The organism is Bacillus tequilensis, assembly GCF_012225885.1.
Classification (GTDB): domain Bacteria; phylum Bacillota; class Bacilli; order Bacillales; family Bacillaceae; genus Bacillus; species Bacillus tequilensis.
In genome coordinates this window covers 1,821,423-1,874,727 of the sequence record NZ_CP048852.1, presented here as the reverse complement: position 1 = coordinate 1,874,727, position 53,305 = coordinate 1,821,423, and the positions used below count along the sequence as shown (strand labels likewise).

The window sequence follows — 53,305 nt, the reverse complement described above, 5'->3', positions numbered from 1 at the left end:
GGACATGATCTCAATATGTATTATATGATTTAAATGAAAAAATATCTTATGTCAAGAGGTAAATGAAATGAACCATAATCACGAAAATACATTACCGGATATTACGAAAAGCATTACTTTGGACGCACCTATTCAGAAAGTCTGGGAGACAGTCTCCGCTTCAGAAGGCATCGCCAAGTGGTTTATGCCCAATGACTTTCAGCTGAAGGAAGGACAAGAATTCCACTTGCAATCACCGTTTGGGCCATCTCCTTGTAAAGTGTTGACTGTTCAAGCTCCCACTGAACTTTCTTTTGCATGGGATACAGATGGATGGGTCGTTACCTTTCAATTAGAAGACTTGGGAGGAAAGACAAGGTTTACCCTTATTCACGGCGGCTGGAAGGAGCCAAATGAAGTGATCGGCAAAGCGAACGAGAAAAGCTCAGTCATTCGCCGTAAAATGGATGGCGGCTGGACTGGAATTGTAAATGATCGGCTGCGTAAGGCAATTGAAGAATAAAAAAGAGAGAGATGGTGTCTCTCTCTTTTGTTTTCAACACATACTTTACGGTTTGAGATTTATCAATCATAGAACGTAACAGTTTTAGATTTACCAGAGTTTTTTTCCTGTGCCGTTAATGGAATAAACTGAAACGAAGCCTAACACAGATAGGAATTTAATGCCCTTCATGTATTTCATCATCCAGATCTATCCCCTATAGCAATCATAGCTAGTCACAGAAAGATAAATATTATTTCTTTCCATCTGGTATTCCACCCTGCCTTGTTCGTAAAAACCAGAGATAGTAGCCAGCTCACATCCCCTCTTTTTTAAAAAGGCATTGGACATTATATTCAGCTACACCTGCTTTATGAATCCGCCTGCGGGTTTTTAAAATGTTCAAAATAAAAGCATTCCCATTTGAAATGCCATCTCTTATAATTTGGTTAGAAGGTTGTACTTCAATCAGGAGGAAAAGAACATGGAATTAAGCTTCACAAAAATACTCGTTATTTTATTTGTAGGCTTTTTAGTATTTGGACCTGATAAATTGCCGGCGCTCGGCCGTGCTGCAGGAAAGGCCTTATCAGAATTTAAACAAGCGACAAGCGGACTGACTCAGGATATAAAAAAAAGTGATTCAGAAAACAAAGAAGACAAACAAATATAAGATAAATGATTTGGGCCGATGAATAATCGGCTTTTTATTATGATTTGTTTCTGTGTCATCTGCCTATTTTCTATAATTTAAACAGCCCTTTTTTCCTTCAATGATTTCAACTGTCCAAACCGCACATTGTATTCGCCGTATAATAAAGCATATTGATAACAAATAAAGGAGGAGAAGATATGGGTTATTATAAAAAATACAAAGAAGAGTTTTACACGGTCAAAAAAACGTATTATAAGAAGTATTACGAATATGATGAAAAATTCGATGATCACCATGATAAAAAAGAGTACGAATGTGATTATGACAAGAAATATGAGGACTATGACAAAAAATATTATGATCATGACAAAAAAGACTATGATTATGTTGTAGAGTATAAAAAGCATAATAAACATTACTAAACTCCATTACATCTCCTCGTTTTCACTTTTTCCCCGGCTACATGCCGGGTTTTTTGTTTGATTTGCTATTTAGAAAAATTGAAGTTTTCCTTAATGACAAAATCTAAAATTATATTGAATATTTAGTACATAGATTAATTAGTGGATGTGCATTTGCTTCCGCTTCAAATATTGCAGGCGCAAAGAAATTTTTGTAAACTCTTTGAGAGTTATACATAAAAGGAGAGGTTCTTTGTCTAAAAACATAGCATTTTATCTCATTTTACTTTGCCTATTTCTATCAATTTCTATGAAAAACTTTGAAGTGATAGAAATGGTTGCCAATGTTAGCTGTTTTTTTATCGTTTTGCTTTATGTTAAAGAGGAGTTGAAAACATATTCACGTAAAGCATTAGCCATCCTAATTATTTGTTTTCTTTTCTTAGTTGTTATCTGTGCTTTTATCATTTTACATGGACAGACAGCTATGAAACATCATACCTTCTTTGCAGGCTGGGAAATGATAGAAAATATTCTTTTGATTATCGTTTCTTTAAGTATTTGTGTTTATATTTTGCGGAAGATTTCAAACCGTTTAAAACGATTCTGATCAATGTATTAAATTTCAGATTGGAGAAAGGTTTAGTCCCTTAAATCATTCAAAATGAAGAATTTTGTCGATTTATATACATATATCCAGTTCCAAAATTAGGTATAATGAATGGGTAACCACTATCAAGAGGGGGAATTTTGGTGAAAAAAGTATTGATTGCAGGTGCAGTAGGAACTGCAGTTCTTTTCGGAACACTTTCATCGGGTATACCAGGCTTGCCCGCGGCAGACGCCCAAGTCGCGAAAGCAGCCACTAAGCTGTCTAAGGGAATCGGCGGCCGCGCCTACCTGAACAGTAATGGCGCAGTTTTCACAGCTAAAATTAAGCTGCCTGACACCGTGAAACATGATGACTCGGTCTCTACACCTTATATCTATTCAGGATTTAAAGCAAAAAGCGGAACTGAGGCGGATACCGGGCTTCAGTACAGCAAACAGTACAACGTGTGGAAGCCCTTTATGAAGGTCGGGGCCAAAAATAATCAAACGTACATCGAAGGAAAAGACAAATTCACATACACTAAAGGCTTCCGTCCTGGAAGCACAGTCCAAATGACTATCTATAAAAATGTAAACGGCAATACACGCATGACTCTTTGGGGAACGAACAATGATGGCTATACTGGACGGATCATCACGGAAATTCAAGAAACCAACATCGGCACAATCTCAAGTTGGAAAACACTTGCTACCGCAGCTGTTTCGTATGAAAGTCAGCGTGATGCCATCAAAACAAACTTTTCGACATCTTTTAACAATATTACAATCGACAATAAAGCCGTCACACCTGTCATAGATACACAAGATAACGCAAAGGTTTCTGTTTCAGGAAATAACGTTACGATTTCTGTTAATCAATAAACGAAGCAGAGAAGGCCGCCGGCATCGCCAGGCGGTTTTTTCAATTATACAATCTAATATCATAGGTTTAGGTTATTTTGGAAATAACCTAGCTCACTCCATGTCAATGTATTTTATGTTTCATACAAAAGCATTGATACCGGCTGAATATGATTTAGCTATTCATGGATTAGTGATATCTAGAACTATCATGATCTCTTTCACTTTTTATCTAGTTTCAAAATTAGAAAAAACACTTGAAGGGAACCGTTTCTCTCCCAAATCTGAAAAACATCACTTGCCCTACTGCAATTTCCAATGGTATGATTTTCTATGTAAATTTTATCTAGAGGTGTAGTTGATTGCCGTTGAATAAAAACAAAAAAGAGAAAAAGAAACGTTTCGTAAATATCATATTATTCTTGTTTAATTTTTGGCCTTGTTCCTGATACATCATTTTTATTGTCGTTATTCAACTGATTAAGAAATCAAAGAAGAAAGAGTGTGTACATGTTTAAAGATTTTTTCAATTCTCACCCGTTTATTAAAAATGTATTGGAGATCTTAATCACTGCTGTTTCTCTAGGAGTATGGTTTAATGTAAATATCAATCATTACTTAAGTGTTATTTTTGGATTTTTAACAGCTGGAATTATTAATTCAATTTTAGGATGCACTTGGGAACCTAAAAAGAAGGCTGCATCATGAAGAGGATTACCCTCTTCATTTTTTTTACGTCTTAACCTAAAATGTTTAAAACGATCCCACTGTTTTAAGGTAATTTCCCCTCTTATCATACAATTATTTTAAATCATTAGTTACGCTGTCAGCTCTCATATCTCTCAGCTGCCACCGCAATTCTTTAGCTTTTTCGATTATCCCATTTAACTCTATCTTCTGATCCAATCATCACCCTCCCTATCTAAAGAGGACCTACTAACAATGCAATGAAAAAAGAGGCAGCATTAAACTGCTACCTCAAATAAAAGCTTGTCCCCATGTTTATAGTTGATTAACTTGAAATCATCTATCGTAAAGTCATAAAAATCTTTAACGTTAGGATTGATCCATAATTCAGGCGCTTCAAACTGTTCTCTTTCCATTTGGATTTTCAAATTGTCTATATGACGTGTGTACACATGGCAGTCGCCAATGTTAAAGATATATTCACCAAGCTCATAACCGGTGACTTGAGCAATCATGCGCTGCAACACATTATACTGGAATACATTGAAAGGATTCCCCAATGCCATGTCATTGCTCCTCGCTCTTACCTCTAGATGAAGCTTTCCTTGTTTAACATACCATTGTGTCTCGTATACACATGGCGTTAAGGCCATTGCGTCTAGTTCATCAGGATTCCACAGCATTGTAATGTGTCTGCGTGAAGATGGATTGTTCTTCAATTGATGCAGAAGATAATCAACCTGATCCACTTTTTCTCCATTTAGATTTCTGTTTTTCTTTCCCAGCTGAAATCCGTATGCATGTCCGATGGTGCCGTCTTCTTGTTTCCATTGATCCCAAATATGTACGCCCATCTTGTTTAAATCATTAACATTGTTCGATTTCATCTGCCATATCCAGAGCAACTCTTTAATCGCTGTTTTCCAGGCAACCTTTTTTGTCGTTAAAATCGGAACCTCGGAGTTGTCGAATCTCATTTGCTTACTGATAATGCTTAGTGTGTGAGCCGGTGTACCATCAGAGTCCCACTTTGTTCTTACATGAAATTCTTCGTCTGAGATTCCATTATTTATAATGTCCTTTATGATTGAATTGTATTGTTTATCGAATTGAGTCATTATTAAATTCCTCCAATGATTTAAGAGTGCATAATGAAAATAGTTTCAAAGTAGAAAGTGATGATAGATTTAAAACGGGATAAAAATTAGAAACCGTTACAGTGTAATGATTAGTAATGACTTTAAACAGGAAGTATCTGTTATCTGTTTAAACCCAAGTAAAGCAAATAAATTCAAATCAGATTCCACTATTAACAATGTAGTTAAATTTTTTTATTCACACAAGGAATTGAAAATTGGAACTGTATCTATATATAACTTGTATCCCTTTTATGCTACAGACCCCAAAGATTTACACCCAATGTTTGAATCAATGAGTAAAATTCAATACCAATCCTCCATAAATGATCACTTTCCTCCTTATTATATTAGATAAAAAGTATTATTTTATTCAGAAATATTTCCAACAAAAATCTTTTATGGTAAATTTAAAGCAATGAATTTAAAGGAGTGTTATTTTGCGTAAAATATTCAAAACCATTAGTTTATTAATTATATTGTTATTATTATTTTATTCTCTCTTCGGTTCTAATTCACAATTATTTGTGTGGGCTCAGTTAATCTTAATCGCATTCTTGATTGGGTTTGGAATTAACAGCTTTGTAAAAAAAGATCGGTATAAAGGTACTCTATACTTCGTAATTGCAATATGTAACACAATTATCAATTTTGATTACATAAAGGAATTAATTCAGAGCATTTAACTTTTACATATATAAGAGGTGGGAAATTTCCCACCTTCTTTATTGTATAGGAACTAATATTTCACATAAGTGATTATCAATCATTTGTGAAGTATATCTCTCTATAATCGGTTCTTCTCTTATAGTTAGACTATTTTTTTCTATTTCAGAGAAAATAATGCCCCAAAATTCACTTACTGCCTCTTTTGTATGGTCAAGCAAGAAAACAGCGTACTTCCCTCCAGGTATCTTACCAACTTGAGCTGGTTGCGGCACATTAAAATCTTTATTTACTATAACGCAAACATCATAACGGCATTCCTCTTTAGGAGTAATATTTGGATCATCTTGTGGAATTCCTAAAATTATAGAGTTATGAAATACACCATTCAACTGTGCCCACTTTTTAAAAGATTCCATTAGTTCTTTGTTTTGTTTGCCACCATACTCTCCAACATTCCGGAAATATGCAATCCTTGATTCAGGTAATTCTTCAATAGTTATTTTCATATTTTAATCCCCTTTCCTAGAAAAAGGTAATATGATTAAAAACGTTTTTCAAGAAAATTTTTAACAAAATCCAATTACTTCGTTCCAGTTGATCCATGCCCACCTCGGTCATCGTTGCCTAGATGGTCTACCTCTATCAATTCAACTGCAGGCATCTTCTTCATAATCCTAAATTGACAGATCCGATCACCCTTCTTAATCTCAGTATCACGCAATGCATATGCAGGAAAGAACCAAAAATCGTTGTCTCCCTTATAAGACTCATCGATAATACCCATTGAATTGGTTTGAATAACCCCAAAGTTCTTATATGTACTTGAACGGGGAACGACATGTGCTTCGTAGCCTTCAGGCAGCTCCATTGCTACACCTAATGGGACAAGCTTAAATTCATCTTTTTTGATTGCTACATCTTCAGCTGCTCTGAGATCGATCCAATCTCCTTGCTCAATTTTGCTGATTCTCGTTTGGTTTTCATCTAGATATTTGATTTTTATTTGCATCGACATATGTATTAGCTCCTTTTATGAAAACTATCATACGGTAAAACCCGTTCTTACGTCGTTTTCATCAGTTATAAATTGAACGTCTTCAAAAAAATTTTTTAATGCATTAAAGTAAAGCTTTTCAATATCATTTTTGTTTTTACAGTATATCGAAACATAACTGCTATCAGCGATCAAAAGGACAAGTGCGCAATCACTGTCAACAAACTCTTCATATGTCTGGACTTGAATAACTGTTTTTCCAAGTGGAAATGCCTGCAGTTCAACAAAAATGGTATAATACTGATTTGTTTTTAATCGATTCGCTAAGTTAGTTCCTTCAACAATTGCGTAATCATTAAAGAGCTCCTCATCACCTAGTTCTCCATTTACAACAAAATAAGATTCCCCACTCGTTTGCCACTTATAATGAGTTATTTCTAACGGCTGCAGTATTCTCCATAAAAAATGTCCATATTCATTCGGTATTTGAAAGCTAACTCCCCTTTTCATGTATATCCCTCACTTCATTTCATTATATACTCTGATGTCAGGTTTATGGAACAAGGAATCGACTCCCGCTTGATACCAGGCTTCACTTATAAATTTTCTCGTCCTTCTCGTTTAATTGCTCTTCGTATGCTTAGTAATATAGGTGTTTCCTTGCAAGACGTTTTAGTACAGCGAGTACCTTTAATATATAAGTGTCCTGCTGGTTTTCCTAGTACTTCTACACGGGGGTTCCCGCAATCGTTTTGGTTATAGAGCATTGAAACGTCTCTTGGTCTATCATAGATGTGCTGTTGAATGTTTTCAAATGAAGCTGAATAAAATAAGATCCACATCCAACAATTAACATTTGTTTTTGCGGCTATATTTGGTTTTTACAATCCATAAGGAAGTGCGGATCGCTTATGTGAAAACCATGCGGAAAGAGCCCCAAACCGTTAGCTATGGCGCTACATACATCGCTGAACCTGACGAAGTTATTGCTACACTTCCGATTGGATGTGCTGACGGTAATTCTCATGCACTTTGCAATCGCGGGTTTGTTCTTCATCGCGGAAAACGAGTGCCAGTGGCTGGGAGAGTCTCAATGGATATGATCATTGTTAGTTTAGGAGAAAACGGTGAAGGTAAACTAGGAGAGGAAGTTGTAATTTACAGTCAGCAAAAGGGAGCTGAGATTCCCGTTGATGAAATGGCTGACATGCGATTAACTATGAAGTGGTGTCTGCATTAAGCCGCTGCATCCCTCGTTTTTATATTAGAAATAGAGAGATTTTGATTTTGTTTACATATCATGCTCTGAAATCAAACAAATCCCCCCTGCTATTATTAAACAGAGGGGGTAATTGCGCCATACCTTAAATAACTGATTTTTCAGCTGTATCTTTATCATGTCGAGATCGGAAATGCTCTTCTAGCCCTTCAAGTGTGCGTCCTTTTGTTTCCGGCATGAATTTATACACAAACCCGATGGCGAATATACCGAAAGCCACGAATATAAAGAATGTAGAAGACAAGCCTACAGAGCTAAGCAGTATCGGAAAAGCAAAACCGATTATAAAGTTTAATATCCATAGGAAAAAAACACTTATTCCAGAACCGAGTCCCCTTAATTTTTGAGGGAAGATTTCCGCAATGACCAGCCAAGTCACAGGCCCTACGCATCCTTGCATAAAGGCTAAAAATACAACGGTCAAGGATAGTACCGCATAAGGGAGTGCTGCAGACCCTGCAAGCACGATTGAGAATATCGCAATGAATAAAAGCGCTGTCGTCGTTCCGGCCAAACCAATCAATAATATAGGACGCCGTCTCACTTTTCCGACAAGCCAAATCCCAAATATAACGGCAATGACAGATACCAGCCCATTTCCAATATTAGCGATTAAAGCCGCTTTTGTCCCAAAACCAGATTCTTTAAGGATTTGAGTGCCATAATACATAATCGAGTTCACACCGGTAATTTGATTCACTATCGCAACACCAATACCAATCAGTAAAAGACGGCGCAGCCATGGTGTAGAAAAGTCCTTAAGTGAAACCTTCTCCAGTTCTGTATCTTTTTGTACCGCTGCTTGAATGTCTCTACATTCAGCTTCTGCACGTTTAACATCTCGAATTTGCTTAAGAACACGCAGCGCCTCACTTTTTCTCCCTTTGGAGATTAGCCATCTCGGACTTTCTGGCACCTTGAGCATACTGGAAAATAGCATGATAGCCGGTACGGCACAAAGCGCCAGCATATATCTCCAAACATGTCCCGTATTTGCCATTGTCACGCCAAGAATGGCATTAAAAACATATGCTAAAAATTGCCCGCCGACAATCATTAGCTCATTTTGGGTTACCATACGTCCCCTCTCCTCATGCGGTGCCATTTCTGCCAAAAAGGCCGGAACCATCGCTGAAGCTCCGCCAACAGCCAGCCCGAGCAAAAACCGAAAGACCGCCATCACTGAAACATTAGGCGCTAATGCTGTTCCAAGTGATGCTATGAAAAATATAAATGAAAGATTAAGGATCATTTTACGGCGGCCATAGCGATCAGCCAATCTGCCGCATAACAACGCTCCAAACGCCGCACCTAATAAAAGAATACTTGTAACAAGCCCTTCTGTAACCGGCGTTAAATGAAGCTGGTCTGGTTTCGCCATAAAAGGCAAAGCTCCATTTATCACTCCGGTGTCATATCCAAAGAGAAGCCCCCCAAATGTTGCTGAAATCATGATTAATTTCAATCTGCGATTTCGATTTTCAGACATATCCATTTCCCCTGCCTTTATTAAGATTACTTAATAAGTTCCTCTCAGTCTGGATATTGAAACAAGAATTTTAACTAAAGGTGATCGTTTGAAAAACATCTCTACCTTAGATTTCGGATTTAACAAAAAGAAAAAACATTGTTATGTTATGAATATATTTTGGTTACTTTATTATCATTTCTGATATTATCATAATTATAAAAGTATTTTTAGTCAATTATGTTTTCACAATTATTTATTTTTGTTATTTCACAGGTTGATTTTGATCATTTCATTATGAAGTTCGCATTTTGCAAATTCATAGTATGAAGATGGGAAGCCATATCCTATTCACAAAAAATGCTCATATCGTTATAATAATGATGTTAACGGGATGAAAAGAAAGCATACAAGAACTTACATTCTAAAGAGGACATCAAAATGAAGACAGCTTTAATGAGGATTATCGTATTGGTTTTATGCATGACATTGGCAGCCTGTGGATCAAATCACGCAGAAAAAAACCATTCAACATCTAATCAAAAAGAACAAGCCTCTCAAGGTATTCCATCTAATGCTGATAAACAGCCAGAACATAAGCCTGGCCCATCTTATTCAAAAAATCGTAAGAAATTGGCGGATGTTACATTAGACAGAGTAGTTGATGGAGATACGATTAAGGTGATTTACAATGGAAAGAAAGACACAGTTCGCTACTTGCTCGTTGACACACCTGAGACGAAGAAGCCAAATTCTTGTGTTCAGCCATACGGTAAAGATGCGTCAAAACGGAATAAAGAATTGGTCAGCAGCGGTGAGCTGCAACTGGAATTCGACAAAGGCGATCGCAGAGATAAGTATGGAAGACTGTTAGCTTACGTTTATGTTGACGGCAAATCTGTTCAAGAGACATTATTGAAAGAAGGATTGGCTAGAGTAGCATATGTATATGAGCCAAACACCAAATACATAGACCAATTCAGACTGGATGAGCAAGAGGCAAAATCAGAAAAACTTTCGATCTGGAGCAGGAATGGATATGTGACTAATAGAGGATTTAATGGCTGTGTGAAATAAAAAAAACCTGCGGTTAAAAAAGAAACTACATAGCAGAATACAATTGAAATGAAAATGTAACCTCTTATGCAGCAGCTTGACTGGAGGAACTGAAACGTTTGCGGATCGAGTTAGAAAGAAAAATCTGCTTTGTCCAGTGTCCATTCTGCTTACCAAGCTGAAATAGACATGAATCATGATTAGTAACGCCAAGAGATTCTATCCATTAACTGATAATTTTTCTGTTTTAGCAGCTCTATAAAGATAATGTTGATTGGGCTTTTTAAACATGAATCTTGTTGAATAATATAAAAACAGCTATATAGATAATAAAAACCCCCCTTCACGCTAATGTGAAGGAGGGTTTGTGTATTAAAAGAATTAATTTCTTGTGCCGCTTTGATATCCCTCAACCATAAGCGCAGTTTCATACATCTTCCCCATTGGCATTTCTAAGCTTTCCCGCTTCTTGAAGTGTTTGCAGACAGATGCAGTTCTGCTCGTCCGTTTTGTCTGCCGGACACTCCAGTATTGTGATACCTATAATGGAAGGCAGATTGATTCGAATCATCTCATATTCGTCATGTATCATTAGTTTTTTCGAAAGCTCTCCAAAGCTATATTAAGATCCTTTGTGTGAGTGTAAATGTTCTTATACAAATCGAATAGCGTTTTATATTTTTGAACATTTTGTTCCTTTGGATAAAATGCAGCAGCCTCACGTATGAATTGCTCTGCACATTCTTCTAGCGATTCAAACCACCCGCTCCCAAAGGCAGCCAGCATAGCAGCCCCCAAGGCAGGGCCTTGTTCATTTTCTAATTTGATCACCCTCGCATTGAAAATATCAGCTTGCATTTGCAGCCATGTTTCATTTTTAGCTCCCCCGCCAATAGAAACAACAGTATGAACTGATTTCCCTACTTCACGGAATAACTCAATTGATTCATGTAAAGAGAATGTAATCCCTTCCATTATTGCCCTCAAAAAGTGCTCTCTTTTGTGGGCACCATCCATTCCGATCAAGCTTCCCCGAATAGAAGAATCAGCATGCGGCGTTCTTTCACCAACCAAATAAGGAGTATATAGCAGTCCATTTGCTCCTATCGGAATTGATTCCACGCCCGCCAACAATTGCTCAAACGATTCGTTTGGCGCAAATGTTCTTTTAAACCAGTCCAAGCTGTATCCTGCAGCAAGTGTGACTCCCATCGTATAAAAAGAATCCTTTTTTCCATGATTAAAAAAATGGACTTTCCCTTTAAAGTCTCTTTCTTTGCCTTCTTCGTAGGAGAGTATAACCCCTGATGTCCCAATACTGCATAATGTTTTACCAGAAGAAAGAATACCGGCTCCAATTGCACCGCACGCATTATCTGCTCCCCCGGCGTACACTTTTGTTTTTTCCATCAGCCCCGTCTCCGCCGCGACGTTCGGAAGCAGCGATCCTACACAATCATGGGATTCAACAAGTGGAGGACAAATATCTGCAGAAATACCAAATTGATTGCAAATATCATCGCTCCACTCCTTGCGGGTAATATGTAAAAGTAACGTTCCCGCCGCATCGGAGTATTCAGTGTGAATGGCACCGGTCATACGGAATCTCACATAGTCTTTCGGAAGCAAAAAAACAGCAGTTTTTTTAAAAAGATCGGGCTCATGTTCCTTCACCCATAACATTTTAGGCAATGTAAACCCTTCCAGGACACGGTTTTTTGTGATATCAAGCAGATGATCGCCAAATGTCTCGGTCACCCTGATACATTGAGGCGTCGTTCTGGTATCATTCCAAAGAATTGCATGGCGTAACACCTGCCGATCTTGGTCAAGCAGGACTAACCCATGCATCTGACCTGAATAGCTTATTCCGTCAATATCCTTAGCTTGAACGTTGGATTTAGAAACCAACTCAGTCAATGCATGAATCGTTTGCCGCACCCAGTCTTCAGGATTTTGTTCACTATATCCCGCCTTCTCTTGGATGAGCGGATAACGTTTGGACGTTTCTGCACAAACCTTGCCGTTTTGATTGACTAAAATGGTTTTAACAGCACTCGTTCCAATATCTATTCCAATAACATACTTCATTTTTTCACTCCTTCCCCTCCCGATGATATGAAATTCCCCGTCATAGCAACAAAGTAAAGGCATCATGACGGAGAGTTTTGGGCGACTTGGCGATCCTGCTATATCTTTTGATAGCAGGATCTAGCGTTTCTTTTTATCTGTTATACTTCTAAAATGTATTGGTTCAATCTCGCTTTTAATTGTTCCTGTCTTCCAGATTCATTTTTAATTGATTTATGATTGAGTGCATATTCCTCAAGCGTCTTGAAATTAGCTCTTCCTTCTGCAATTTCAAGGCCAATCCCTTCAGTAAAGCTGCGGTAACGATGTTGAATCACATCTTCAAACACACGATCTTCGATTAACTTGTGTGCGACTTTCAATCCTCTTGCAAATGCATCCATCCCTGCAATATGCGCAAATAATAGATCATCAGGCTCAAAAGAAGATCTTCTGACCTTCGCATCAAAGTTTAATCCTCCGCTTCCAAGGCCGCCATTTTGCAGGATTTCGTACATGGCCAATGTCGTCGAATATAAATCTGTCGGAAATTCATCGGTGTCCCAGCCTAAAAGAGGATGCCCCTGATTCGCGTCAACAGAGCCAAGAAGTCCATGTACTCTTGCCATACGTAATTCATGTTCGAATGTATGCCCGGCTAATGTGGCATGATTGGCTTCGAGATTTAATTTAAAATGGCTGTCTAAGCCATATTGCTTCAAAAAGGCAATGGTTGTTGCCGCATCTGTATCATATTGATGAGTGGTCGGCTCTTTTGGTTTTGGTTCAATCAAAAATTGCCCCGTATACCCGATTTCCTTCGCATAATCCACTGCCATATGCATGAATCTGGCCAAATTATCAAGCTCAAATTTCAAATCCGTATTTAACAATGTTTCGTATCCCTCACGGCCGCCCCAAAATACATAGTTCTCGGCGCCAAGCTCTTTTGCTGTTTCTAATCCTTTTTTTACTTGTGCTGCAGCATACGCAAATACATCTGCATTGCAAGAAGTCGCGGCGCCATGGACGAAACGGGGATTCGTGAACATATTTGCAGTATTCCATAATAGCTTAACGCTGCTCGTTCTCATGTACTCCTTCATCATGCTAACGATAATATCTAAATTTTGATTCGTCTCTTTTAACGTACTTCCTTCAGGTGCGATATCCCGGTCATGGAAAGCAAAAAATGGCGCATCCAGTTTTTCAAACATCTCAAATGCTGCTTCTACCCTCGCTCTCGCCAGATCCATGCCTTTATAACGATCCCACGGTCTTTCCATCGTAGCTGCTCCAAACATGTCTGTACCGTCAGCGGTAAATGTATGCCAATAAGCAATAGAAAACCGCAGATGTTCTTTCATTGTCTTTTCGCCGATTACTTCTTGAGGATTATAATATTTAAATGCTAAAGGATTAGTGGAATCTTTCCCTTCGTAAATCACTTTGTTTACGCTTTCAAAATAGCCGACTGAATCAGAATGAGATTGAACCATTTGATTTCCCCCTTATCATAAATTCACATTGTATATTAGTTTGTTGCCTAAACAAACTAACTTATTTTTATCTTATATAACCTCATCCGTATTTTCAATATTTTTTAGTTTTTTATGAACACATTCGCTATAATAAAGGTACATTTCGCTATGTACTTGGTTTCATATTGAACACACAAAAAATTTCAACTTAATTTAAAGGCTATACAAATGGAGTGGATGAAGTGGATATCGCAGATCAAACCTTTGTCAAAAAAGTAAATCAAAAGTTATTATTAAAAGAAATCCTTAAAAACTCACCTATTTCAAGAGCAAAATTATCTGAAATGACTGGATTAAATAAATCGACTGTTTCATCACAGGTAAACACATTAATGAAAGAAAATCTTGTATTTGAAATCGGTCAGGGACAATCAAGCGGCGGCAGAAGACCTGTCCTGCTTGTTTTTAATAAAAAAGCAGGCTACTCCGTAGGAATAGATGTCGGGGTGGATTATATTAACGGCATTTTAACAGATCTTGAAGGGACAATTGTTCTTGATCAACACCACCATTTGGAATGCAGCTCTCCTGAAATAACGAAAGATATTTTAATTGAGATGATTCATCACTTTATTGCGAATATGCCGCAATCTCCGTACGGGCTTATCGGTATAGGCATATGCGTGCCCGGGTTAATTGATAAAAATCAAAAAATTGTTTTCGCTCCGAACTCCAACTGGAGAAATATTGACTTAAAACCTGTCATTCAAGAGGAGTTCAATGTGCCTGTTTTTATTGAAAACGAGGCAAATGCCGGTGCATATGGAGAAAAAGTATTCGGTGCTGCAAAAAATCACGATAACATGATTTATGCAAGTATTGGTACAGGGATAGGAATCGGCGTTATTATCAACAATGATTTATACAGAGGGGTAAGCGGATTCTCTGGAGAAATGGGACATATGACAATAGACTTTAATGGTCCGAAATGCAGCTGCGGAAACCGAGGCTGCTGGGAATTGTATGCTTCAGAAAAGGCTTTATTAAAATCGCTTCAAACTAAGAAGAAAAAAGTGTCCACTCAAGATATCATAGACCTCGCCCATCTGAATGATATTGGAACTTTACATGCGTTACAGAATTTTGGATTCTATTTAGGTATAGGCTTGACCAATATACTAAATACATTTAATCCGCAAGCCATCATTTTAAGAAACAGCATAATCGAATCGCATCCTATAGTTTTAAATTCAATTAAAAGCGAAGTGTCGTCCAGGGTTTATTCCCAATTAGACAATAGCTATGAATTATTACCATCTGTTTTAGGAAAAAACGCACCGGCGTTAGGAATGTCCTCTATTGTGATTGATCATTTTCTTGATATGATTAATCATTAAGTTTCACGCTGTTTTTTCACATAGGACACGATATGAAAAAGGAGTTCTTAAATAGAAGCTCCTTTTTCTTGTGCACATTATTTTTCTTTATAACGAAAATATTTGAAGTCAGCCGGAATATGATGACCGCTGGTATCTTGGCACTGCATCCCTACAAAAGCTCCTGTAAAGAATCCTCCTCCGCGGATGTAATCATCTGATAATTTTTTCGATTCTAATGTAATGTCAATTTTATGCCAGTCTTCTTTGTTAAACGAATAGAAATAATAATATTTTTCCTTTTCGATATTTACTTTTAAATAGACATACTTTACTTCACGAGGGATCACAATTTTATTTTTTAATGGCTGTGAAAAAGAAAAGTTATCACATATTGTTAATTCAAGAATACGGCCAAGTTCTTCATCATGCGTAACTTGAAGAGCCGTCCAGTTCTCTGTATTGTAATAGTTCACCAGACCAGCGGCTTGCTGAAAATTTTCCGGATAAAATGCAACAGCCGTTTCCGCTTCAAAATGGAGACTTTGCCAGCGTCTGGCTACAAATGACTGAGTAAATGCCGAGGTTAAGGATTCATGGCCGTATAACCGTAAATGATTTGGCACTTGTGTCAATGAACCTAATTCTTTCGTGAACGGAATCCTTAACGTTTGAAAATTGATATTTAATGTTGAATCCTCGAATTCATCAACTTCCGGGTACGTTGCTTCAAATATGGTTTCAGGTATAGAAGGCGCTTCCACCTCCACACTTCCTTCTTTTCCGCCAGCCACATGAGGCCATTCATCTTTCCAATAGAGTTTTTGAATAGCTGTTTCTCTGCCCAGCGGACAATATCCTCTCTGCTGAAAAATTGAATCATCGTCCGGATGAATAGGACGTCCCGTTAAATGTGCTAAATACCACTCATCTGTATGTGTGTGAACAATGGATGCATGCCCGCATTTTTGCAGTGGATTTTCCGGATCATGCCATGACGTTAAGATAGGGTTATTAGGATGAACTTCATATGGCCCCTCAATATTTGCAGAACGGGCAATTGTAGCAGCATGTTCGAACCGTGTTCCTCCTTCTGCGGTTAATAAATAATAATAGTTCCCGATATGATAAAGGTGCGGCGCTTCCGTCAGCTTTCTTTCAGTTCCTTTAAATATCACTTTCGGTTTTCCAATTAATTTTTGCTCCTCATCAGAATATTCCTGCATGACAATTCCTCCGAATGAGTGCCGATCAATGCGCTGATCCCATAACATATTTAATAAATATTTTTTTCCATCCGTATCATGGAATAAAGAAGCATCAAATCCCGAGCTATTTAATGTGATCGGCTCCCCCCAATCACCATCAATCGTGTCACAAGTCACTAAATAATTGTGGCAATCTTTCCAGGCGCCATCTACTACCTTAACATCCGTATAGATCAGCCAAAACTTTCCGTCGCTGTAACTTAAACATGGCGCCCAGACCCCGCCTGAATTAGGGTTTCCTTTCATGTCTAATTGCGAAACTCTCTGTAATGGATGTGCAACTAAGTGCCAATTCACTAAATCTTTTGAGTGGTGTATCTGAACTCCCGGAAACCACTCAAATGTAGATACGGCGATATAATAATCCTCTCCCACCCTGCAAATACTCGGATCGGGATTAAATCCTTTAAGCACTGGATTGATAATCTTCATGCGGAACGCCTCCTCAGCTATTTTCTGTTGATTCATCATATTTTAAGCTTTGAAATCATCTATATGATCCAAATAAACTTTGTCTCTATTCTCTAATTCTCGCACCATGTTTTTATATTTTTTCTCATCGAGATTATAGAAATTAATATCAATCATGGCTAAAACGAGCAAAATCGCGGGAATAATGGTTGCTGTAATTAATATGCCTGTTAATGCCTCAGGGGTTTGCGCCTGATTTGCCACATATCCAAACTTATCTAAAACCAGCCCTGGTACAACCCCTCCCAAGGCCATGCCGAATTTAAAGAAAAATCCGATAATAGCGTATATGAGCCCGCCCATTCTTTTCCCGGTTCTGTACTCTCCATATTCTATTGTTTCAGGAATGAGCGCCCACATATACCCCCCCGCAGTAAGACTTCCAGCAGCAGCAATTAATCGAAAGAAGAGTATGAGGAAAACATTACCTGACGGAACAAACAGTAAAGCTAAGAGGCCGATTATATTCAGTAATAATGCATAGTTTAGTAATTTCTTCTTCCCCAATAATTGATGCAGCTTTGGAATAAACGGTAAAATGACCAAAGCGGGCAAACTTCCTAGCAAACCGTACCATTTCACTAAATCCTCTCTTCCTAAGTTATACGTCACGTAATAGATGCCAACCGAATTACTTATTGAATTCACTCCAAAAATTATAATAAAGAAAATACTCAGTACAACAAGCGGACGATTAACACGAAATTGCTCAAATATATCCGAAAATTTAATTTTTTCTTCAGTTTTTTGAAGAGTGACACGCTCTTTTGTGCTTTTAAAACAAAAGATTAAAAGACACCCGCCTATGAATCCCATAATGGCCATCGTTAGCTGCCAGCCAAGAGATTCGCTGCCGGAAGTATCGCTTAAATAAGCAGCAAGTAAAGGAACAAAAAATGCAACGACAAGTCCCCCAAGATTCGCAAATAACATACGGACAGATGTTATACTAACAACTTCTTGATTATTTCTGGTCATGGCAGAAGTTAACGCGCCATACGGAACGTTTATCGCTGTGTATGTAAGCGACAAGCCAACATAGGTTATATAAGCATATATTAATTTTCCCATATCTGAAAAATCGGGGGTTGTAAAACAGAGGATGGCCAGTATGACAAATGGAAAAGCTCCGAATAAAAGATACGGTCTAAAGCGTCCAAACCTGCTATTCGTTCTGTCAACCATCGTTCCAATAAAAGGATCAGCGAGAGCGTCGATGATTCTAACCACTAAAAACATAGTACCGGCTGTTGCTGCCGATAAACCAAATACATCTGTATAGAAGAACAAAAGATAGGTAGACACTGTTGCATAAATTAAATTACAGGCGAAATCCCCAGACGCATATCCAACTTTTTCAACCATGCTAATCTTCTTTACAGTTTTTTCACCGGGCATGATTTTTCCTCTTTTCGGTCATTTAATAAGTAACAGTATGAAACGGGTTAAAAATTCCTTCAACATTATTGGCCAATAGCGCCTCATAAAAGCGCTTTCAAAAGATGATAGCAGTGTAACATTTCACAGAGCATTTTCACGATACAAATGGTGATCAGATAGCAGCGAAAAGGATAAAAGCCTCAGCTTTCGTTTTTTATATACCTCCAATAAAATCGAGCCTCTTATCCCCCCTCCCATTTAAGAACTTTAAATTCGGGCTTTATTATTAGTTTGTTGTCCGAACAAACTAACTTGATTTAATATTATAAAATCTTTTCCGCTTTTTCAACATCTTTTCCAGAAAATTTAAACCACTCAGAAACAATGATTGATTCTCTGTCTCTATCACAGTACCATTGTTCTTTTTTCTTTAACTTTAACTTAAAAGTCTTTCTTCTATTTCTTGATCCATTTTAAATCCCTCCCACCTTGTTATCGGCTATAGGAGGTAACAATGGCACTATCTTCAAAATTCGCCGAACGAAAGCACCCCCATAAATAGGTGGCAATCATAAGACAAAAAAGTTTTCTTTCCACAATTGAAAAGCTTCATCACTTTGTGGACAAGTGGTCTTAGAATTGCATCTCACCCACCTCCGACCTCATAATTAAGTTTGAGTTTGTTTTATATAAATTTGCTGGTGTGTCTGCTGTTACACATTTAGACAAAATATTCATTTTTTCTTATTTAGACTTAGATCTATGTCGAAAATGATCGTTTGGCATATCTTATACTATCTCCAAAAAAGAGGTGATAACATGTCAAACATGTCAACTGGTTACAATAGCTCCTTCGTGTTAGTTGTGGTGTTATTCATCCTGTTAATCATTGTTGGCGCTTCATTCCTTTATTAGTCTTGAGGCATTTCAATCCAAAGCCATCTTTTTTTAAATTCACCTCCCTGTGAATAGCAGACGCCATAAGCAGTTTTTATGGCGTTTTGCTATGTGATTGCCGATTCATGCTGACAAAGTTTCTAAACGGGGGAAATATTCTTTCTCATCCGCCATTGTACTCAAGCCGTTAACCGCCAATTGTCTATCCTAAGAATTACCAAAAGCAGTTTGCAGAGAATATAAAAAAGCACCCCGAAGGATGCTTATTGATAGACTTCACCTCGCTCTTACATCAAATTGGGTTACAAGTCGCATATTAATACTGGTAATACGCTTACCATTTTCATACTCATACCAATGCTCACATGCTTGTAATTCTTTTATAAGTGCCTTCTCAGATTCTGCATTTACTTTAGCTGTTCTTACATTTTCATTGTCAAACCAAAAGTCAACTACAATTTTCATAAACTTTCACCTCTTGTTTTATTATCAGACAAGAGATCTAAAAATGTAACAGTTTGCAAAATTTGTCGAACGATTTACCGGAAGCAGTTTACAGAGAACATAAAAAATCACCTTAATAGAGGTTCCATTTTATTCAATATTAGATTATTGATAGTTATCACTCGAATTACTTTGATTTTCAAACTCATTTACTCTGTCCATAAAATATTCTAGGTTCCTATCAAAATAATAATAATTTATTAGCATAATCATTATTAGAGACCGTTACCACTTTCAAGTATTATCGTCTTTACGCTGAGTAAGTTTAGATCTGTACAACAGAGGATTATTATAGTCACAAATGACAGCATTAAACTTGTAAGCAAGCCCCTTCTTGCATGTAGTTGCCCCAAACGATAACTGTATATGTTTTTGATTCCCTTACCAAGTTCTTCTTCTTCAACGATTCGCTTGTCTACCTTAAACTCTCTATCAAAGTAAACTAACCATTTTCGTTTTCTGGATTCAGGAACTACAAACCACAGAAACAAACTAATCTGATGAATGATATGTCCTAAAATTATTCCTAGTGCTGCTGCAAGCGCTGTAAAGCCTACAAGCAAGAATCCTTTATACTTTAAAATTTTGGGTATGTACCCTGGTTCGTTTATTAAGTACAACAGGGTTATAAATATCATAAACACCCATCCTGGTAATCCCCATCTCACTAAATATTTCGATTCAAAATTCAACTTAATCGCCCCCCACCTTATTATCGGATAAGGAGATACACAAAAAAAACCATTTGCAGAATTTGTCGAACAAAGTACCCTTCATAAATAATTGGTAGTATTAAAACAAAAAAAGCACCCCGCTGGATGCTTACTATTGTCATCTTTAATTTTCTTTTAACATATAATATTATTCTTCTGTTGGTTCTACTTGACGCTTTATTTTATCATAATCATCTATACACTCTTTCAATAAAACATAGACACTGTATCGTTTATCTATATTTTTTGTTACACTCCTATGATATAAACCCCATACAATTAAGACAATTAAAAATGGTATAGCAACAGCCCATATCACTGAGTGAAAAACAGGTGTAAAATCAAGCGAGGTCAACAGATCTGAAATTTCTTTTTTGCTCATTTTTTTATCATCTAAGTATTTTCCAAAAATGCTGTTGAGCAATGCCATAGAAGCAGTCAATACCCCTACAGCTGCAGAAGATAAAACAGTAATCATCACCATGAAAAACGAGAAAGGTTGAACATTCAAAGACTGACTATCTTTTGCAATGTTAATGGCTCCTTCTACTCTGTTAAACATTTTTTTCAGATCATCTTCTTCATGATCTAAAATAATCGTTTTTTGTAGTTCCTTTTCTTCATCCATTGTTAGATTAAAAATTTTTCCATACCGATTTTCTAAATAAGTTAGAATTACTTTGGATTCTCCCAAATTTCTAGTCATAATATCACCCAAATAGAATATCGACCACTCTTTTAGAAGTTTTATCCATTTGGCAAAGAATCCTCATAAAGCCAGCTAATCTTTACCCCCTTATGCTAACACCTTAATTGAATTGATCTCACACATACTCCGAGAGGAAGCCAAGTATAGCAAGATCGCACAATGAAACACGATAATACTACTCTCCCGATACGGACGCCTCAGACTAGTTGCTATCCAGGCTCAGAATGTTCCTCTCGTTTTGGCTTTATTCCTCAACACCTTTGTTCCGTATCCGGATTCGTCTTGATAAGGGAAAGACGAATCTCCCGTCTTTTTCGATAAGTTTTATTTATCTTATTTCGTTGATAGGTTAAGTTTACCGAGATTTCAAACATAAATAGTCCCCCTTTTTGTCCCCTAAAATGTCCCCTGTTTTATCGGAAATTTGTCGACAAAAAAGCACTCAGATAATTCCGAGTGCTGTAGCAATGCGCAAAATGGCACGCTGTTTTATTTCATAATAGGTGTCCTTTTTCATCCCGAGTTCCATATAAATATTGATGTCTTTCACCCTGGCAGCCGTCAGGTATTTCTTTTCGATGATCAAACGTTCTTCATCGTCCAAGCTGTTTTGTAAAGCCCGTTCCATCTGCTTGACCTTAAGCTCATTTACGGTAAATGAATCCCGGAGGGAAGGGAAAATGTTAATGCCGGCAGATGAACATTCTTTTTTATTCTCTAATTGGACTTTGAGCGCGCGGTAATTTTTTAGTTCTTTGATGACTATTTTTCGGACGGCTTTTTCGTCCACATCATCGAGAAAAGATAATTGTTCCTTTGACATCCTTTCCCTCCATTCGTTCATTTTTCTTTTTCCCATTCTTGGATCCGTCTTTCTGCAATCTCCATCCAGATGAATGGAGCAGTAAAAATGATGATTCCTAAAATCAGATATATCATGATGGCCTCCTAGCTTTCCTCCACAAATTGCATCTTTGATCATGATCCATTTAGCTGATAATTTTACAATAAATCTTTTCATATCTTGATACCCTTTAAAGTGTCTTTTTTCAGACCCACGAAAGTTAACCCTTTTAAAACATTCACAGATTATTAACAATTATTAACAAGGGAAATAATCACTCATTGTTGAATTCTTATAATGTCAAAAAATATAGAAGGAGTGTTTTTATATGAAAAAGTTTTTTGTTTTAGTTTTCACTACTTTACTTACTTTTGTTATCTTTGGATCATCTGCTAGTGCTGCAACAACCGGAAGTGTAACAGCATATCGTTCAGACAATGCCGCAAAAGAGATAACTTTGACAGGTGCAGGTAAATATATGAAATTCACTTGTACCTATCATGGAAAAGCTGGTGAATCGGGCGTCGGCAGTGAGGACGCTTATTGTGACTTGTATAAACTAACAAATCGTTCAACAATGGAAGAGGTAGCTTCTTTTTATGTAGACTCCCGAAATAAATCAAAATCAACTGATGTATGGTTAGATAAAAATGCAACTTATCTTCTTAAAGCAGATGCTAATCTCTTCTCTCATAAAGACGCGTATGTTACCGCAACAATTCAAAATAGATAACACATTTCTTCAGAGGGAGTGTATCTCTTCCTCTGATTTATTTGTTTTCTATTTTTTTCTGAATAGCAGCAAACAATCGTAAACCTTGTTTTTCATGACTAAAATAAATACTCGCTCTGTGCCAATGTAGGTAAATTTCCCTAATACATAGTTTCTAATGATGGCCATCATTTCCCCCTCTGAAACCGCTGCTCTCTGTTCACATCATCAAAATTCATTTGATAGTCGGCCTCCCGAACGGCTGCGGCGAATGATTCAATTCCTTTTTCCCAAAGACCATGACGCTCAATGATTTCGGAAAACTCTTCAACGTCATGCTCGCGGATCCCCCAACTGTCTGGATCAGTGGCAGCGCCGTACACGGTCACCCATTTACTTTAGTCTTTCGGGTCAGGCTCTTCCCATTCTTCTCGAGTAAAATGGCAAAGCTCATGATCTACCAGAGCAACGCGTTGTTCCTCCGGCATAGTCTTCCATGCAGCTTTATTGATAAACTCGAAAAGCATGTAATCGGTCATATGACGTTCGAATGCTGTGCATTTTTTCGCCTTTCCTGCCCATTTGCTGTTACCTTCACGGAGATAAAAACCTATTTTAGGAAAGCTCGAAAAAAATCCTTGTTATGGCATCGAGATTAAAACAGATAAAAAACGAGAATATAATATGGAGTTTATTAATAGTGATGACATACCGCTTTTTTTACGTGTAGCTTATGAATACGGTTATATGTACTATATCTTCTTTAAAACGCTCTTAAATACCGGCATGCGTAAAGGCGAGGCTGCTGCTTTACAGTGGTCAGATATTGATTTAAAAAATAAAACCATCTCAATTTCTAAAACTCTAGATTTTAAAGCAGCTTCAAAAGATGAATTATTTGGTGACCCTAAGACTTATACATCCAGACGCATTATTACTATTGATCAAAGGCTGGTTAATGAACTTCATGAACTAAGAAAACGACAAAACGAAGATAAACTTCAGCTTAATGAGATCTATCACCATGACCTTAACATAGTCTTCACTCGCAAAGATGGTTCACATTTACCTAAATCGTCCTTATTTAATGCTTTTCTCCGAATACTAAATAAAGCTGGTTTAGAGAAACTCCCAATTCCGCCCTTCGTGACACACATGCTGTTTTACTCCTTGAGTCAGGTGCATCAATGAAATATGTACAAGAACGACTGGGGCATAAAAGTATTCAAGTGACGTCAGATATTTACTCACACATCAGCAAAAAAATTGATAGGGATTCAATGAATAAGTACGAAGATTATATCTCCACAATTATGGAGTAATTTTTTATTGTTTTTTGTGGGTGTTTTGTGGGTGGTGTATGATTTCATATTAAGTTATCAAAATTGTTAATTAATCAAAAAATCCCCTGACACCAATAGTGCCAAGGGATTGAAAGATTAATATTGAGACATATACTGTTCGCGCTCCCAAGGATGCACTTGTGTGCGGAACATATCCCATTCGATTTCTTTTGCTTCGATGAAGTGTTCGAATAGGTGCTCGCCCAGCGCTTTGACCATGACTTCGTTTGATTTGAACTCTTCTAGCGCTTCAGCAAGTGTTGCTGGGAGGTCAACGATTCCGTTGTCCATGCGCTCTTCTTTGCTCATCACATAGATGTTGCGGTCGATTGGAGCTGGCGCTTCCAATTTGTTTTTGATTCCGTCTAATCCTGCTGCAAGCAATACGCTAAGTGCAAGATACGGGTTAGCAGCTGGGTCTACGCTGCGTACTTCAACACGTGTGCTGATGCCGCGGGAAGCCGGGATACGGATAAGCGGGCTTCTGTTTTGCGCGCTCCACGCTACGTAGCAAGGCGCTTCATAGCCAGGAACAAGACGTTTGTAAGAGTTTACTGTCGGGTTTGTTACTGCTGTAAAGCTTGTTGCGTGCTTCACGATACCTGCAATGAAGTGTTTCGCTGTTTCACTTAACTGAAGATCTGCGTTTTCATCATAGAATGCATTAACGCCATCTTGGAAGAGTGATAGATTGCAGTGCATACCTGAACCGTTCACACCGAACAATGGTTTTGGCATAAATGTCGCATGCAGACCGTGTTTGCGGGCAATTGTTTTGACAACTAGTTTAAATGTTTGGATGTCATCACAAGAGCGGACTGCACCAGCATACTTAAAGTCAATTTCGTGCTGACCAGGTGCTACTTCGTGGTGAGATGCTTCGATTTCAAAGCCCATCTCTTCAAGTTCAAGTACGATATCGCGGCGGCAGTTTTCTCCTAAGTCAGTTGGAGCTAAGTCAAAATATCCGCCTTTGTCGTTTAGTTCAAGCGTCGGCTCGCCTTTTTCGTCTAATTTGAATAAGAAGAATTCAGGCTCAGGTCCAAGGTTAAAATCACTGAAGCCGAGGTCTTCCATTTCTTTCAGAATCCGTTTTAAGTTGTTTCGCGGGTCACCTTCGAAAGGTGTGCCATCCGGATTGTAGATATCACAGATGAAACGTGCTACTTTACCTTTTTCAGCTGTCCACGGGAAGATAACAAATGTATTCAAGTCTGGATACAGGTACATGTCTGACTCTTCGATGCGAACAAATCCTTCAATAGAAGAACCGTCAAACATGACTTTATTATCAAGCGCTTTTTCAAGCTGGCTAACAGGAATTTCAACGTTCTTGATCGTTCCAAGAATGTCAGTAAATTGAAGACGGATATACTTCACGTTTTCTTCTTTTACTAATTTTACGATATCTTCTCTAGTGTACTTTGCCATTTCGTAAAACTCCTCCTCTTAAAAGGTAAATGTATATAGCAAAACAGTTGCTAACGGATTAATGAAAGAAGCGGGACATGTCGCCTTGACGGAATGTATTCCCTCTTTGAAAACGGCCGGCTTGCATGAGCTCGTTTTTCAGGAGCTGTCTCAGTTCGTCATCGGACAGATCATGTTTCATTGGTTTTTTCGTCTTTTCGCTTTGTTTTTGCTCCGGCTCAGCTTCCGCTTTCGCCAGAATCTGTTTAATCCCTGCCATGTTTACACCTTGTTCAATCAGGTGCTTGATTTCTAACAGTTTATCTACATCATGGAATGAAAATAATCGTCTATTCCCTTCGCTTCTGGCTGGAAATATCAGTCCATTTTCCTCATAATATCGAATTTGTCTTGCTGATAACTCTGTTAACTGCATGACAATTCCTATTGGAAATAAAGGCATTGAGCGGCGAATATTATCACTCATCTCAATTTCCTCCTTTTCTTAACTTAGTTTCATTATAGGCGATGTTATATTTTGTGTCAACAAGATGTAAGGATTCTTAACATCAAATTCAGTGAAATTTTTTAAAAATTTAAATTAATTTCTTTTCCATGAGTGAATCCACTGCACTGCATATGGCATTCTTTACATGCGAATAGGTTAATCCTCCCTGAACATACGCTACATACGGCGGGCGGATAGGGCCATCTGCTGATAATTCGATACTTGCGCCTTGAATAAATGTGCCTGCTGCCATGATGACATCGTCTTCGTAGCCCGGCATGTAGGCTGGGTAAGGCGTAACATGGGCATTGATTGGCGATGCATATTGAATGGCCTGGCAAAAGGCAATCATCTTTTCTCTGTCGGAAAACTCAACGGATTGTATCAAATCGGTTCTTTTCGCATCCCATTTCGGGTTTGAAGTAAAGCCCAGTTTTTCAAGAAATCTCGCTGTAAACACTGCTCCCTTTAAGCTTTGCGATACAACGTGAGGCGCCAAAAAGAAGCCTTGATACATTTCTTGGAGCGAGTAAAGGGATGCCCCCGCTTCTCTGCCGATGCCAGGGGACGTCATACGGTATGAGCATGCTTCAATCCATTTCTCTTTTCCGACGAGATAGCCCCCTGTTTTCGCAAGGCCGCCGCCGGGGTTTTTAATGAGAGATCCCGCCATCAGATCAGCGCCAACATGACAAGGCTCAAGCTCTTCCACAAATTCTCCGTAACAGTTGTCCACAAAGACGATCAGATTTTCATTGATTTCTTTGACAAAACGGATCATTTCTTTTATTTCGCTAATTAAAAAAGAAGGACGATTCGCATATCCTTTTGAGCGCTGAATGCCGATTACTTTCGTCTTTGGATTGATCGCAGCGGCGACTGCATCATAGTCTATTTTTCCGTCTTCCGTCAGTTCAACCGCATTGTAGCCGATTTGAAAATCCTTTAACGACCCAGCGTTTTCTCCGCCTCTGACACCCACAATTTCCTCTAGCGTATCATATGGCTTTCCGGTTATATAAAGGAGCTCGTCCCCCGGCCTGAGAACACCGAACAAAGCGATCGAGATGGCATGTGTGCCTGAGATAATTTGCGGTCTTACAAGGCCCGCTTCTCCGCCAAACACATCCGCATAAATACTTTCTAGCGTGTCTCTCCCGATATCATCATAGCCGTATCCCGTAGACGGTGTGAAATGCGTGTCGCTTACTTTATGATTCCTATAGCTTTGAAGCACTCTCCATTCATTGCGCTCGCTGATTTCTTCTATTTGTTTATGAACACCGGCAATGTCAGCTTCCACTTCCATTGCCGTTTTTTTCAATAATTCTCCGTGTGTTAATGTGTCAAACATGTTTTTGTATGTCCTTCCTACATATACTTCTTTAATTCACCGATGATGCTTTGCTCTTCTTGTAGATAGCCTGAAATGTCATACTGTTCATTTTCCTCATTAAAATAGAAGCGGTCAACCATCGTTTCCGATTTGATTCTGGAAAGGAGCTTGCCTTCACCTGCCGGTACATGCGCTTCAAAAGGTGTTAACAGTTCTTGGCGCAAATAGCGCTGAATCGCTTCTTTAAACGTATCAGCGTCGCCCTCAAATTTCGCACTGACCATAATGTGATCCCTCCCGGCGGACGGTATGAAATCAGGCAGTTTTTGGTCACGTTTATTGTAGGCCGTCAGCATCGGGATGTCATCGGCTTCAAGCTCCTCAAGCAGCCGAAGCACCGTTTTTTCGTGTCCCGCGTAATCCTCATTAGAGGAATCGATCAAATGAAGAATCAAATCCGCTTCTTTTACTTCCTCAAGCGTTGACCGGAATGCAGCGATCAGCGTCGTCGGAAGATCCTGAATAAATCCTACTGTATCTGACAGTAACACACTGTAGCCGCTTGGCAGGACCATTTTTCTGGTCATCGGGTCCAGTGTGGCAAACAGGAGGTCTTCTTCATAGCTGTCAGCACTTGTCAGGCGGTTGAACCATGTTGATTTCCCCGCGTTTGTATATCCGACAAGCGCAATTTGGAGCACGCCGTTTTTCTTTCTTCTTTCACGATATCGGCTTCTGTGGCGAATAACAGTTGAAAGTTGTGTGTTGATTTCATGAATGCGGTTTCTGATATGGCGGCGGTCCGTTTCCAGTTTCGTTTCCCCAGGACCTCTCGCTCCAATTCCTCCGCCTTGCCGAGAGAGATTGATCCCTTGCCCCGTCAAGCGAGGAAGTGCGTACTGCAGCTGAGCCAGCTCAATTTGAAGTTTGCCTTCTCTCGTTCTCGCCCGCTTCGCAAATATATCTAATATCAATTGCGTGCGGTCAATCATCTTCACTTCAATCGCTGTTGCCAATGATTTTAGCTGACTTGGCGACAGCTCATCATTAAAGATAAGGAGATCAGCTTCAAGCTCTTCCACCAGTGCCTTCAGCTCTTCTACCTTCCCTTTTCCTATATATGTAGCCGCGTCAGCCCTGTTCCTTTTTTGTGTGACGCTGGTCAATACTTTTCCGTCTGCTGTTTTTGTCAGAGATGCAAGCTCTTCCATAGAATTTTCAAAATGCTCATCCGTGATATGCGGCAGCTGACATCCGACCAAAATCGCTTTTTCCTGTCTTGTTTCTTGTTCGTTCAAATGGATGTTCCTTTCTTTTGCATATTGGGCAGTAGTATTATCATACCAAACCCTGCATGTGTATACCACAAATCGGTTGCGTTGAACAGGAAGAAATACAGCAAAAAACAGACCTCTCGAAAGCTGAGAGGTCTATACAGATCCAGATGCTTCTTCTTTAATGGAAAGATCTTGGCTTTTAATGGTCATCAAGTCGCTTTTTAAGTATTGATCGCCCATTAACAGTCTCATGGCTTGCGCTCTGATCGATTTTTCGATCACATTTCTGACAAAACGTCCATTGCTGAATTTAATGGGACTTGTCGTGCTTTTCACCGTCATTAAGTAATCTTTCAATTTCCATTCCGCTTCTTGACTGAGCTGGTATTCCCTTTCAGCGATCATTCGCTTCGCAATCTCCATGAGCTGGGTGACAGAATAGTCCGGAAAATCAATGGAGATCGGGAACCTTGATTGGAGACCGGGATTTAATGAAAGAAAATGATCCATTTCCCGAGAATATCCGGCGAGGATCAAAATAAACTCATGCTGTTTGTCTTCCATATGCTTGAATACGGTTTAATCTTTTATGCGAGTTACTAAACTCCCCTCCCTGCTCGCCATTAAGAAAATCCACATGACTGTTTTCATTATTTAGTGTTTTGCTTTTCCATACAACTTCCATGTGATCATCGTCAAACAGAGTTACTTTTTCAATGAAAAAATCAAGGAAATGCCGTTTTTCTTCTATTGTAATTTCATTTTTAATCATTTTAGAGAACGAGCTAATGTACTTGAGCAATTTTTGTTTTTTGTCTTCAGTTTGTTTATTTGCAGCTAGTTGTGAATTAATTATTTTAATTTCATTTTCAATATGATCTTTATTCTGTTCCAATGGCTGGGAAAGCTGATCGAACATACTTTCTTTAATTTTCCCTTTCCCAAAAAGAATTACATAATTTGCAATTTCCTCATCTAACTCATTCAGTTGTTTTTCTAATTGGCTCACTCTTGCTTTGAGCTCATCTATTTTCTTTTGGTCGGACGTTTCCTCTAAAAATGATTCTAAAAAATCTTCAGGATTTTTCATAACTTTCATAAACCAATTCCAAAAAATATCATCTACAATATCAACTCTCCAGTTCTTGCCTTCGCATGTAACAACTTTCTTGCCATTTTGATACCCTTTTGCAGTCTTTGCTCTACAAGAATAATACTTATATACTCCTGATTTAGTTTTAGAAGTTATTCCTGAGCCACATGCTCCTCCACAACGACCGCATTTCGCCTTGTTTTTCAGCAAATAGTCTTTAGTAGCTCGACTTCGTCCCTTAAAGTTGCTTTTCAATCGCTCAATAATTTGCTCTCGTGTAGCCTTATCCCACATAGGAGGAATTTTTATCAATATCCATTCGTCTTGATTTGTCGGCACCTGTTTCTTCTTACCGTTAATTTGAACAACTTTTGACTTTCCATAATAAAAATCACCTGTGTAATCTTCATTCTGCAACATTCTACTTACCGTTGCCTGATACCAAGTCTTTCCGTTAGGAGCAGCAACTCCTCTTCTTGAAAGCTCCTTAGCTATTTCATTCGAAGACATTTTTTTGTTTAAGAGCATATCCTTCATTTCAATCAAAATTTCTTTTTCTTCTTCGTTATACTCAGGAAGATCTGTCACTGTGTTAAATTTGTATCCATACAATCTTTTAAATGAAGGAAACTCGCCTTTCTTTGCTTTAGCAAATCTTCCTCGTTTTGAGTTAGCATGAATTTTTGCCTTATTGTACTGTGCTATTGAACCTTGAATGTTGTACATCAGCATTGACTCAGGATCATGAGGATTAACTTCAAACTCAATAAACTCTATATCAACACCCATGCCCCATATTCTTCTTGATACTACGCCCTGTAAGGTGTTATCCCTAGTTAAACGATCTGGGTGTAATACAATGAATTTTTTCCCTAGCCCTTTTTCTAATAAATATAAAGCGTGATTAAGAGCTGGTCGGTTCGGATCATCCCCCATACCACCTGGTTCGATTAACGCAATTATTTCACTTTCCTTGTATCCAAATTTAGAGATTGCTCTATTTTTACACCTTTCTATTTGTGACTCGATAGAGAAACCCTTATTAGCTTGATCTGTAGTTGATACTCTGGCATAAATCAACGCGTTAATTTTGCCAATCAAATGCATTATATTGTCCGTGCTTAGCTTTTGATCTCCCTTTAATATAAGCAATAGATCATTACCTCCATATTGCTTTATCTTTTATGTCTGTATATAAGCACAAGTATACCATGGTAAAAACAGGTACACTTGTTTTATTTTATGCTTTTTTGTACTTGTACATTAAGGTAGCTGCAAAATCATAAAATTCTTTAGATGATATCACCTCTTTAACCCAATTTTCCACATCTTTACTAATGACTGTGGTTACCTTATAGTTTTCTGCGCATTCTCTTCTTTTGCTCATTGATGCACCACTCCCATAGATGACTTGTCATCAATGTATGAATTAAATGGGTTGTCCAATGACTTGGATTTCTTTATCAAATCATCACAAAGTTTGTTTAGGTAATATGTATAATTCACTTTCTTTTTCATCCAACGTAATTCAGTACCAATCTCTTCACAAATCGCAATCGGTATACTGGACTTGTTAACTTTATTCTTATATGTATGTTCCAACCGTTTTTCAGCTATGTTTTTGTACTCTAAGAAATCATCAATATGTACGAAATAAACTTTATTCTCAGGCTCTCTAAATTGAAACAGAAAACCAGGGATTATGTTTGGGTATTGTGTTGCTTCCTTTAAATGTTTAATTTGCTGCCCTTTTATGATCTTCTCACTGAAAGAAATGGACTTGTCCTTTGTAGATTTTAGCTCAAAAGGAAATAAGTATCCTTTAAAGTGCAGGAAGCAGTCATATTTGTTTTTTGATACTGCAGCTCCCTTTTTCAAAAACATTGGATTAACGTCTTTAATCCGGTAAAAGAACAGCTTCTGATCTGCTGCTGATTTTTCAATGTTCGCTTCAAAAACTTTTCCTTGATTGTTTGCTCCCAATCAATCACTCTCCTAATCTATATTGAAGGTAAATTATGTATGTGCTAAAATCGTTGCTGAAGAGGTGTTCATAGTGAAAAAACAATGGAAACCAGTTGATCCAAGAATCAATGAGCTCATGCATGAATATAGCGTTTCAATTGAAGATCTTGTTGAACGTACTGGATTATCAAAACAACGTATTAATGATTATGTGGGTGGTTTTAAATCAAATATGAATATTGGAACAGCAATGACATTTGCTGATGCCATAGGTTGCTCTATAGAAGAGCTTTATGTATGGAACTTTAAAGAGCGCAGACAATTGATCTAATAAATCACATGGTGGTTCCCTTTTTGATCCACCTGATTTCCTGCATTAATTCCTCATTATTGTCAGCTAAGTTAATTAAGTTACGATGTGCTCTTTGCAAATTTTTTTCTTCAATGGCCTCCTTCACTGTCTTCATTTGTCTATCCATTTTGTTATACAGCGTTTGAATTGAATGATAAGCCTCGTTAATTTTTCTCGCCTCTTTCCCATATGTGCAATATTTAGTTCATTTCTTTTTGCATATTAAACTGTTGTTTGCGATACCCTACTCTTTCAAAAAGAGAAACTAGAGACTTTTTTATTCTTTTTAAGCTGCATTATTAAGCATTTATATTCGTTGTAATCCTCTTCACTATCAAATGCGAACATTGGATATTGTGAATACTCTTTTTGAAAATACTCAATTCGCCCCCCTACCTTGTGTAGTATTGAATACTTTGACATATCCTCTTCATATGGAATTGTAATAGCATTTCGATTACACATAATACCTCCACTAATTTTATTTTTACTCTAAATAAAAGACCGATTTTATTTAGTTTTCGAGCCTTTACATACATGGAAATAACCAATGATTAAAGTCAATATCCCACTTATGATGGCCGGAACAAAACACTTCTGTGCTAAGGTAAAACCCATAATAAATGCTTCAACAATACCCAAACCATAAGTTAACGTTATTACCGGCTTATTCATTTACTTAATTCCACCGGTTCATAATTTGTCACTTCATAAAATTCTTCTTTTCGATTAAATTTGATCGGCTTATCTTTGGCAAACTTTTTACCTGTTTGATCTAAGAACTCACCTTCGTCTGTGATAGCACACGTCAGTCCGCAAAATTCAATGCCATTAGATTCAATTAGCTTGATAAAATCTTCATAGGTGAATTTTGTGCCGTTTTCATTAAACAACACTCCTTCAATATGTAAGCCCATTGCTTTAACGTTACTCATTGAAATAAACCTCCCCAAATCACTCCTGCTGCAATAGCAACAATGAATACTGAAACAAATTTTATTACACCAATATACACTGCAAATTTAATATCCCCTTGAGAATCCATGTTTGCTAACAACACAAGCCCAAATGCAACGAACAAAATCCAAGCTGTCACAATCAGATCACTCTCCCCCTTTAATTAACTGGTTGCAGATATTAATATATTCTTGAATGCTATTAATGATCGTGATGATGCAGCTCCTTACCTCTTCTGGTTCTTTAAAATCCATCTCACATTTAAGACAGTATTCATCAAACTCAATCATTGCAAGAAATTGATCATTGCTTGGTAAATTTTCAAAATCAATTTTCTTTAATCTTGGGATGCCCTTTCCCCTAATCCATTCAATAAAGGAATAATCAACATTATTTTTTGCTGTTGCGATTTTTAAAAACTCGTGAATATCAGAGGAATTTTCAATATTGAAATAAATGTGGAGACTCTTTTTCATGAGTTCAAATAATCGCAATAGAGCTTTATCAATGTTATTTTCTGGTTTAAACTCAAAATCTAAATCAAACCAGGACATTGCGTTTTTCATTCAATCCCTCCCTGTGCAAATCGATTATTTCTGGTACCCGTTGAAAGAATGTAATAATACAACCTCTCGCATCAAAAGGGTATTCACAATCAATTTCAGCACCTGCTATGTAAATTTCATATTCTATGCTGGATATTAGTTGAGGATCATAAGGTAGCTCGAACTGTAAGCACCTCTTCAGATTAGGTAACTGCTCATTGATATACTTCAAGAACTTCTTCTCATACTCAGGAACCAGTTCATATAATTTGTTTACATGTTCTTCAATTGTGTTTGCGTGCACTTTGTACAGATTCTCGAACAGTGTTTTGTTGATATCCATTAACTCACATAGAGCTTTAACAGCTCTCTCGTCTCCATTTAGAGTAACACCCCACCATTTATCCAAATGCACTTAATCATCCTTTCTATTTAAAATCAACATTTTATCAGTTTTCAAAAAGTAATTCTGAATCACTGTTTATAAGTGAGTCGGTTAAAATTTTATTTCTGGATAGATCATAATCTAATTCGGACATATATACTTTAAACCCTTTTCTGTCGCTAGCTTTAATTGCATCAACTATTTCTTTGCCTCTATCAACTGCACTTTTCTCAATCAAATAGCTGTCCATAGTTTGTCCACCGTTACTATTTTGCACAACCACACTATATAAAGTTGAAATTTTACCCATTATTTTTATCCCCATTTCTATAAAATTAGAATTTCATCAATAAATTTTCCCTACATATTTACAATCCATTGATTGCTCAATGTAATATATAGCCGTATCAGTAAACATTATTTCAGTGCCAATACCGATTGAATGGAATATCCTTTTATTTTGAGTTGAGTTTAACCAAATTACGGATTCATCTTTAAATTTTCCTTTTACCCATTTAGCTTCACTATTATATTTGTAACTAGGAAAATCTTTTTCTAATGTTAATTGATCAAACCTTTTACTTGGCATACCACTATACTCCAACCAATCATGAGTATGATTAAATCCATTCTTACAAAATTCATTAATCTTAACGTTTACTTCTTCAATATTTTCCTCACTTAACACATAAGATTCTTTAATGTTTGTTATCACCTTACATTCCCCTTTCTATAGTCAGTTTTTAATTAACCTCCCTTGTATTAAATAGACCCAGTCTAAATGAATATGCCCAACGACTTCTTCCTTTTCATTGACTAACTTAGTACCATTTGATTTTTCAATTGTCAGTTTTGCAATCTCCGCATCTGTTTTGGAATAGTATGAAAAGGCAATAGGTTCTTCATCATGATCTTTATATACAACTGTCCACACATCATCTAATTTTTTCTTCACGAATTCACCTCATATTTCAAATGTCTTCAACTCAAACGTTTTATACGTATCAACTTGCTTACCTGGTATCTCATTTACTCTAGAATACATATCATAGTCATATGGATATCCAATGCAGTTCATGTGAAAGCTCGTTCCATCTTTTTCAAACTCAGCTTGTAAATGATCATGGCCGCAAATCCAATGTTTTGCGTTAATGAATGGTACTTCAACCATATAGCATGTATTAGGCTCAAATGGAGAGTAAGGATTGTGAACAGGTGGAACATGGGAAACAAATACATCAATTTGTGTCTTTTCAAGCGTTTCATACCAATCCATTGATTCTTTCCACATTGCTCTTACTCCATCTTCTTTGCTGTATCCATTAATGGAAATGTAATTAGAATCATTTGACACCCCTCTATAGAAATCCCATCCTTCAATTCCTTTTGGTAGGTACCACATGACATCTCCTGCAAAAACTTTACCTTTGTATGTATCAGCTGTCTTAATTAAAGGTGTTACTTTATTTATGTCCGCAGTCTTTTTGATTAGATCATTCAACCTGCCTATTGAGTCTGAGTATTTTCTTTTTTGGCTCTTGCTAAGTAAGTAAAGATCATGATTTCCATATGTAAAGTAAACCTTCTCGTATTGCTTTGCTGCCTCATCCAAAACCCATAATGTTTGTTGATTCCATTCAGTAAAATCACCGGCAATGATCAATACCTCTCCATTACCATTTGAAATTAACCTATTTACGATTTCCCTTGTTCTCTTCTCCCACTTAATCTGATTCACATTCCAGGGAATCCAATGATTAATATGGAGATCTGATACATAATCGATTTTCATTTTGTCTCCACCTTCCTTAATGAAAATTTATATCTTTGGTGTGTATAAATTAAAATAATCTCTCCATAATATGATTCAAACAAGCTTGTTTTCATTACACTTTAGGAGATGAATAAGATGCCTCAACAAAGCAGATCAAGATCAAACAACAATAATGAGTTATTAGTTCCTCAAGCAGCTTCAGCTATTGAACAAATGAAACTTGAAATAGCTTCTGAGTTTGGTGTTCAATTAGGCGCTGAGACTACTTCTCGTGCAAACGGTTCAGTTGGTGGAGAAATCACTAAACGTTTAGTTCGCTTAGCACAACAAAATATGGGCGGGCAATTTCATTAATTTTCATGAGGGGTTAATCCCCTCTTTCCTCCTTTATTTCGTATACACAACAGTTGTTTGCTTGCGCCTAGCTAACTCGTCTAAAATGTCTTGATGTTTTCTCGTTTGGTCTTCAATGTAAGTCTGATTGTTACTATGTAATCCGTCCTTAATTCTATTTTCCGTATCGTTTTTCACTCTCTCTAGACTTTCCAGAGACAATTTCATCAGACCAAACTTAAATAATAAGCTCATCCTAATTCCCTCCATAAAAACAGATTAATATTATTAAAACCCAAAAGATTTCCCCAGATACTGCCAGAAAATCTTTTACAATATGTACGAAGTCATGAAAGTCATTCTTTAACGACTCTTTCACTTAATCACCTTTCTCTTTAAAATACAGATTTTATATTAATTTATACGTAATAACTAATTTCGTTTTTATCAATAATTTTTCGGATCGATCGTTCGTGTTTTGACCGCTTTCTTTTATCGCTACCTTTAACTCTTGGTTTTTCAAACATTCCATCGCAAGTCCAATCATATCCACTATATTTCTTATACACCTTCTTCTTTAAGCGTCTATGATAGGTCACTCACCTCCCATCTCTCCGCGTGAATCATCAATGATTTTAAGCCCATTTTCTCGAGCGTCCTTAAGTTGTGTCCATCCTCCGGAAATAGGCGGCCAACCATCGTCTGCAATGACTAATGCTTTCCATGCTCGCGAATACTGCACTACGTCGCCCACACGAACCTCAGTCGGCTGTGGCACGTTCAAGTATTCGTCCGGCACAACCAAGCCTAGCGCACGTCTTAACGCAATAGCCTTGCCGATGTGAACGTTGAAGCAGTCGTCAGGTGCGCATTTGGCGATTCCTCTGCGTACTATGTTCGTACATCCTCTCAGCTTTCTTAAATCCACGACGGTTCTTTTTTCGGTATTTATGATGAATTCGTGATCATGTCCGATGTCTCTTTTGGATAAATCCGATACGTCCACCTTCGCCTGCTCAACGATTTCATCACGGTGGGCATGGGCGCTTCTCTGACTGCCATAAACGTTCCTCTATCGTCGTACAGACCGGAGTCGTTACCGTATTCACATCGCCAGGAATAATAACAACGTCTTGATTCGTTTTTGCGTAGTGAACCACAAATCTATAAGAATATGCTCCGCCAATAACGATATCTCCAAAACTAGATTTATAACCAAAATATTTATCGTCCTTTTTTTCAAATACTGTATTCGCATTATCGATCAGCAATTTATTTTCCAATTCGCCAACTCCTTAGATATCATTTAATTTTTGCGTCAGATGAATAAATTGATCATTTAACTCTTTGAATTTATCCTTTTTTATGTATGCTTTATTTTCACTAAACAAAAATAGATCCCGATATGCTTTTCTATTCCTGTTAATAATTTTAGTCGCAATAGTTGAGCTTACCCATTCTTCATTTACTATCTGGCTTAGGATTTCACCAAGTTCGAATAGAATTTCTAGTTCCTCTTTGTTTTGCTGCGTTTCAAGTATTAACAATTTCCTCTGTGTTTCAAGTTGCATTGTTTCAAATTTGTATTTCTTTTTCTTCAAGGCTGCTATCTTTTCATTTGCGTTATGTGTTTTATTTCCCGTCTCCAATGAATCACCTCCTTAAAGTTTGAATTGGTTTTATTAAAATTCATATTTTTTGTTTTTGTGTTTTAAATAAAAAACTGTTATTCCATATCTCTCAATTATTATATTATACATATCTTTTGTTTTTGTCTACGTTTTTTTATTTTTATTCTGTATTTCTTAAATTTTCTTATTGGTCTTTTGAAATTCTTTTATGGACTTAAGCAGGCCTAACTTAAAATGCATGTTCTCTGGTAGGCTAAATTCGGTGAATAAACTGCTTATGTATATCATTCGTTTGCGGTCATTAGTAAGGCTTGAAAACAATTCAGTGCCTTGTATCTTGTCTAAGATTAAATTCGCAGCTTCTTGATATTCATCATTTATAAAAATGTATTTATCCATTACATTCCCCGGCATCTTATTGTAACCTTTATGGATTGAATCATATGCTCTTATAGCATTGTCCTCTAATTCGTTTAGTGTTGAAAATGAAGTGATACTTAAAGGAATTAAACTTATCCTAAATGTATTTCCTAAACAAAAGTCCTCATAGACCCTGTCGTTTCCTGCATTGGCTAGAAAATGGTTATAAGCTCTGTCAAATACTCTCACTGCTTGACCAACGTAATTAATATCTTTATCACTATTATGGATTATATAAATTCCTGAAAAATTATTAAGACCTTTGTTCTCTCTTTCCTTTTTATTTTTAAACAAAAACAACTCTTCGGGAGTGTAGCTTCTCATTTTATTCCTAAGAGCATCCAACTCTTTTCTGACTTTTTCCCTGTTTTGATTACGTGCAAATTCTGTTTTCTCTTTATAAAAATATGAAGGGGAAATTTCGCCAGGTTCAAAATCTTCAAGTACACATCTTATCCAGCTTAGCTCATCTTTAGTTAGCATATATAACACCTCCCCATACTCCAACCTTATTATTTTTCCTTAAAATTATCAATAAAGAGGCAGCATTAAACTGCTACCTCAAATAAAAGCTTGTCCCCATGTTTATAGTTGATTAACTTGAAATCATCTATCGTAAAGTCATAAAAATCTTTAACGTTAGGATTGATCCATAATTCAGGCGCTTCAAGCTGTTCTCTTTCGATTTGGATTTTCAAATTGTCTATATGACGTGTGTACACATGGCAGTCGCCAATGTTAAAGATATATTCACCAAGCTCATAACCGGTGACTTGAGCAATCATGCGCTGCAAAACATTATACTGGAATACATTGAAAGGATTCCCCAATGCCATGTCATTGCTCCGCACTCTTACCTCTAGATGAAGCTTTCCTTGTTTAACATACCATTGTGTCTCGTATACACATGGCGTTAAGGCCATTGCGTCTAGTTCATCAGGATTCCACAGCATTGTAATGTGTCTGCGTGAAGATGGATTGTTTTTCAATTGATGTAGAAGATAATCAACCTGATCCACTTTTTCTCCATTTAGATTTCTGTTTTTCTTCCCCAGCTGAAATCCGTATGCGTGTCCGATGGTGCCGTCTTCTTGTTTCCACTGATCCCAAATATGTACGCCCATCTTGTTTAATTCATTAACATTGTTCGATTTCATCTGCCATATCCAAAGCAACTCTTTAATCGCTGTTTTCCAAGCAACCTTTTTTGTCGTTAAAATCGGAACCTCTGCGTTGTCGAATCTCATTTGTTTGCTGATGCTGCTTAGTGTGTGAGCCGGTGTTCCATCTGAGTCCCACTTGGTTCTCACATCAAATTCTTCATCTGAGATTCCATTATTTATGATATCCTTTATAATTGAATTGTATTGTTTATCGAATTGAGTCATGATTCTCAGTCCTTTTGGAAATAGTATTTGAAAAAACAAAGCATTAAATAAATATTTTATACGAATATATCTGCCAAATAAAATACAACAAAAAGAAAATTACCACAAACAAATAACAAGTAAATATATGTGTTTTGCTTGATTCTTTCACCTTCTAATACATCTAAAACTTTGAATATTCTAAGTACAACATAAATAAGTGAAACTGCTGTCCACGCAAGCATTAGGATGTTATCATGCGTAACTAATCCAATATAAGCCAGAGGGACAATGAAAGATATCCCCTTGAGCAAAGTAAACAGGTATATCATATTTTTATTTTGTTTTACATTTTCTAATGTTGAATTATCAAGCACACTCTTCACTTTTCTATATGTATCACCTTCACCTCGAACAATCAATCTGACCTCATTAATGTTTAATACAATTAGATAAGCTGCTAGAAATAGAGTTAGATTTACTATAATAAACATCTACTTATTTTATATTTGTCTTTTGGTTTATTACTACTTTAATCAAGTGATGATTAAGCATTTAGGCGAGTCATGGAAATCATAATCCCCTACTTTAAATAAATTGGTCGGTCTTGATTTATTCACTCGACTAAACTCATCTTTTAATATGTTCTTATGTCCATGTAAATTAATCAATTCGTTTATTTCTTCGGGCGTACCCTCAAATTCAATTCCATTAATACTTACTTTCATTCAAATAGCTCTCCTTTAATTCATTAACTTGATCAGCAACGTTTTCTTTAATTGTATGTGGTAACTGCTCGATCCCTTTTCCAATTCGTTTCTGACCAGTTTTTCTGATTTTTGTTGTCATCTCTTTAAAACACTCTAAAGCAGTATCTGAGATTTCATCATATAGCCCCTGAATTTTCACTAATACACTTAAATATTCTTCGTCACCTTCTTCAAATAGTGACAACCCTTCTTCAAGTTTGTTGATCTTTTCAATACTCTTTAATATTTTATTTTTATACTTTAACAATTAATCACCCACCTATTTTAATTATGGTCGATCATCTTCAAGAAATTAGACGCTGCCTTTTTGTATCTCAGATCTTTTTCATACTCAGCAACTCGTCTCATGTGCTCAATAAATTCATCTTCAAGTCCTCGTAACTGAAGAAACCCAAAGCAAAGACCGTTCCTATAAAGCATGTCGTCATATTTTGCTTGTAAACCTCCTTCTTGGTTATTAATGATCACTTACCTCCTTAAATATTAGATAAAAGTATTCTTTTATAGAGATGCTCTTCAACGATCTCACTGTATATGGTAGCATTTTATAAAAATAAAAAAAGGAGTGCTGTTAAATATGAGTATAATCATTTTAGCATCCATACTTTTATGGGGTGCAGTGATCCATGAACTAAGTAAACCGTCAAAAAAGCAAAGCAACCGAAGAATGATCTCCTTGATATCCTTAAGTTCTTTATCAACTTTAATCATCACATTTTCACTATTTTCTAATTTAAATTAATTGATATTTGTTATGAGGAAACCTCTTAGAGCTTCCTCATAACATTGAAAACTTACTCACTACACTTCTTACAATAAACCTTATCAGAGTGTTTACTTAATACTTTGTCTAAGATACCGACAGGCATTTTCTTTTGACTCGGCAGGGTAATATGTACCACTATCTCATCACCTGAATTTAGTACTTTACCGCAGTTTGAGCACTTTAACTCTGCATTAAAGAAATTTAACCCCATGAAGAAACCTCCTTATTCCCTTTATAAAGTACTACGTTAATGCTTTATAAAAGTTTCAGTCAAAAGAGATACTGTCTACATGGTAAATTAATTCGTTCCCGTAGAACCTAGTCCTCCTCTATCCTCGTTTCCCAAATGCTCAACTTCAACCAATTCGACCGCCGGCATTTTCTTCATGATTCTAAACTGACAGATACGATCGCCCTTCTTAATCTCTGTATCACGCAATGCATAAGCAGGAAAGAACCAAAAATCATTGTCTCCCTTATAAGACTCATCGATAATACCCATTGAATTGGTTTGAATAACCCCAAAGTTCTTATATGTACTTGAACGGGGAACGACATGTGCTTCGTAACCTTCAGGCAATTCCATGGCCACACCTAATGGGACAAGTTTAAATTCACCTTTTTTGATCGCTGCATCTTTAGCTGCACGAAGATCGATCCAATCTCCTTGCTCAATTTTGCTGATTCTCGTTTGGTTTTCATCTAAGTATTTGATTTTAATTTGCATTATTTAATAACCCCTTTTGTTTTTGGTATGTAAGTTCTTGTATTGCATTCTTCAGTTAAACAAACTGTTCATTATTGTTCGAACTTTGCCCTCAACTCTTCATATAGTTGACGATCACGTTCTTCTTTCTCTTTGAGATACTTTTCTCTTTCACCATCTTGCTTCTTTTTTAGCTCATTCTCGTACTCTTCCCACTCTGTTTCATCAATCACTCCTTTGTCATGCAAGTCTTTTTTCAAGGGATGTAATATCTTCTTAGCTTCATGCGGGTATAATATTCTGGTCTCATAGCCATCATCCCAGTCAGATTGTTGACAAACCATAAACACGCCTCCATCTTTAGTTATAATCGTTGTTTGCTCACAAAATTGATTTGCCCAAACATAAGCAATTTCCTTTCCGATTAACCCTTCCTGATTTTCAATGAAATACATTTATTTGCTCCTTTAAATTTAAGTTTGTTTAAAATTACCCTTTTATCGTAATTCCTTTAGTAACTCATCAAGTTCATTAGGCTTAAAACCAACACTTCGGTTTACTTCTTCTCCTTGATCATTCAGCAAAATGGTTACCGGTACTCCCATAACACCAAATCTAGATGCTACTTCTGGTTCCTGTGTAACATCCACTGTCTCAAATTGAATATCTGCTTGTTCTAAGTAATTGGACACCATTTTACATGGATTGCAATTAGGCTGCTCTAATTTAATCAATCTCATTGAATACATCCTTTCTCGGGAAAAATGAAATCTGAATCCTTTAATGGTTCAACCGTTGCTTTTTTGTACCCATTCCCCTTTTGACTAAAGAAGTCATGAGACTTTGTTTTAGTGCTCAATCCATTAATCACAATTGGGTTAACATCTTCTTCCTCAAACCAATGATCAAAACCTAGGTTGTTTAAAGCTTTATTTGCGTTGTACCTGATAAATTTCTTCACATCTGGAGCTAAACCAACCTGATCATAGACATCTTCTGTATACTCTAATTCATTTTCGTAAAGCTCCTGCAGTAAGCTTAAAGCCCATTCATACAATCCTTTTTGCTTCTGAAGAGTTTGTTTCTTATATATCTCCTGTGCTAATAAACCGACATATACTCCGTGTATCGCCTCATCACGGATAATTAAATTCACAATTTCCCCACTCTGCATGAGTTTCCCTTGTCCATAAAAGTAAAGTGGATAATAAAACCCTGAATAGAAAAGGAAACTCTCCAGAAACACAGATGCAACCATTGCTTTGAATAAGGAAATATCATCGTTTTTCTGAACTGCTTTATAAATTGAAACAATTGTTCTAGCCTTCTTTTGAAGAAACCTATTGTTTTTCACCCATTCGAAGACTTCGTTGATCTTCTCGGTTGGAGCCAAAGTTAGAAAGATGTTGCTGTACGACTTCGCATGGACAGCGTTCTCCATCATCGCCATAAAGTTCAGCACCGCTTTCCGCTGGTGGCCGTCTACATGTTCAGCCACGATCGGCATGCCCGTATTCCCCTGCTCTGTATCGAGAAGCGTAAGACCGGCAAGTACCTTCATATAAGTGTCCTGCTCATTTTTCCCGAGATACTTCCATGTGAGGAGATCGCCGTTTAAAGCAATCTCTTCCGGAAGCCAGAACTGTTTCACGTTTTGGTTATAGAACATTTGGGTAAAATCATCTTCATGCTTTGACCAGTTTGCTGCTGTGTAGATTGTGTTTGGTTTTGTCAATTATTTGCCTCCTTCAATAGGTAAATCGTAATTCTTCTGTTAATGATTTTGATGGGGAAGAACTTATATAACTCACCAAAACAAAGAGGTGAGTTATATGAGATTAATAGAAATTGTTTTTAAAAATGTACTGGACTTCCTTCCAGGGTATCTGCTAAAAATGAGTATTGATTTGTTTTTTAAACTAGTATGGAAGTTAATAAAGAGAACTTTTGCAAAACTCCGTAAGCCTAGCAAATCTCAGTATATTGATCACTTTGCTAATAATAGAAGGCGCAGGCTATGATCACACTACACATGACAAGCAACCTTCCTGGCCTGTATCTTTTGTTCTAGCATAGTAGAGAGTTTTAATTCCTCGATGGTGAGCGTAGAGATCTATTCTATTCAGATCTCTCGTTGTCATCGTATCCTTTAAGAACAACGTAAATGAAATTCCTTGGTCAACGTGCTGCTGAATTGTTGCAATAAGATCAACTACCTTAAACATATCCATGTCGTATGCTTCCTTATAAAAGAACCAATTCTGAGCCGATAAACCTGGCATTGGATAATATGTCTTACTGTTTCCGTATGTACGTTCCTCAATTCTCTCCATAATAGGCATTACACCGGCAGTAGATGATTGAACATATGAGATACTTCCCGTAGGTGCAATAGCCTGCCTATACGAGTGATACAGTCCATATTTCATCACATCTTCTTTAAGCTTCATCCAATCTTCAATATTAGGAATATGCTGATCTCCAAATATTTTTTTAACCTTTTCATACTGAGGGCTATAATCATTTGTTACGTACTTTTCGAAATACTCGCCTGATTTATAAGTCGAACCATCAAACTTGTAGTATGTCTCCCCTGTTTCTCGTGCAATTTCCATTGAACGCTGCAGGGAGTAGAAGTTAACCATCATGAAGTATGTATTAACAAAATCCTTAGCTTCTTCACTTTCATAAGCAATATTATTTTGAGCTAGAAATCCATGGAGATTCATCTGCCCTAGACCAATTGATCTCATTAGTGTATTTGCTCTCGCAACAGCTGGAGCATTTACAATGTTTGTTTTCCTTGTGACTGTTGTCAGTGAGTCAATAGCTATTCTGACTGTTGAAGCAATTGATTGATTACTCATTACATTTACAATGTTCATTGAGCCAAGATTGCAAGAGATGTCTAATCCAATTTCATCTTCTTGATCGTAATCTGTGTAGACTGATACTTGTGATGATTGGAGGACTTCAGAACACAAATTTGAAAACTTCACTTTTGAAATATGTTCATTTGGATGCACTTTATTTACATTGTCAGCGAACATAATATACGGATAGCCTGATTCGCTTCTTAGAATGGCCAATTGCTCTAACAGCTTTCGAGTATTCCCTTTAGCTTTTCTAACCCTAGGGTTTTCAACAAGCTCATCATACATTTCATTAATATCCATCTCATCAAGATACTGCCCATATTCCTTGTATACTGAATGCGGATAGAACTTGTAATAATCCTTGTCTTCCCTTGCAAGTTCAATAAATTTATCAGGAACAACTACACCAATAGACAGTGTTTTAACTCTGACATCTTCATCAGCACTTATTTTTTTGGTATCCAGGAAGTCTGTTATGTCTGGATGGAATACACTTAGATAAACTGCTCCTGATCCTTGTCTTTGTCCCATCTGATCTGCATATCTAAAAGCATTATCCAATAGCTTCATAACACCTACGACACCTTTAGTCGCATTCTCTACGTCTTTAATCGCTTCACCTTTGGCTCTTAGTTTGTTTAGATTTAATGCTACTCCTCCACCTAGCTTAGAAAGCTGCATGGAGATATCAATAGCACGTGAAATATCATTCAAACTGTCGCCTACTTCAAGTAAGAAGCAGCTCACCATTTCACCTCTTCGCTTACGTCCAGCATTAAGGAAAGTAGGTGTTGCCGGCTGATACTCTTGTTTCATCATAGTATGTACTTCCTCAACAGCTTTCTCATAATCGCCATCAGCGCAATATAAAGCCACAATTGAGACACGATCCTCGTACCTCTCCAGGATCTTTGTTTTATCATTTGTTTTCAATGCGTAGTCATTGTAGAACTTAAACGCACTCATAAAAGATGGGAATCTGAATTTGTAACTGTAAGCAATCTTATAAATTGATTTAATCTGTTCAAATGTATATTTGCTTAAGAATTCTTCCTCGTAATAATCATTTTTAATCAAATAATCAAGTTTCTCTTTTAGATCATGGAAAAAGACTGTGTTTTGATTAATGTAATCAACAAAGTAACTATGTACGGCCTCTTTATCCTTTTGGAATTGATACTTCCCATCTTTCTGAATCATGATCTCATTATTGAGCTTGATCCACTTTGGTATTGTGTTTGTCAATAAGTTGTACCTCCTGAATGATCTTCTGTAAGTCTTGTTTCGTTCCACTAAGTTCAAACTTTAATAACAATGGTGTGTGGAACTTAGCTGACAGCTTGTCTCCAGCTAAACCATAGTTACTACCCCAAACCTTGTTTCCACTAACAGCAACTCCTCTTATTTTATTTTTATTCTTATTGATAAAATTCAAAGTCCTTTCAGGTACTTCCCCAAAGCCTATCGTATATGTAATATGTATGAACTCTTGATTGATGATCGTATCATCAGTTATTTCAATTGCCTCAATATCTAACTTGTGTCGCAGCGCTTTTACAAACCTTCTTACATTGCCAGTTTTACTCTCATATGTAATGATCACTAATCGTTATATGCCCCTGTAATTAATCTTTTAGTTGCAGATTCAGCTTCATTTTCAGCATGGTTAAATGCTTCTGATATTTCACGATTAATGTCGCCCATTTCCATGTAGCCCTGTGCCATACTTTCATATAAGAAACTCTTCTTTTTCTCAACAACAGGAACGTAATCATCAAGATTCTTTTCCAACTCCACAAATTGATTTCCCTGTTGGTCAGTTGCAATAATCTCTCCTTCTAATACAGGAAAAGATTGCCCATCAGCTAAATGAATATGAGTGTTCTCAGTGGCTATTGCAAAGCTAATAATGTTCTTCTTTTTTACATATGATTGAGTTGGATCAATACGTTTAGCTGCCCCCATTTTACATCTCCTTATTATTTGTTTTTATTTAAAATAAAACTGTGATTTTATCTAGATTCAAGCTAAAATCATTCACTCTTCTTCGATCGTCCATCCGTTCAATCTTGCGTACTTTAATTTTCTTGAATATCTATGTTTCCACTCGTCCCACCTTTTCGTTTCCCCGAGCATAGCGAATGCATTTTGGTTTTTCTGTTTTAAAAGAATTTCATCAACCCATCTAGGAACTGACGGTTTATAGTTACTTTCCGACATCTATTCGTCCTCCAATTACAAAATTCTGTATCTTCCTTTATTATTGTTTAGGCCATCCTTCTCCAAGAAGCTTTTTAGCCCCTTCAACATCTGTGAATCTTTCAATTTTGTGTCTACAGTCATCGCTCCATCGGTAAACACATACTGCATTTTCTTCAATGAATTTCTCTTACCTCATGCGGTACTCCACTTTCTTCTTGAGCATACACAGCATCATTATGAGCCTCAATAGCATCATCATAAGTATTAACAAGTGTTCCCATGCAATAAAGACCGTATTTCATTTTCATCTTTATCCTCCTCTTAATTTATTTTTATTCTTCAAAGTAAACTTCCATCCATAATCAATACTCTTTCTTCATTACTTTGAAGTTCTTCGAGAACATCTGATATTGGGGACAGTTCTTGATCCTCGGTTACTGTTCGACTGTGTTTAACAGCTGCGTACAACATACCGACTTCTTTGATCTCATCTCTTAAGTTCCCGTCATCGTCCGCAACTTCTTCTGTATATAGCTTCAATGCTTTTTCCTTTGTATTAGCTTTAATTAGCGCATAATATGGGTCACACACCTCAAAAAATTTCATGTTATTACATCAACTCCTAATTTATTTTTGTGAACCTTTTTATTTCTTTTCCATCAACCACAACTGTTCCAAAGAACATGTCTTTAGGCCTTGCCCGCAGAATGCCATCCAGGTCTTCATATGTAACAAGCTTCTCTTCTGTCTCAGTATGAATTGCCTCTCCAATAACCTTATATAGACCGCCTTTATAATGTTTAAACCGACAACCGATTACATTGTATGTATCTATTTACTTCACCCCCTTTTAAGCTTCCTCTAAATGAAACAATAAAACATTCTTATAAAAGTCTACCTGAATTTCATTCTCTGTATCTTCTCCATTAACACAACACTTAAAAGGAGTGTCCCCATAAAATTCAAGCTGTTCTTGTAGTACCTCAATAACATCGCTAATTTTAGGATTAATTAATTTACCATTGCTCTCATCGTAAGCCATTCCTTCTTCCTCCTTTCTCTATAAAATCATCCTTTTAATGTAATGAATAAATTCCAGGTTCGCCGATGTCGCCCCCTAATGAATTAAGTGCTTTAAATTCTAATTTAACTGCCAAGTCTCCATCTGTGTTGAATTTAATTTTATCTACGTTCACCTTGACCACTTTTGTTTCTCCCTCATAGCTTGTCAATTTCATTTTCAATGGGTCTGTATGTGTTCCGTCTAAACCAAACACTTTAAAAGCTAATGAATCCTTACCAGTGTTTATTATGATTTTGTCCTCATCCTCAACAGCTTCAATGTTCTGGCAGTGAAGGACAATTTTCGTTTCCTTCGGTAAATAATTATTAAATTTTTCTTTATAAACAGAGATTTCCTTTAAAATCATATCTGCCTCTCCTTTTGCAAAATTGGTTTAAAATAAAACTTTTATTTAGACTTATTGTCGTTTTGCAAAATGGTGTCAGCAGGTAAAGGTGTAACTTTCATTTCGCCGACTATTCCCCCAGTTGATTTCTTTTTAAAAATAATCTTTGCAGCATTATCATTACTCATCTTAAGTGCCTCCTTAGATAAACAATGTGCTAACATACAGAACAATCAAAGCGAAAGCTGAACGAAGTAAAGACTTACCGGCTTTCTTGAAAATGTTCTCGTCTTTTTCCTGATCTGACCGTTTTACACCTTTGACAAATACATTGAGTAAAACACCAATAACAAATGCATGAGGTAAAGTGACATGGGCATTTTGAATGTTGTATGTATCAATAAGCAAAGGAGTTAATACGTGATTCAATCCGTAGTAAACAATTAGTGACATAGCCAACGCTTCAACAAAAATAAGTAACCCAACTAAAATTAACGAACCTGATCCAATAATGAAACCGTTCCAAATATCTTTTGTATCCTTATTCAATAAAAATCTCTCCTTTAATTTTTAGTAATTAGTCTCTTCCACCAGGAAGTTTTGCGATTGTCATTTTGTTCTTTAACACATTGATTTTCTTGTCTTACACGCTGTTGCCATTCTTCTTCAAGTTTTGCTTGCTCTTGTATCGCCTTTTCAAGGCTTTCTTTGTCTTCAATTGTTTTAATGATCTTATCAGTCTGATACGTCCATTCATTATTGGTGTTCCGCTGCCTATCAGTAACAACTACATATTCATTAAAACCAGGGATGTATACTTTGCCCCCAACTTCAATTGGATCTAAGTCAATGATTCCTTCGAAGAAACAGTTGAGTTCTATTTTCTCATATTCAGAAAAACGACCGAGTGCGTCCAATCAATATGATTTATTGATTATCTTGCCTTCAAACTTAGCTTGATGTCTCCCCACTTATTCACCTCCTTAAATGTAGCTCCCCATTTCATATTCTGTTATAATTCCTTGTTCAATAAATTTAGCCATAATTTCTTGCACTTTATCATTAGTAACGTATGGAAATTCAAGTTCCTCTCTTGTGTAAGCTTTCATATAGTATTGATAATCATATGGCTGTAAGTATCTTTCATCTAATACGTCAATTTCACCCTTGAGACTTTTTTTATGTATTGTTAAATTAAATGTGATGTTAGGTTGAATTGATTTTATGAAGTACCACTTTGATTTCACGTGATCCGTAAAACCAATATCCCTCATTTGTTTATCTTCAAGAATATGAAACTCCATTATCTTCCCTCATTGATGATTTTCTTTAATGCTTTTAGAAGCATGTTCAGTGATTCCTTGTCACCCATTTCATCTCGATTGACCTCAATAAAGTGAACTGCTGATGTTAATTTATCCTTCATTTCAGTTACTCCTTTCACGATAAAAATTGAATTTTATTTAGACATTACTGATAATCAATAAAACCAAGCCGGCTATGAATGACATTCCAGCTATAACTAATAATCCAAAAGTAATTTGAGGTTTTATTCTCCTTTTCGATCCATATGTATCTATTGATACAAGCCCAATCAACAAAAGACCGATGATTTCAAGGACATTAATTGCAAATTGCACTGTGCCACTCCTCATTATTTGTTTTGATTTGTCACATCCTGCGCTTACCCGGGAAATTATGAATATTTCTTTTTTCTTTATTTCTCTTCACATTTTTATTTTGCTGCGAGAATAAATCACAGATATGGCATTTCATTCATTCATCGTAGCTCCCCTTTTTACTCATGGGTTGATTCACGATTAGCTTTCATAGTAGATATAAAACTGTCATCAAAAGCTTTTTCAGTTAGCACATGCTTGCTATACGGTTCCACTAATGTCCATAATCCTCTACCTTCTGTCTCGATTTTCATTGCGAACTTTTCTGCTTCTTCCAAGTTTGTAAAAGTCAAATCTTCTCCAGTAACAAAATTGTTATATACTTTTCCATTGTTTTTATCTCCATCACGCCTAACTACGATTACCCATTTTTCTTTGTTCATATGTATCTCTCCTTGTCTTATTCTATAAACTCTTAAATTTAGACAAAATATTCATTTTTTCTCCTTTAGACTTAGATCCATGTCGAAATTTATTGTTTGGCATATCTTATACTATCTCCAATAAAAAGAGGTGATAACATGACAAATGGTTACAACAGCTCCTTCGTGTTAGTTGTGGTGCTATTCATCCTGTTAATCATTGTTGGTGCTTCATTCCTTTACTAGTCTTTAGGGTTTCCTAACCAAAGCCGCCTTTTTTAAATTTCACCTCCTTGTCCGGTAAACGCCATAAGAAGTTTTTATGGCGTTTTTCTTTTCACATTTTAGATAAAAGGAATATTTCATCCGCTTATTTTGTATTTGTTGTTTAGCCTTAAATATTCTAATGTCTTTTTAACGCTTAAATTACTGCATTCCTTCTTCACTTTCTCGGAATAACCCTTTGCACAACCTTCACAACAATTGAAGTCTACATAAGTTTTATCATCGCTGATTCTAAGACAAATTGTTTTTCCGTTTATGTACTCTTTACAGATGTCACATATATGATTCATTACCCCTCTCCCTTCGCTCTAAGTTATTTTAATTATATACATATTATTTGTATTTGTCTATTGTTTTTTTATCTATTTTTCAAGAAGAGTAGGAGAGTTTCCTCCCCTACAGTACAATACGGCTGCTGTTAATGGTCTTCAGCTCGTTTATGAAATACACGAACAATTATTGCCGCTATGAAGAATAAGGCAAACAATCCAAAAGCCATTGATCCATTCTTTAAAATAATCCCAAAGATCAACAATGCACAACCAGACAAAATAAATAGTATTTTACTTAAGATATTGATCATTTACACTTCTCCATACAATCAAAGAATGCATTTACACCAATAATACCAGCAGTATTTACACAAGCATAGCAAGCAGTTCCCGCTGTTGCTGGAACACCAGCTGTGCATGCAGCCCCACATAAAATAGCTAAACCAGTAATTGCCCATTGGCTAATATTCTTATCCCCTAAACAATCTGATACGCATCCAGTCCAACTCTGAGTACTCATCATGTTAGATGAGCTACCTTTGTCTTTTGAAGTTTTTTCTGTTTCAAAGACGCCAGACTTGTCCTCATCTTTAACGCCATTAACCCAATAAGTCATTTCGTTTTGAGTGCTGCTGATTTTCTTCATATCAACTTCATAGTACTCTTCAATATTCATATCGTTATTAAACGAAACATTAAATGAACTAACTCTGTCTACTTTTTCAGTGTCCACGTATAAATAAGAAACTGAATAAGTTACTGTACCATCATCATATTTGATAGCTCTAACTGATGCATTATCAAATACCTTTTCGTTTGATTTATGATACTTAATGTCTCCGTCTTCAATGGCTTTTTCTGCCTTTGATAGAAGTTTCTCCTTAGTCTTTTTACTCACATCAATAGTGTGATCTGCAATAAACTCTGCTTCTGATTTCACTTTATCCTTATCGATATTATCTGTTGGGATTGTACTCTTTGCATCACTATTTTGAGGAAATGTTGCAAAGGCCAATACAACTACGGCAACTAATGCTAAGATCGTTCGATAAAAAGACTTGTTCATTAAAATATCCCCTTTGTAAAAATATAAATCTCACCTGACACCAACACTTATCAAACAGACAATCTCATAAATCACCTTCTTTCTTTAATAAATGCTACCAATCATATAAATAATTGTTAAGAAACAATAGTGATTTTGAATAATAAGTATCACAGGTATTATTACCTCAAAGGGATATTGCTCACCTTTATAAACAACTTATGTAATTTTGTAATTCGTTAGATTTAGTAAAAACCTCACCGAATTTTTTGTCTATAGTTTTCCATTGCCTTTCACTTGTTGGGGGCAACTCATTTTCAAGGTAAATAAACAACTCATCGATTTTGCTGCTAAGTTGATCCATATTTTGCACGAGAGCTTCTTTTATTGATTCAGATATGCACATGGAGGCGTCCTTCCTTATGAAAAGATAATTACTGCCTTGCTGTTATCATTTTTTATGTACGGAGAATATTTTCGTTCAAGATAATTCCTTGACGTTCCTTCTCCCAGACTTACATTATAAATACTCCTAACCCTATATAATTTGTATGCTTGTTCTTTTGCTTGTTCAGGCGATAGCGCCTCAATAACTAGAGACGCATTCTCACCTTTGTTGTCTTTACACCTTACATAATACTTTTTCAATAAACATCCCTTTATCCTTTCGTTTTTTCTTGAATCAATTTAATGAATCAAGCCTCGATATGTATTTTGTTTAAAATTGTGGAGATCGATTAGGTTAGTTAACCGCTCAATTTCCTTACTCAACGCATAACATTGATCAACATAAAATTTCTTTGGCATAATCACAAACTGTCCACCTTTAAATCCTTCCGCACCGGCTTCTTGCATTGCTGCTGGAAAGATATCAATTAGACTCCCTTTTATAAAGCTCTCAATATATTCATCTACTGAAATAGTGTTCAAGACCTTAGCTAATACTCCATTGGTCTTTTCATCGTTATGTACGTAAATGCTTTGTGTATGTGGTTCAATAACTACAAAGTCAAGAGCGTTTATCAAGTCAATTTTTCTTGATCAGTTAACATATTCACTCTCCTTTTAAATACGACTTGAAAAATTCACTTAAGTTATCAGCCATAGCTGCAGCAACTTCAGAAAAGTATTTATGTCTTTTCTCCTCTGATTGCAAAAACTCAACTGTCGTTTCTGCAATCTCTTTAATCCTGTCTTCTTTGAATTTTCCATTCCTAACACGCTCTTTAATTTCTTCTGCCTCTCTTTTTAAAGATTCTGGGTAACTATCCATTCATCTCACCTCTCAATTCCACTTATTTTGCATTTGTATAAAAGACAAATTTTATTTAGTATTCTTATTATTTAGCTCAGAGAAAAGTAAGTTGAGAAGATCATTATTATATTTAATTGCCTTGTTTAGTTTATCTTCTAACTCTTTTCGCAATGTTTCAACACCTTGAAATTCCTGAATAGGAGTACCATTATGCTCATTAATCAACTCAGATGACGTAACAAATGAATTAAATATTTTTAAAACTTCTAGAGTTGGGTA

The 53,305-nt window shown here is 36.6% G+C and carries 80 protein-coding genes and 9 pseudogenes (1 of these 89 running past the window's edge); 18 read left to right on the top strand and 71 right to left on the bottom strand.

Going from position 1 to position 53,305, the window contains the following annotated elements:
• Positions 1-67 precede the first annotated feature (67 nt).
• The 7 genes and pseudogenes from G4P54_RS10175 to G4P54_RS10150 all read left to right on the top strand — a co-directional run bounded on the left by G4P54_RS10175 (position 68) and on the right by G4P54_RS10150 (position 3,697).
• Positions 68-502 carry an SRPBCC family protein gene (locus tag G4P54_RS10175; protein WP_167872575.1) on the top strand — a complete coding sequence of 145 codons (435 nt, stop codon included), beginning with the start codon at positions 68-70 and terminating at the stop codon, positions 500-502.
• A 463-nt stretch (positions 503-965) separates the two neighbouring features.
• The gene (tatAC, locus tag G4P54_RS10170) at positions 966-1,154 is read left to right on the top strand and encodes a twin-arginine translocase TatAC (protein ID WP_167872574.1); all 189 of its coding nucleotides are present in this window, start codon (positions 966-968) and stop codon (positions 1,152-1,154) included.
• Between the two features lie 179 nt (positions 1,155-1,333).
• The gene (locus G4P54_RS10165; RefSeq protein WP_167872573.1) at positions 1,334-1,558 is read left to right on the top strand and encodes a spore coat protein C; all 225 of its coding nucleotides are present in this window, start codon (positions 1,334-1,336) and stop codon (positions 1,556-1,558) included.
• A 232-nt stretch (positions 1,559-1,790) separates the two neighbouring features.
• Positions 1,791-2,147, top strand: a complete 357-nt coding sequence (locus tag G4P54_RS10160) for a YoqO family protein (protein WP_167872572.1) — start codon at positions 1,791-1,793, stop codon at positions 2,145-2,147.
• Between the two features lie 140 nt (positions 2,148-2,287).
• Complete coding sequence (locus tag G4P54_RS10155) at positions 2,288-3,010, top strand: YrpD family protein (RefSeq protein ID WP_142675227.1); 723 nt, start codon at positions 2,288-2,290, stop codon at positions 3,008-3,010.
• A gap of 100 nt (positions 3,011-3,110) precedes the next feature.
• Positions 3,111-3,236: pseudogene (locus tag G4P54_RS21565) on the top strand (hypothetical protein); the annotation flags it as partial.
• Positions 3,237-3,499: 263 nt separating this feature from the next.
• Positions 3,500-3,697 carry a hypothetical protein gene (locus tag G4P54_RS10150; RefSeq protein ID WP_024715945.1) on the top strand — a complete coding sequence of 66 codons (198 nt, stop codon included), beginning with the start codon at positions 3,500-3,502 and terminating at the stop codon, positions 3,695-3,697.
• A gap of 257 nt (positions 3,698-3,954) precedes the next feature.
• Here the strand turns inward: G4P54_RS10150 and G4P54_RS10145 are convergent, their stop codons facing one another.
• Positions 3,955-4,794 carry a thymidylate synthase gene (locus tag G4P54_RS10145; protein ID WP_024715946.1) on the bottom strand — a complete coding sequence of 280 codons (840 nt, stop codon included), beginning with the start codon at positions 4,792-4,794 and terminating at the stop codon, positions 3,955-3,957.
• 106 nt (positions 4,795-4,900) lie between these two features.
• Here G4P54_RS10145 and G4P54_RS21635 point away from each other — a divergent pair, with 106 nt between their 5' ends.
• Both G4P54_RS21635 and G4P54_RS10135 read left to right on the top strand, forming a co-directional pair.
• Positions 4,901-5,170, top strand: coding sequence for a DUF1643 domain-containing protein (locus G4P54_RS21635; protein ID WP_167872571.1), 270 nt, complete (start codon positions 4,901-4,903; stop codon positions 5,168-5,170).
• An 82-nt stretch (positions 5,171-5,252) separates the two neighbouring features.
• Positions 5,253-5,498 (top strand): hypothetical protein, encoded by a 246-nt coding sequence (locus G4P54_RS10135; protein ID WP_167872570.1) that lies wholly within the window; start codon positions 5,253-5,255, stop codon positions 5,496-5,498.
• A gap of 39 nt (positions 5,499-5,537) precedes the next feature.
• Here the strand turns inward: G4P54_RS10135 and G4P54_RS10130 are convergent, their stop codons facing one another.
• The 3 genes from G4P54_RS10130 to G4P54_RS10120 all read right to left on the bottom strand — a co-directional run bounded on the left by G4P54_RS10130 (position 5,538) and on the right by G4P54_RS10120 (position 6,985).
• The gene (locus G4P54_RS10130) at positions 5,538-5,987 is read right to left on the bottom strand and encodes an AraC family transcriptional regulator (RefSeq protein WP_167872569.1); all 450 of its coding nucleotides are present in this window, start codon (positions 5,985-5,987) and stop codon (positions 5,538-5,540) included.
• Between the two features lie 74 nt (positions 5,988-6,061).
• Positions 6,062-6,496 carry a dUTP diphosphatase DutA gene (gene dutA / locus G4P54_RS10125; protein ID WP_024715949.1) on the bottom strand — a complete coding sequence of 145 codons (435 nt, stop codon included), beginning with the start codon at positions 6,494-6,496 and terminating at the stop codon, positions 6,062-6,064.
• A gap of 27 nt (positions 6,497-6,523) precedes the next feature.
• Positions 6,524-6,985 (bottom strand): DUF2691 family protein, encoded by a 462-nt coding sequence (locus G4P54_RS10120; RefSeq protein ID WP_167872568.1) that lies wholly within the window; start codon positions 6,983-6,985, stop codon positions 6,524-6,526.
• A 385-nt stretch (positions 6,986-7,370) separates the two neighbouring features.
• Here G4P54_RS10120 and G4P54_RS10115 point away from each other — a divergent pair.
• Positions 7,371-7,843 (top strand): annotated as a pseudogene (locus G4P54_RS10115) (alanine racemase C-terminal domain-containing protein); the annotation flags it as partial.
• On the opposite strand, the gene G4P54_RS10110 reads toward G4P54_RS10115, so the two are convergent.
• Positions 7,840-9,249 carry a sugar porter family MFS transporter gene (locus G4P54_RS10110; protein ID WP_167872567.1) on the bottom strand — a complete coding sequence of 470 codons (1,410 nt, stop codon included), beginning with the start codon at positions 9,247-9,249 and terminating at the stop codon, positions 7,840-7,842. The pseudogene G4P54_RS10115 and the gene G4P54_RS10110 sit on opposite strands and share 4 nt — an antisense overlap.
• 597 nt (positions 9,250-9,846) lie before the next feature.
• On the opposite strand from G4P54_RS10110, the pseudogene G4P54_RS10105 reads away from it, so the two are divergent.
• A pseudogene (locus G4P54_RS10105) lies at positions 9,847-10,296 on the top strand (thermonuclease family protein); the annotation flags it as partial.
• Between the two features lie 363 nt (positions 10,297-10,659).
• Here the strand turns inward: G4P54_RS10105 and G4P54_RS10100 are convergent.
• The 3 genes and pseudogenes from G4P54_RS10100 to xylA form a co-directional block, all read right to left on the bottom strand.
• Positions 10,660-10,864 (bottom strand): annotated as a pseudogene (locus tag G4P54_RS10100) (glycoside hydrolase family 11 protein); the annotation flags it as partial.
• A 5-nt stretch (positions 10,865-10,869) separates the two neighbouring features.
• Positions 10,870-12,369, bottom strand: coding sequence for a xylulokinase (xylB, locus tag G4P54_RS10095; protein WP_167872565.1), 1,500 nt, complete (start codon positions 12,367-12,369; stop codon positions 10,870-10,872).
• Positions 12,370-12,509: 140 nt separating this feature from the next.
• A complete protein-coding gene (gene xylA / locus G4P54_RS10090) occupies positions 12,510-13,847 on the bottom strand; it encodes a xylose isomerase (protein WP_167872564.1) in 1,338 nt (445 codons plus the stop codon).
• Positions 13,848-14,071: 224 nt separating this feature from the next.
• Here xylA and xylR point away from each other — a divergent pair, with 224 nt between their 5' ends.
• Positions 14,072-15,226: a transcriptional repressor XylR gene (gene xylR, locus G4P54_RS10085; RefSeq protein ID WP_167872563.1), complete on the top strand. Its 1,155-nt coding sequence runs from the start codon at positions 14,072-14,074 to the stop codon at positions 15,224-15,226.
• Positions 15,227-15,303: 77 nt separating this feature from the next.
• On the opposite strand, the gene xynB is transcribed toward xylR, so the two are convergent.
• Both xynB and G4P54_RS10075 read right to left on the bottom strand, forming a co-directional pair.
• Positions 15,304-16,905 carry a xylan 1,4-beta-xylosidase gene (gene xynB / locus G4P54_RS10080; RefSeq protein ID WP_167872562.1) on the bottom strand — a complete coding sequence of 534 codons (1,602 nt, stop codon included), beginning with the start codon at positions 16,903-16,905 and terminating at the stop codon, positions 15,304-15,306.
• A gap of 42 nt (positions 16,906-16,947) precedes the next feature.
• Positions 16,948-18,342 (bottom strand): MFS transporter, encoded by a 1,395-nt coding sequence (locus G4P54_RS10075; protein ID WP_167872561.1) that lies wholly within the window; start codon positions 18,340-18,342, stop codon positions 16,948-16,950.
• Positions 18,343-19,143: 801 nt separating this feature from the next.
• Here G4P54_RS10075 and G4P54_RS10070 point away from each other — a divergent pair.
• Complete coding sequence (locus G4P54_RS10070) at positions 19,144-19,239, top strand: YjcZ family sporulation protein (protein WP_081719920.1); 96 nt, start codon at positions 19,144-19,146, stop codon at positions 19,237-19,239.
• A 258-nt stretch (positions 19,240-19,497) separates the two neighbouring features.
• On the opposite strand, the gene G4P54_RS10065 is transcribed toward G4P54_RS10070, so the two are convergent.
• From G4P54_RS10065 to G4P54_RS10050, 4 genes are all read right to left on the bottom strand, one after another.
• On the bottom strand, positions 19,498-19,686 hold the full coding sequence (locus tag G4P54_RS10065; protein WP_077670769.1) for a hypothetical protein: 189 nt from the start codon (positions 19,684-19,686) through the stop codon (positions 19,498-19,500).
• Positions 19,687-19,940: 254 nt separating this feature from the next.
• The gene (locus G4P54_RS10060; protein ID WP_167872560.1) at positions 19,941-20,417 is read right to left on the bottom strand and encodes a BA5345 family protein; all 477 of its coding nucleotides are present in this window, start codon (positions 20,415-20,417) and stop codon (positions 19,941-19,943) included.
• Between the two features lie 169 nt (positions 20,418-20,586).
• Complete coding sequence (locus G4P54_RS10055; protein WP_167872559.1) at positions 20,587-21,144, bottom strand: hypothetical protein; 558 nt, start codon at positions 21,142-21,144, stop codon at positions 20,587-20,589.
• Between the two features lie 445 nt (positions 21,145-21,589).
• Positions 21,590-21,970, bottom strand: a complete 381-nt coding sequence (locus tag G4P54_RS10050; RefSeq protein ID WP_167872558.1) for an ArpU family phage packaging/lysis transcriptional regulator — start codon at positions 21,968-21,970, stop codon at positions 21,590-21,592.
• Between the two features lie 349 nt (positions 21,971-22,319).
• Between G4P54_RS10050 and G4P54_RS10045 the strand changes: the two genes are divergently transcribed.
• Positions 22,320-22,724 carry a hypothetical protein gene (locus G4P54_RS10045; RefSeq protein WP_167872557.1) on the top strand — a complete coding sequence of 135 codons (405 nt, stop codon included), beginning with the start codon at positions 22,320-22,322 and terminating at the stop codon, positions 22,722-22,724.
• 167 nt (positions 22,725-22,891) lie between these two features.
• On the opposite strand, the pseudogene G4P54_RS10040 reads toward G4P54_RS10045, so the two are convergent.
• A pseudogene (locus G4P54_RS10040) lies at positions 22,892-23,317 on the bottom strand (putative metallopeptidase).
• Positions 23,318-23,387: 70 nt separating this feature from the next.
• Between G4P54_RS10040 and G4P54_RS10035 the strand changes: the two are divergent.
• Positions 23,388-24,025, top strand: a pseudogene (locus G4P54_RS10035) (site-specific integrase).
• A 117-nt stretch (positions 24,026-24,142) separates the two neighbouring features.
• Here G4P54_RS10035 and glnA read toward each other — a convergent pair.
• From glnA to G4P54_RS09995, 8 genes and pseudogenes are all read right to left on the bottom strand, one after another.
• Positions 24,143-25,477 carry a type I glutamate--ammonia ligase gene (gene glnA / locus G4P54_RS10030; RefSeq protein WP_024715962.1) on the bottom strand — a complete coding sequence of 445 codons (1,335 nt, stop codon included), beginning with the start codon at positions 25,475-25,477 and terminating at the stop codon, positions 24,143-24,145.
• Between the two features lie 58 nt (positions 25,478-25,535).
• A complete protein-coding gene (gene glnR, locus G4P54_RS10025; protein ID WP_014476884.1) occupies positions 25,536-25,943 on the bottom strand; it encodes a transcriptional repressor GlnR in 408 nt (135 codons plus the stop codon).
• A 109-nt stretch (positions 25,944-26,052) separates the two neighbouring features.
• On the bottom strand, positions 26,053-27,318 hold the full coding sequence (locus tag G4P54_RS10020) for a methionine gamma-lyase family protein (RefSeq protein WP_167872556.1): 1,266 nt from the start codon (positions 27,316-27,318) through the stop codon (positions 26,053-26,055).
• A 17-nt stretch (positions 27,319-27,335) separates the two neighbouring features.
• Positions 27,336-28,598, bottom strand: coding sequence for a GTPase HflX (gene hflX, locus G4P54_RS10015; RefSeq protein WP_167872555.1), 1,263 nt, complete (start codon positions 28,596-28,598; stop codon positions 27,336-27,338).
• Between the two features lie 132 nt (positions 28,599-28,730).
• Positions 28,731-29,156 (bottom strand): annotated as a pseudogene (locus G4P54_RS10010) (stage V sporulation protein K); the annotation flags it as partial.
• A complete protein-coding gene (locus G4P54_RS10005) occupies positions 29,122-30,822 on the bottom strand; it encodes a recombinase family protein (RefSeq protein WP_167872553.1) in 1,701 nt (566 codons plus the stop codon). The pseudogene G4P54_RS10010 and the gene G4P54_RS10005, both read right to left, overlap by 35 nt.
• Positions 30,823-30,910: 88 nt before the next feature.
• Positions 30,911-31,057, bottom strand: coding sequence for a hypothetical protein (locus tag G4P54_RS10000; RefSeq protein ID WP_167872552.1), 147 nt, complete (start codon positions 31,055-31,057; stop codon positions 30,911-30,913).
• Positions 31,054-31,653: a Holliday junction resolvase RecU gene (locus G4P54_RS09995; RefSeq protein WP_167872551.1), complete on the bottom strand. Its 600-nt coding sequence runs from the start codon at positions 31,651-31,653 to the stop codon at positions 31,054-31,056. The genes G4P54_RS10000 and G4P54_RS09995 overlap by 4 nt, the downstream gene beginning before the upstream one ends.
• A gap of 73 nt (positions 31,654-31,726) precedes the next feature.
• On the opposite strand from G4P54_RS09995, the gene G4P54_RS09990 reads away from it, so the two are divergent.
• Complete coding sequence (locus tag G4P54_RS09990; protein ID WP_167872550.1) at positions 31,727-31,966, top strand: helix-turn-helix domain-containing protein; 240 nt, start codon at positions 31,727-31,729, stop codon at positions 31,964-31,966.
• A 4-nt stretch (positions 31,967-31,970) separates the two neighbouring features.
• Here the strand turns inward: G4P54_RS09990 and G4P54_RS09985 are convergent, their stop codons facing one another.
• The 10 genes from G4P54_RS09985 to G4P54_RS09940 all read right to left on the bottom strand — a co-directional run bounded on the left by G4P54_RS09985 (position 31,971) and on the right by G4P54_RS09940 (position 35,666).
• Entirely contained in the window at positions 31,971-32,156 is a 186-nt protein-coding gene (locus tag G4P54_RS09985) for a hypothetical protein (RefSeq protein WP_167873859.1), read from the bottom strand.
• 83 nt (positions 32,157-32,239) lie between these two features.
• A complete protein-coding gene (locus G4P54_RS09980; RefSeq protein ID WP_167872549.1) occupies positions 32,240-32,452 on the bottom strand; it encodes a hypothetical protein in 213 nt (70 codons plus the stop codon).
• Between the two features lie 206 nt (positions 32,453-32,658).
• Entirely contained in the window at positions 32,659-32,922 is a 264-nt protein-coding gene (locus G4P54_RS09975; protein WP_167872548.1) for a hypothetical protein, read from the bottom strand.
• Entirely contained in the window at positions 32,919-33,089 is a 171-nt protein-coding gene (locus G4P54_RS09970) for a hypothetical protein (protein ID WP_220176530.1), read from the bottom strand. The genes G4P54_RS09975 and G4P54_RS09970 overlap by 4 nt, the downstream gene beginning before the upstream one ends.
• 1 nt (position 33,090) lies before the next feature.
• Positions 33,091-33,510 carry a hypothetical protein gene (locus G4P54_RS09965; RefSeq protein ID WP_167872546.1) on the bottom strand — a complete coding sequence of 140 codons (420 nt, stop codon included), beginning with the start codon at positions 33,508-33,510 and terminating at the stop codon, positions 33,091-33,093.
• A complete protein-coding gene (locus tag G4P54_RS09960; protein ID WP_167872545.1) occupies positions 33,485-33,898 on the bottom strand; it encodes a hypothetical protein in 414 nt (137 codons plus the stop codon). The genes G4P54_RS09965 and G4P54_RS09960 overlap by 26 nt, the downstream gene beginning before the upstream one ends.
• Before the next feature lie 40 nt (positions 33,899-33,938).
• The gene (locus G4P54_RS09955) at positions 33,939-34,184 is read right to left on the bottom strand and encodes a hypothetical protein (RefSeq protein ID WP_167872544.1); all 246 of its coding nucleotides are present in this window, start codon (positions 34,182-34,184) and stop codon (positions 33,939-33,941) included.
• A gap of 36 nt (positions 34,185-34,220) precedes the next feature.
• Positions 34,221-34,589, bottom strand: coding sequence for a hypothetical protein (locus tag G4P54_RS09950; protein WP_167872543.1), 369 nt, complete (start codon positions 34,587-34,589; stop codon positions 34,221-34,223).
• A gap of 21 nt (positions 34,590-34,610) precedes the next feature.
• Positions 34,611-34,829: a hypothetical protein gene (locus tag G4P54_RS09945; protein ID WP_167872542.1), complete on the bottom strand. Its 219-nt coding sequence runs from the start codon at positions 34,827-34,829 to the stop codon at positions 34,611-34,613.
• A 9-nt stretch (positions 34,830-34,838) separates the two neighbouring features.
• Entirely contained in the window at positions 34,839-35,666 is an 828-nt protein-coding gene (locus G4P54_RS09940) for a metallophosphoesterase family protein (RefSeq protein ID WP_167872541.1), read from the bottom strand.
• Positions 35,667-35,783: 117 nt separating this feature from the next.
• On the opposite strand from G4P54_RS09940, the gene sspC reads away from it, so the two are divergent.
• Positions 35,784-36,002 (top strand): acid-soluble spore protein SspC, encoded by a 219-nt coding sequence (gene sspC / locus G4P54_RS09935; protein ID WP_134983293.1) that lies wholly within the window; start codon positions 35,784-35,786, stop codon positions 36,000-36,002.
• A 33-nt stretch (positions 36,003-36,035) separates the two neighbouring features.
• On the opposite strand, the gene G4P54_RS09930 is transcribed toward sspC, so the two are convergent.
• The 32 genes and pseudogenes from G4P54_RS09930 to G4P54_RS09785 form a co-directional block, all read right to left on the bottom strand.
• Positions 36,036-36,236, bottom strand: a complete 201-nt coding sequence (locus G4P54_RS09930; protein ID WP_134983294.1) for a hypothetical protein — start codon at positions 36,234-36,236, stop codon at positions 36,036-36,038.
• Positions 36,237-36,576: 340 nt separating this feature from the next.
• A complete protein-coding gene (locus G4P54_RS09925; protein WP_240939761.1) occupies positions 36,577-36,987 on the bottom strand; it encodes a hypothetical protein in 411 nt (136 codons plus the stop codon).
• Positions 36,988-37,009: 22 nt separating this feature from the next.
• Positions 37,010-37,264, bottom strand: a complete 255-nt coding sequence (locus tag G4P54_RS09920; RefSeq protein WP_167872540.1) for a hypothetical protein — start codon at positions 37,262-37,264, stop codon at positions 37,010-37,012.
• A 12-nt stretch (positions 37,265-37,276) separates the two neighbouring features.
• Positions 37,277-37,630, bottom strand: a complete 354-nt coding sequence (locus G4P54_RS09915; RefSeq protein ID WP_167872539.1) for a hypothetical protein — start codon at positions 37,628-37,630, stop codon at positions 37,277-37,279.
• 156 nt (positions 37,631-37,786) lie between these two features.
• Complete coding sequence (locus G4P54_RS09910) at positions 37,787-38,515, bottom strand: GIY-YIG nuclease family protein (RefSeq protein WP_240939760.1); 729 nt, start codon at positions 38,513-38,515, stop codon at positions 37,787-37,789.
• Positions 38,516-38,580: 65 nt separating this feature from the next.
• A complete protein-coding gene (locus G4P54_RS09905) occupies positions 38,581-39,420 on the bottom strand; it encodes a thymidylate synthase (RefSeq protein ID WP_167872537.1) in 840 nt (279 codons plus the stop codon).
• 56 nt (positions 39,421-39,476) lie between these two features.
• On the bottom strand, positions 39,477-39,821 hold the full coding sequence (locus tag G4P54_RS09900; RefSeq protein WP_167872536.1) for a hypothetical protein: 345 nt from the start codon (positions 39,819-39,821) through the stop codon (positions 39,477-39,479).
• A gap of 114 nt (positions 39,822-39,935) precedes the next feature.
• Positions 39,936-40,127: a hypothetical protein gene (locus G4P54_RS09895; protein WP_167872535.1), complete on the bottom strand. Its 192-nt coding sequence runs from the start codon at positions 40,125-40,127 to the stop codon at positions 39,936-39,938.
• Positions 40,111-40,416 (bottom strand): hypothetical protein, encoded by a 306-nt coding sequence (locus G4P54_RS09890; RefSeq protein ID WP_167872534.1) that lies wholly within the window; start codon positions 40,414-40,416, stop codon positions 40,111-40,113. Before G4P54_RS09890 ends, G4P54_RS09895 begins: the two co-directional genes overlap by 17 nt.
• A gap of 17 nt (positions 40,417-40,433) precedes the next feature.
• Entirely contained in the window at positions 40,434-40,589 is a 156-nt protein-coding gene (locus G4P54_RS09885) for a hypothetical protein (protein ID WP_041336532.1), read from the bottom strand.
• 374 nt (positions 40,590-40,963) lie between these two features.
• On the bottom strand, positions 40,964-41,146 hold the full coding sequence (locus G4P54_RS09880; protein ID WP_017697107.1) for a hypothetical protein: 183 nt from the start codon (positions 41,144-41,146) through the stop codon (positions 40,964-40,966).
• Positions 41,147-41,233: 87 nt separating this feature from the next.
• Positions 41,234-41,662, bottom strand: a complete 429-nt coding sequence (gene dutA / locus G4P54_RS09875) for a dUTP diphosphatase DutA (RefSeq protein ID WP_167872533.1) — start codon at positions 41,660-41,662, stop codon at positions 41,234-41,236.
• A 71-nt stretch (positions 41,663-41,733) separates the two neighbouring features.
• Positions 41,734-42,096 (bottom strand): hypothetical protein, encoded by a 363-nt coding sequence (locus G4P54_RS09870; protein WP_167872532.1) that lies wholly within the window; start codon positions 42,094-42,096, stop codon positions 41,734-41,736.
• A 42-nt stretch (positions 42,097-42,138) separates the two neighbouring features.
• Entirely contained in the window at positions 42,139-42,381 is a 243-nt protein-coding gene (locus G4P54_RS09865; RefSeq protein ID WP_167872531.1) for a thioredoxin family protein, read from the bottom strand.
• A complete protein-coding gene (gene nrdF, locus G4P54_RS09860) occupies positions 42,378-43,358 on the bottom strand; it encodes a class 1b ribonucleoside-diphosphate reductase subunit beta (RefSeq protein WP_420809527.1) in 981 nt (326 codons plus the stop codon). The genes G4P54_RS09865 and nrdF overlap by 4 nt, the downstream gene beginning before the upstream one ends.
• A 304-nt stretch (positions 43,359-43,662) precedes the next feature.
• Positions 43,663-45,762: a class 1b ribonucleoside-diphosphate reductase subunit alpha gene (gene nrdE / locus G4P54_RS09855; RefSeq protein ID WP_167872529.1), complete on the bottom strand. Its 2,100-nt coding sequence runs from the start codon at positions 45,760-45,762 to the stop codon at positions 43,663-43,665.
• On the bottom strand, positions 45,725-46,120 hold the full coding sequence (nrdI, locus tag G4P54_RS09850) for a class Ib ribonucleoside-diphosphate reductase assembly flavoprotein NrdI (RefSeq protein WP_167872528.1): 396 nt from the start codon (positions 46,118-46,120) through the stop codon (positions 45,725-45,727). Before nrdI ends, nrdE begins: the two co-directional genes overlap by 38 nt.
• A complete protein-coding gene (locus G4P54_RS09845; protein WP_167872527.1) occupies positions 46,120-46,482 on the bottom strand; it encodes a hypothetical protein in 363 nt (120 codons plus the stop codon). The genes nrdI and G4P54_RS09845 overlap by 1 nt, the downstream gene beginning before the upstream one ends.
• Before the next feature lie 72 nt (positions 46,483-46,554).
• Positions 46,555-46,737 (bottom strand): hypothetical protein, encoded by a 183-nt coding sequence (locus G4P54_RS09840; RefSeq protein WP_167872526.1) that lies wholly within the window; start codon positions 46,735-46,737, stop codon positions 46,555-46,557.
• 40 nt (positions 46,738-46,777) lie between these two features.
• A pseudogene (locus tag G4P54_RS21285) lies at positions 46,778-46,897 on the bottom strand (hypothetical protein); the annotation flags it as partial.
• The gene (locus G4P54_RS09835; RefSeq protein WP_167872525.1) at positions 46,893-47,027 is read right to left on the bottom strand and encodes a hypothetical protein; all 135 of its coding nucleotides are present in this window, start codon (positions 47,025-47,027) and stop codon (positions 46,893-46,895) included. The pseudogene G4P54_RS21285 and the gene G4P54_RS09835, both read right to left, overlap by 5 nt.
• Before the next feature lie 31 nt (positions 47,028-47,058).
• A complete protein-coding gene (locus G4P54_RS09830; protein ID WP_166851988.1) occupies positions 47,059-47,325 on the bottom strand; it encodes a YosH family protein in 267 nt (88 codons plus the stop codon).
• Positions 47,326-47,341: 16 nt separating this feature from the next.
• Positions 47,342-47,536, bottom strand: coding sequence for a DUF1653 domain-containing protein (locus tag G4P54_RS21280; protein ID WP_277348622.1), 195 nt, complete (start codon positions 47,534-47,536; stop codon positions 47,342-47,344).
• 33 nt (positions 47,537-47,569) lie between these two features.
• The gene (locus G4P54_RS09820; protein ID WP_041056314.1) at positions 47,570-47,761 is read right to left on the bottom strand and encodes a hypothetical protein; all 192 of its coding nucleotides are present in this window, start codon (positions 47,759-47,761) and stop codon (positions 47,570-47,572) included.
• Between the two features lie 34 nt (positions 47,762-47,795).
• Positions 47,796-48,149 (bottom strand): hypothetical protein, encoded by a 354-nt coding sequence (locus G4P54_RS09815; RefSeq protein ID WP_167872524.1) that lies wholly within the window; start codon positions 48,147-48,149, stop codon positions 47,796-47,798.
• 41 nt (positions 48,150-48,190) lie between these two features.
• On the bottom strand, positions 48,191-48,316 hold the full coding sequence (locus G4P54_RS09810) for a hypothetical protein (RefSeq protein ID WP_167872523.1): 126 nt from the start codon (positions 48,314-48,316) through the stop codon (positions 48,191-48,193).
• Positions 48,317-48,329: 13 nt separating this feature from the next.
• Positions 48,330-48,677 carry a hypothetical protein gene (locus G4P54_RS09805; RefSeq protein ID WP_167872522.1) on the bottom strand — a complete coding sequence of 116 codons (348 nt, stop codon included), beginning with the start codon at positions 48,675-48,677 and terminating at the stop codon, positions 48,330-48,332.
• A 14-nt stretch (positions 48,678-48,691) separates the two neighbouring features.
• Positions 48,692-49,045: a hypothetical protein gene (locus G4P54_RS09800; protein WP_167872521.1), complete on the bottom strand. Its 354-nt coding sequence runs from the start codon at positions 49,043-49,045 to the stop codon at positions 48,692-48,694.
• A gap of 66 nt (positions 49,046-49,111) precedes the next feature.
• A complete protein-coding gene (locus G4P54_RS09795) occupies positions 49,112-49,432 on the bottom strand; it encodes a hypothetical protein (protein ID WP_167872520.1) in 321 nt (106 codons plus the stop codon).
• Positions 49,432-49,554 carry a hypothetical protein gene (locus G4P54_RS21475; protein ID WP_263463365.1) on the bottom strand — a complete coding sequence of 41 codons (123 nt, stop codon included), beginning with the start codon at positions 49,552-49,554 and terminating at the stop codon, positions 49,432-49,434. Before G4P54_RS21475 ends, G4P54_RS09795 begins: the two co-directional genes overlap by 1 nt.
• 37 nt (positions 49,555-49,591) lie before the next feature.
• The gene (locus tag G4P54_RS09790; RefSeq protein WP_167872519.1) at positions 49,592-49,768 is read right to left on the bottom strand and encodes a hypothetical protein; all 177 of its coding nucleotides are present in this window, start codon (positions 49,766-49,768) and stop codon (positions 49,592-49,594) included.
• A 158-nt stretch (positions 49,769-49,926) separates the two neighbouring features.
• Positions 49,927-50,190 carry a hypothetical protein gene (locus G4P54_RS09785; protein WP_167872518.1) on the bottom strand — a complete coding sequence of 88 codons (264 nt, stop codon included), beginning with the start codon at positions 50,188-50,190 and terminating at the stop codon, positions 49,927-49,929.
• 138 nt (positions 50,191-50,328) lie between these two features.
• Here G4P54_RS09785 and G4P54_RS09780 point away from each other — a divergent pair, with 138 nt between their 5' ends.
• Positions 50,329-50,415, top strand: a complete 87-nt coding sequence (locus G4P54_RS09780; protein ID WP_081719797.1) for a YjcZ family sporulation protein — start codon at positions 50,329-50,331, stop codon at positions 50,413-50,415.
• Between the two features lie 116 nt (positions 50,416-50,531).
• On the opposite strand, the gene G4P54_RS09775 is transcribed toward G4P54_RS09780, so the two are convergent.
• The 6 genes and pseudogenes from G4P54_RS09775 to G4P54_RS09750 form a co-directional block, all read right to left on the bottom strand.
• Positions 50,532-50,744 carry a hypothetical protein gene (locus G4P54_RS09775; RefSeq protein WP_019712334.1) on the bottom strand — a complete coding sequence of 71 codons (213 nt, stop codon included), beginning with the start codon at positions 50,742-50,744 and terminating at the stop codon, positions 50,532-50,534.
• Positions 50,745-51,033: 289 nt separating this feature from the next.
• Complete coding sequence (locus G4P54_RS09770) at positions 51,034-51,792, bottom strand: hypothetical protein (protein WP_167872517.1); 759 nt, start codon at positions 51,790-51,792, stop codon at positions 51,034-51,036.
• Between the two features lie 399 nt (positions 51,793-52,191).
• Complete coding sequence (locus G4P54_RS09765; RefSeq protein ID WP_167872516.1) at positions 52,192-52,419, bottom strand: hypothetical protein; 228 nt, start codon at positions 52,417-52,419, stop codon at positions 52,192-52,194.
• A 39-nt stretch (positions 52,420-52,458) separates the two neighbouring features.
• Positions 52,459-52,823: pseudogene (locus G4P54_RS09760) on the bottom strand (hypothetical protein).
• Positions 52,824-52,825: 2 nt separating this feature from the next.
• Positions 52,826-53,044, bottom strand: coding sequence for a hypothetical protein (locus tag G4P54_RS09755; protein WP_167872515.1), 219 nt, complete (start codon positions 53,042-53,044; stop codon positions 52,826-52,828).
• Positions 53,045-53,095: 51 nt separating this feature from the next.
• Positions 53,096-53,305 carry the end of a Cthe_2314 family HEPN domain-containing protein gene (locus G4P54_RS09750; protein WP_167872514.1) on the bottom strand. 387 nt of this gene lie beyond the right edge of the window, so 210 of the gene's 597 nt are visible here — the last part of the coding sequence; its start codon lies beyond the right edge, outside the window; its stop codon occupies positions 53,096-53,098.

Coding starts and splice junctions, on each gene's coding strand:
- G4P54_RS10175 (WP_167872575.1), top strand. CDS start 68: ATGAACCATAATCACGAAAATACATTACCGGATATTACGAAAAGCATT.
- tatAC (WP_167872574.1), top strand. CDS start 966: ATGGAATTAAGCTTCACAAAAATACTCGTTATTTTATTTGTAGGCTTT.
- G4P54_RS10165 (WP_167872573.1), top strand. CDS start 1,334: ATGGGTTATTATAAAAAATACAAAGAAGAGTTTTACACGGTCAAAAAA.
- G4P54_RS10150 (WP_024715945.1), top strand. CDS start 3,500: ATGTTTAAAGATTTTTTCAATTCTCACCCGTTTATTAAAAATGTATTG.
- G4P54_RS10145 (WP_024715946.1), bottom strand. CDS start 4,794: ATGACTCAATTCGATAAACAATACAATTCAATCATAAAGGACATTATA.
- G4P54_RS21635 (WP_167872571.1), top strand. CDS start 4,901: ATGATTAGTAATGACTTTAAACAGGAAGTATCTGTTATCTGTTTAAAC.
- G4P54_RS10130 (WP_167872569.1), bottom strand. CDS start 5,987: ATGAAAATAACTATTGAAGAATTACCTGAATCAAGGATTGCATATTTC.
- dutA (WP_024715949.1), bottom strand. CDS start 6,496: ATGTCGATGCAAATAAAAATCAAATATCTAGATGAAAACCAAACGAGA.
- G4P54_RS10120 (WP_167872568.1), bottom strand. CDS start 6,985: ATGAAAAGGGGAGTTAGCTTTCAAATACCGAATGAATATGGACATTTT.
- G4P54_RS10110 (WP_167872567.1), bottom strand. CDS start 9,249: ATGGATATGTCTGAAAATCGAAATCGCAGATTGAAATTAATCATGATT.
- xylB (WP_167872565.1), bottom strand. CDS start 12,369: ATGAAGTATGTTATTGGAATAGATATTGGAACGAGTGCTGTTAAAACC.
- xylA (WP_167872564.1), bottom strand. CDS start 13,847: ATGGTTCAATCTCATTCTGATTCAGTCGGCTATTTTGAAAGCGTAAAC.
- xynB (WP_167872562.1), bottom strand. CDS start 16,905: ATGAAGATTATCAATCCAGTGCTTAAAGGATTTAATCCCGATCCGAGT.
- G4P54_RS10075 (WP_167872561.1), bottom strand. CDS start 18,342: ATGCCCGGTGAAAAAACTGTAAAGAAGATTAGCATGGTTGAAAAAGTT.
- G4P54_RS10070 (WP_081719920.1), top strand. CDS start 19,144: ATGTCAAACATGTCAACTGGTTACAATAGCTCCTTCGTGTTAGTTGTG.
- G4P54_RS10065 (WP_077670769.1), bottom strand. CDS start 19,686: ATGAAAATTGTAGTTGACTTTTGGTTTGACAATGAAAATGTAAGAACA.
- G4P54_RS10055 (WP_167872559.1), bottom strand. CDS start 21,144: ATGACTAGAAATTTGGGAGAATCCAAAGTAATTCTAACTTATTTAGAA.
- G4P54_RS10050 (WP_167872558.1), bottom strand. CDS start 21,970: ATGTCAAAGGAACAATTATCTTTTCTCGATGATGTGGACGAAAAAGCC.
- G4P54_RS10045 (WP_167872557.1), top strand. CDS start 22,320: ATGAAAAAGTTTTTTGTTTTAGTTTTCACTACTTTACTTACTTTTGTT.
- glnA (WP_024715962.1), bottom strand. CDS start 25,477: ATGGCAAAGTACACTAGAGAAGATATCGTAAAATTAGTAAAAGAAGAA.
- glnR (WP_014476884.1), bottom strand. CDS start 25,943: ATGAGTGATAATATTCGCCGCTCAATGCCTTTATTTCCAATAGGAATT.
- G4P54_RS10020 (WP_167872556.1), bottom strand. CDS start 27,318: ATGTTTGACACATTAACACACGGAGAATTATTGAAAAAAACGGCAATG.
- G4P54_RS10000 (WP_167872552.1), bottom strand. CDS start 31,057: ATGAGCAAAAGAAGAGAATGCGCAGAAAACTATAAGGTAACCACAGTC.
- G4P54_RS09980 (WP_167872549.1), bottom strand. CDS start 32,452: ATGTGTAATCGAAATGCTATTACAATTCCATATGAAGAGGATATGTCA.
- G4P54_RS09975 (WP_167872548.1), bottom strand. CDS start 32,922: ATGAGTAACGTTAAAGCAATGGGCTTACATATTGAAGGAGTGTTGTTT.
- G4P54_RS09965 (WP_167872546.1), bottom strand. CDS start 33,510: ATGAAAAACGCAATGTCCTGGTTTGATTTAGATTTTGAGTTTAAACCA.
- G4P54_RS09955 (WP_167872544.1), bottom strand. CDS start 34,184: ATGGGTAAAATTTCAACTTTATATAGTGTGGTTGTGCAAAATAGTAAC.
- G4P54_RS09940 (WP_167872541.1), bottom strand. CDS start 35,666: ATGAAAATCGATTATGTATCAGATCTCCATATTAATCATTGGATTCCC.
- sspC (WP_134983293.1), top strand. CDS start 35,784: ATGCCTCAACAAAGCAGATCAAGATCAAACAACAATAATGAGTTATTA.
- G4P54_RS09930 (WP_134983294.1), bottom strand. CDS start 36,236: ATGAGCTTATTATTTAAGTTTGGTCTGATGAAATTGTCTCTGGAAAGT.
- G4P54_RS09910 (WP_240939760.1), bottom strand. CDS start 38,515: ATGCTAACTAAAGATGAGCTAAGCTGGATAAGATGTGTACTTGAAGAT.
- G4P54_RS09905 (WP_167872537.1), bottom strand. CDS start 39,420: ATGACTCAATTCGATAAACAATACAATTCAATTATAAAGGATATCATA.
- G4P54_RS09895 (WP_167872535.1), bottom strand. CDS start 40,127: ATGAAAGTAAGTATTAATGGAATTGAATTTGAGGGTACGCCCGAAGAA.
- G4P54_RS09885 (WP_041336532.1), bottom strand. CDS start 40,589: ATGCTTTATAGGAACGGTCTTTGCTTTGGGTTTCTTCAGTTACGAGGA.
- G4P54_RS09880 (WP_017697107.1), bottom strand. CDS start 41,146: ATGGGGTTAAATTTCTTTAATGCAGAGTTAAAGTGCTCAAACTGCGGT.
- dutA (WP_167872533.1), bottom strand. CDS start 41,662: ATGCAAATTAAAATCAAATACTTAGATGAAAACCAAACGAGAATCAGC.
- G4P54_RS09870 (WP_167872532.1), bottom strand. CDS start 42,096: ATGTATTTCATTGAAAATCAGGAAGGGTTAATCGGAAAGGAAATTGCT.
- G4P54_RS09865 (WP_167872531.1), bottom strand. CDS start 42,381: ATGAGATTGATTAAATTAGAGCAGCCTAATTGCAATCCATGTAAAATG.
- G4P54_RS09845 (WP_167872527.1), bottom strand. CDS start 46,482: ATGGGGGCAGCTAAACGTATTGATCCAACTCAATCATATGTAAAAAAG.
- G4P54_RS09840 (WP_167872526.1), bottom strand. CDS start 46,737: ATGTCGGAAAGTAACTATAAACCGTCAGTTCCTAGATGGGTTGATGAA.
- G4P54_RS09835 (WP_167872525.1), bottom strand. CDS start 47,027: ATGAAAATGAAATACGGTCTTTATTGCATGGGAACACTTGTTAATACT.
- G4P54_RS09830 (WP_166851988.1), bottom strand. CDS start 47,325: ATGAAATTTTTTGAGGTGTGTGACCCATATTATGCGCTAATTAAAGCT.
- G4P54_RS09820 (WP_041056314.1), bottom strand. CDS start 47,761: ATGGCTTACGATGAGAGCAATGGTAAATTAATTAATCCTAAAATTAGC.
- G4P54_RS09815 (WP_167872524.1), bottom strand. CDS start 48,149: ATGATTTTAAAGGAAATCTCTGTTTATAAAGAAAAATTTAATAATTAT.
- G4P54_RS09810 (WP_167872523.1), bottom strand. CDS start 48,316: ATGAGTAATGATAATGCTGCAAAGATTATTTTTAAAAAGAAATCAACT.
- G4P54_RS09795 (WP_167872520.1), bottom strand. CDS start 49,432: ATGGAGTTTCATATTCTTGAAGATAAACAAATGAGGGATATTGGTTTT.
- G4P54_RS21475 (WP_263463365.1), bottom strand. CDS start 49,554: ATGAAGGATAAATTAACATCAGCAGTTCACTTTATTGAGGTCAATCGA.
- G4P54_RS09785 (WP_167872518.1), bottom strand. CDS start 50,190: ATGAACAAAGAAAAATGGGTAATCGTAGTTAGGCGTGATGGAGATAAA.
- G4P54_RS09780 (WP_081719797.1), top strand. CDS start 50,329: ATGACAAATGGTTACAACAGCTCCTTCGTGTTAGTTGTGGTGCTATTC.
- G4P54_RS09775 (WP_019712334.1), bottom strand. CDS start 50,744: ATGAATCATATATGTGACATCTGTAAAGAGTACATAAACGGAAAAACA.
- G4P54_RS09770 (WP_167872517.1), bottom strand. CDS start 51,792: ATGAACAAGTCTTTTTATCGAACGATCTTAGCATTAGTTGCCGTAGTT.
- G4P54_RS09755 (WP_167872515.1), bottom strand. CDS start 53,044: ATGGATAGTTACCCAGAATCTTTAAAAAGAGAGGCAGAAGAAATTAAA.